This window comes from Nocardia sp. NPDC052001 (assembly GCF_040680615.1).
Taxonomy (GTDB): domain Bacteria; phylum Actinomycetota; class Actinomycetes; order Mycobacteriales; family Mycobacteriaceae; genus Nocardia.
In genome coordinates this window covers 1-56,857 of record NZ_JBFAXC010000014.1, presented here as the reverse complement: position 1 = coordinate 56,857, position 56,857 = coordinate 1, and the positions used below count along the sequence as shown (strand labels likewise).

Sequence of the window (56,857 nt, the reverse complement as noted above, 5' to 3'; positions counted from 1 at the left end):
CGGCGAAGTAGAAGCGCAGCTTGAAATCCGGATCCATCGGCCGGGGTGACGGCTCGAAGGGTGAGCGCGCCCATTCCAGCAGTGTGGTGCGCCCGGCCTCGGTCAGCGAGTAGACCTTCGCATCGGGACGGCCCTCGCGCGGGTCGACCTCGAACTCGACCAGTCCACGGTCCACGAGCACGCTGAGTCGCCGGTAGATCTGCGGCAGCTGGACGCCGTAGCCGATATAGCGGCCCGAGCCCTCCATCCAGCGGCGCAGGTCGTAGCCGGAGTAGCGGCCCAGCGCGAGCGCGCCGAGGATCACATAATCGAGCTGCATTGGTCTCCTATGTTCCTAGGAACTTAGTACGAGAATCGCATCGGCGGTTCTGCGTGTCAAGGGTCAGGACGGTTCGGCAGCCGAAACCGCACACCGGAAGCCGGTGTGTGCGCTCGAACTGTCGGGGGTATTGGCCGAGCGGGCCGACACCCGATAGCGGAAACAGTACGAGTCGTGGCACATATGCGAACCGCCGCGGATCAGCTTGGCCTCCCCCGCGGGCGGGCCCGCGGGGTTGATCGTCAGGTCCGCGCCGTGACCGGTCCCCCACCAGTCCGCGCACCACTCCCACACATTGCCGGTCATGTTGTAGAGCCCGAATCCGTTGGGCGCGAAGGCATCCACCGGAGCGGTGCCCCGATAGCCGTCGGCGGCGGTGTTCCGCGTCGGAAAACTGCCACGCCAGATATTGCACCGGTACTCACCGCCCGGGTCGAGCTCATCGCCCCACGGATAACGGGCCCCTGCCAGGCCGCCGCGCGCCGCGTACTCCCACTCCGCCTCCGTCGGAAGCCTTTTGCCAGCCCATGCGCAGTAGGCGACGGCATCGTTCCAGGACACGTGCACGACCGGATGATCCGCACGCCCGTCCAGCCCGCTACCCGGCCCCTCGGGGTGATCCCAGACCGCCCCCTCGACCGCGCACCACCATGGGGTGCGTTCGGGCCGCTGCGAGCGGCGGCGGATATCGGCGGGCAGGAAACCCGCGAAAACGTATGACCAGCCCAGACGCTCGGCTTCGGTGCGGTATCCGGTTGCCGCGACGAAGGCCGCGAACCGTTCGTTGTCGACCGCGCGGGCATCGAGGTGGAACGGGTCCAGCCGAACCGGGCGCACCGGCCCCTCACCATCGGATCGATACCCGTCATCGTGTGCGTTGCCCATCAGGAATTCGCCCCCGGGCAGGGTGACCATGCCATCGAGACCGGCGACCACGGCGCCGGCCGTCAGCGCCGCGACAGGGGGCAGCATGCCGGCTACCGGCGTGTCGGCTGCCGCCCGCCGGGGCGCGCAGCAGCTCGGCGACTGCACTGGGTCCACTGTTACCACCATTCCCTTCGATCGTCCTGTTATATTCGAATGTACATAGGTCGGCAGCTGGACTCGATCCGATGCGGCCGCCTGAATTCGATCCGAAAGTAGCTCTGGTGGTTTCCCACGATCCCAACGCGAGCCGGACCACACCGGATCCGGTCGACTACCGGTTCACCCTCGCCAATGAACGCACCTTCCTGGCCTGGATCCGAACATCGCTCGGATTGCTCGCGGGCGCGGTCGCGGTGCACTCGCTCATCGAGCCGATCGGCGGCGGGCCCATGCTGCGGCTCGCGGTACTGGTGTGTGTCGCACTCGCCTTGACCCTCTCGCTCGGCGCGTACCGACGCTGGCGCATGGTCGAGCGGGCGATGCGTGCCGGACGAGACCTCCCCGGCCCCGGCTCGGTCCCCGTCCTCGCGGCCGGAACCGCCGTCATCGCCGCCCTGTCGGCGGCCGCCGTCGTGCTGTGGTGAATTCTCTTGCCCCGAGCCGGATTCGACGCCCTGCGCGAGTCGGCGCCGGGCGAGATCGGCTGACGGGCGGGATTCGATGACCCCGGAATCACCCGCTGCGGCGGCGCGTGACAGCGGGCTCGCCACCGAGCGCACCGCCCTGGCTTGGCGGCGAACCATCGCCTCGCTGTGCACCGCGACGCTCCTACTCGCCCACCAGGCCGTCGTCACCCGCTCAGCGGCCGATGCCGCCGCCGTATCGACCGCGATGGTCGCCCTCCTCGTCGTGTCGGCCATCGGCCATCGGCGCAATCGGCAATTGCGCAGCGGGCGCACCGCCACCCCCGCGACCGCGATCGTGGCCACCGTTCTGGCGGTGGCCACGATCGCGATGGTCATTGCCGTGACACTGTCGGGGTCGTCACTTCGGTGGTGAGAGCAGCCAATTCGTCCGCGATCGCATGCAGTTTCGCCACCGGGACGGCCCCGCGCGCGACCGCCGCGATGTCGAGCAGACCGGCCTGACCGATCATCTGCAATACCTCGGTGTCGCCCAGAATCGGCAGATGCCGGTGCAATACCGCGCCGATCACCGGATCGGCGAGCAGTGCGCGCACCGGAGTCAGCAGCGCCGCGCCACCGCCCGCGAAATCCTCGGCCTTGGGCAGCGGCTCGATATTCTGCGCCGACATCGCGCGCTGCGTACCCACCAGCAGGTGCGCATCGGTGACCGGCCCGTCGACCGGCAGTCCGAGGCGCTCGAATTGGCTTGCGGGCGCGTCGTTCTCACGCATGAGGTCGACCATCAGCCCGGCCATGCGCAGTTCGACCGCATCGTCCTGGATCGGGTCCAGTTGTTCGGGATCGACCGACAGATCGAAAAGCAGACTGCCGAACTGATAGGAGTTCAGCAGGGTGCGACCCGAAATGCGGAGTGTCCGAACACCTTTGGTGAAGCTGAACGGCTCCGCCAGCGTCAGGTCGGCGAGTTCGTCGACGCCGAAGCGCGTCCGCATATGGGTCGGCATGAGCGTGAACTCCTCGAGCGGCTGATTCTGCGCCGACACCGGCGCGCGCATATAGACATAGCGGCCATCGGTGATATTCACGTGCCCGCCGTGAATCCCGAACAGACCGGCTGCGCGTGCACAGGTGTCCGCGCCGACCGGCAGCGGCACTCCTCGCATATCGCCGGTGCGCTCGATCCCGAAGAACTCCAGCAGCGTCGGCGCCAAATCTATTGTCTGCACCAATGATTCACGACGTTGCCCCGCGGCCTCGGCGACCCGGGGGTCCCACACGAACAGTGGCAGATGAACCAGTTCGTTGTACCAGGGCATCACCGACTTACCCCACCAACTCTTCTCACCCAGCAACAACCCGTGATCGGTGTTCACGATCAACATGGTGTCCCGCCACATATCGCGCTCGTCCATGATATCCAGCACCCGGCCCAGCGAGTGATCACACATCGACAGCAGCGCGGCGTACTCGAAGCGCGCGTGCTGGGTCTGCTCCGGCGTTTCGGTCACCCGTTTGTAGTCCGGCCAGTCGAAATGCGGGCCGTCGTAGTCGTGCGGGTACAGGTCCTTGTACTGCTTGTGGCTGTAGAACGGTTCGTGCGGGTCGAAGGTCTCGATCTGGACGAACCAGCGATCCTGGCCCGAATTGGTGTGCAGGAACTCGATGCCCGCGTCGAAGGTCAGGGTCTGGGGATGCCGGGCCTCGGTGTCCATGTACTGCCGGTTCACCCAGTCCTGCCGATAGCTGGTATGCCGCATCCGCTTGAGGTCCTCAGGGATCTCCGGGTCGGCCACCTGCCCCTTCCACGGATCGCCCTCTTGGCCGCGGAAGAACTCCCAGCTGTTGTAGCGGCTGTGATAGGTCGCGCCGCCGTCCTCCCAGTAGTGCGGATGATCGCTGGCCAGATGGGTGTAGACGCCCGCCTGTTTCAACATCTCGGGCATGGAGTCGTCGAACGGTTCCAGCGGTCCCCAGCTGCGATGCAGGAAATTGTGCCTGCCGGTGTGGATTTCGCGGCGCGCGGGCATACACGGCATCGATCCCGCCCAGCAGTTGTCGAAGGTGGCGGTGCGCTCCGCGAGCCGTGCGAAGTTCGGCGCGTGTGTCCAGTCACCGCCGTAGGGCGGCAGCAGACGCCTGTTCAAGCTGTCGAACATCACCATGATCGCTCGCATGGACAATCCCTTCGGATCGAGGACCGCGCCCGGGAGCGCAGTTATCTTCCTGTGCATATAAGCCAGTGTGCAGCGACTACAACTCGGCTGCGGACAGACCTTTCTAACACGACTTTCGATCAGCGGAAACCGGTTCACCTAAGTTCTTAAGAACTTATGAGGCATCCGCCGACCAGGTCTCGGGAGCCACCAGCGGCACGACCCCGACGGCACGCCCATGCTCATCGAGGAGTCTGCCCATACGTTTGACGTGCCGCAGCGACAGTGCCACGTCCAGGATTTCCAGATCGTCGACCCGGTCGGCGAGCGAAGCCTCGAGGCGGTGGATATCCGCCGCCGATCGCAGCCATACCGACAGCAACAGATTCGCCCGGCCGCCGGTCACCGAGGAGCACGAACGCGTCTCGGGCAGTCGGGCCACCTGCGTGGCGACCCGATCCAGATCCGCCGGGCGCACCCGGCACCATAGTGACGCGCTGATCGGCCACCCCGATACCGGCTGCGCCACCTCACAGCGGGTCACGATGCGCCCACCGGCGAGCATGGCGTTCACTCGCCGGCGCGCGGTCGAGGTGCTGACACCGGCCGCCGCACCGAGTTCGGTGAAACCGGCGCGAGCGTCGAGTTCCATTGCCGCGTAGAGCCTTTGGTCGACCTCACTGAGCGGGCCGCCGGATTTCGAATCGATAGCCGGGCGCGAGGCAAGGATGCGTTCACGCTGCGAGGCGTCCAAGGTCCGCAGCCGCCACCGGCTGCCCTCGGTGTAAACCGCCGTCAGCACATGGGTGCGGCAATCACGAACGCCACGGATGGCGCCCAGCGAGGTGAGCACATAGGACGACAACTCCGCCAGGTTCGGCGTGAAGACGGTGAGCGAGAGGTCGCCCTCACCGGTGATGTGCTCGATGGTCGCCACCCGATAGTCCGCGCGCAGCGCCTCGGCCACCGCGCCCGCCTTGCCCGCCGCGCACCGCACGTAGATATTCGCGCCGACCAGATCCCACTCCCACGGGGTCCCCGGATATACCGAGGTCCACACCAGCCCGAGCGCGGTGAGTCGCTCCCATCGACGGGCCGCGGTGACCGGATCCACGCCGAGCACACTGCCGATCAGGTTCCACGAGGCGCGAGGGTTGAGCTGGATCGCATTGACCAATTGCAGCTCCAACTCATCGAGAATGAACGATTCCTGCATCAGTGCTCCCGCTGTCGCCAATTTCATGTGCGTCAAGCAGCACATTCGAAACTGAACGATAGCCTCCTCGCACCGTTGCGGCGGCCGGAACCACGGCCGTCAACGGGCCGGAAGGAACCGAGGCAGATGAGCGAACCAACCAGCACCCAAGCGCCCGCGCCGGGCGCTCTCCCCGAGCCGCGGGGCGGATTGCCGCGCCGTGAACTGGCCGCTGCCACCGTCGGCGGCATTGTCGAGTCGTTCGACTGGACCGTCTATGTGGTCTTCGCGGCGTTCTTCACCGCCGACCTATTCGGCTCCGATTCACTCGGGGCCACCATCGTCGCCTACGGCGGTTTCGCGGTCGGCTTCGTGTCCCGTCCGATCGGAAGTGTGTGCTTCGGACGCGTCAGCGATTCCCGGGGAAGGCGTTTCAATCTGCTGCTGTGCATGTCGATCATCTCGGTAGCGAGCATTGCCATCGCGCTGCTGCCCACGGCGGCGACAATCGGCGTCTGGTCGGCGGTGGCACTGGTCGCACTCCGCATCGTGCAGGGCCTGGCCTACGGCGGTGAGGGTCCGACCATCGCCGCGTATGTCGCCGAGACCGCACCGCGCCGGCATCGATTCCTGTTCAGCGCCATCTCCTACGGCGGCATCATGGTCGGTTCGCTGCTGGTCTTTCTCACCGTCGCGATATTGAACGCGACGATCGGCGAGCAGGCGCTGCGGGCGGGCGGCTGGCGGTGGGGTTTCGTCGCCGGTGGGCTGCTCGGCGTGCTGGCCCTGTGGATTCGGGCCTACGCGCCGGAGAGCGGTGAGTTCGAGGGCGACCGTGCGAGCGCTGCGCCCCGGTCACCGGCAATCGGCACGGTGTTCCGTGCGCATCGCCGAGCACTGCTGACGATCTTCCTGTTCACCCTCGGTGGCACCGTGACCTACTACTTCGCACTGGTCTATCTGCCGAAGTTCGCCGCGGCTGCGGGTGTGGCCGATACCGCGTCGGCGACCTCGTTCATGACCGTCGTACTCGTGGTCGTGCTGGTCGCCATGCTGATCATCGGAGCTCTCGCGGACCGGTTCGGCGTGCTGCCGATCATGCGAATCACCTTCGCGTTCAACGTGATCTGCGTACTGCCGGTGACGCTGGCAATGGTCCGTGGGGTGCTCCCGTTCGAGCTCGCGGCGATCGTGCTCGGGCTCGGCGCGGCCGGTTTCTCCGCGGTCAGCAGTGTGCTGTGCGCGCTGCTGCTGCCCGCGGATGTGCGAGCGGTCGGCGCGGGTTTGGTGTCCACGGTGACGGTGGCCGTCTTCGGCGGCACCTTCCCGATGGTCGCCGAAGCGCTCGGGGCTGCACAGCTGCGCTGGGTCGTGCCCGTCTATGTCTTCGCGGCGGCGCTGGCGCTGCTGGCCGGAACTCGCACCGTCACCGAGGTTCGACTGTTCACCGAGAACTTTCAGAAGGAGCCCCACCATGTCCATTCGTGAGGATGCCACCGCCCTGCAAGGCGATCTCGTACAGCTGCGTCGCGCCCTGCACCGCGAACCCGAACTCGGCCTGGAATTGCCGCGCACCCAGGAGAAGGTGCTGACCGCCCTGGACGGTCTCGGCCTCGAGATCGGCATGGGAAAGTCGCTGTCATCGGTGACCGCGGTACTGCGCGGCGCGCGCCCCGGGCCGACGGTGCTGCTGCGCGGCGATATGGACGCGCTACCCGTAATCGAAAGGACCGGACTGGATTTCGCCGCGCAAGCCGACCGCATGCACGCCTGCGGACACGACCTGCACACCGCCATGCTGGCCGGTGCGGCACAGCTGTTGAGCGCCCGCGCCGATCAGCTCGCGGGGAATGTGGTCTTCATGTTCCAGCCCGGCGAAGAGGGTTATGACGGAGCAGGGAAGATGCTCGCCGAAGGCGTGCTGGACGCGTCCGGAACCCGGCCCGTCGCCGCCTACGCATTGCATGTGATCAGCCAGCAGCTGCCCGCCGGAGTTTTCGCCGCGCGACGCGGACCGTTCCTGGCCGCGGCGGATACGGTCCGGGTGACCGTGCACGGGGTCGGCGGCCACGGATCGATGCCGCATCAGGCCGGAGACCCGATTCCCGCGGCCTGCGAAATGGTGCTCGCACTGCAAACAATGGTGACCAGGCGCATCGATATCCATGATCCGGTGGTCATCACCGTCGGCAAGCTGCACGCCGGAACCCAGGACAACATCATTCCCGAACAGGCGTATTTCGAAGCGACAGTGCGCTCGTATTCTCCCGAATCACACACACGCGTGCGGGATGGCTTCCTGCGCACGGTGCGCGGTGTCGCCGCGGCCCACGGTCTGACCGTCGAAATCGATTATGCCGAACTGTATCCGGTGACCGTCAACGACGATCGGGAGACCGAATTCGCCGCCGACACCGTGGCCGAGATCTGCGGTCCGCGCCGCTGGGCCTGGCAGGATCGCCCCGGGTCGGGTTCGGAGGACTTCTCCCGCGTCATCGCCGAAATCCCCGGCGCGATGATCGCTCTCGGGGCGACCCCGCCCGGCGTCGACGCCGGCAAAGCGCCGATGAACCACTCACCGCTGGCCGTATTCGACGAATCGGTGCTCGCCGACGGTGCCGCGCTGTACGCCGAACTCGCCGTCCGCCGTTTGGCTCGACCAGCCCCTCGCCTATGACCCTAGGTACATAGCGATCACACATTCCGATCGAGCACGCTACAGGTCCGATGGTGCGTTACGAGGCAGTTTCCGCGCGATTAACCCAATTTTCCGGTTCGCGAGACTTGACTCTTGACACTCCACCACTTCCCCGCGATTGTTCTCCTAAGTTCTCATGCACATAGAGACCCACGGTTCCCGCCTTCGCGGTCGTGAACCGGCAGCACCCTCGCCCAGCCGTAATCGAAGGACTCCCGTGACGCGACGCCCGAACTTCGTGTTCTTCATTCCCGATCAGCTCCGGGCCGACGCCGTGGGAGCGTTCGGCAACGACGTGATCAATACCCCGCACATCGACGCGCTTGCCGCCACGGGTACCCGCTTCACGAATGCCTTTGTGCAGCATCCGGTGTGCTCGCCGAGCCGGGCCTCATTGTTGACGGGCTGGTATCCGCATACGGCCGGGCATCGCACGCTCACCCACCTGCTCCAGGCCGATGAACCGAATCTGCTTCGGATTCTGAAGGATTCGGGCTACCACGTCACCTGGCCGGGTATGCGCGGGGACACCTTCGCGCCGGGTGTGACGGAGCTGAGCGTGCACGAGTACGGTTTCTCCGTCCTGCCGAATATGGGCCACGGCGGTGACTATCCCGACGGCGTCTGGTCGCGGCTGTTCTACCGCGGCAAGATATCCGGCGACGACCTCGTCGACCCCGACGAAGCCCTGATCCGCACCGCCGAACAGTGGCTCGAGAATCCGCCCGACCAGCCGTGGGTGCTGTTCCTGCCACTGATCGCGCCGCACTGCCCGTTCCAGGCCGAGGAGCCGTGGTTCTCCCGGCACGACCGCGCCACCATGGCCGATCCCGTATCCGCCGGTGACCCAGCCGGTGAACCTCGTTTCATGCGGGCCATCCGCGAGTCCTACGAGATCGGCGAGGTGACCGCGGCACAGTGGCGCGAGATCGTGGCCACCTACTACGGGATGATCGAACGCCTGGACAGCCAACTGGGCAGGATCACCGCCGCGGTCGAGCGGGCAGGCGCGGCACAGGACACCATCACGCTGTTCTTCGCCGATCACGGCGAGTATCTCGGTGATTACGGGCTGATCGAGAAATGGCCGTCCGCCATGCACGACTGCATAACCCGTGACCCACTCATCATCGGCGGCGGTGGTCTCCCCGGTGGCGGAACCTGTTCCGCCATGGTCGAACTCATCGATGTCCTGCCGACCGTGCTGGAACTCGCGGATGCCACCGCACCGCACCGGCACTTCGGCCGCAGTCTGCTGCCACAGCTGCGGGATCCCGCGCTGCCGCATCGCGAATTCGCCTTCACCGAAGGCGGTTTCACCATCGAGGAGGAGCAGCAGCTGGAGCGGCCCGTGTTTCCCTACGACCGCAAAGGCGAACTGCAACACGCGGATCCGACGCTCGTCGGCCGGGCCGTCGCGGTGCGGGACCGGGACTGGACTTATGTCTGGCGGCTCTATGAGCAGCCGGAGCTGTACGACCGGCGGACGGACGCACACGAACTGATCAACCTGGCCGGGCAACCGGAGTATGCCGACATCCGGCAGCGCATGCACGAGGCGATGCTGCGCTGGATGGTCGAGACCTCCGATGTCATCCCGTTCGACGCGGACCCCCGCTTCCCGCAGGTGGATCTGCCGATTCCGGGAGGCATGCGGCCGCCACGCCCCGATCGAACGAATACGAGGAGGACGTGACGACACACCTGTGATGCACGGCGGAACCCATCCGCCATACGGACGAACACATTTCATTACCAGTGACGTCCTGCCAGACGCCTGGTTTTCACAGTAGCGCCGGAACAGCGCTACTGAAAACGAAAGACCGAATAGATGAGAAGGATCACCTCCACGGCCATCCTGTTGGCCGCGGCGATCAGCGTTGCCTCCGGAACCTCCAGTGCCACACCAGATTCCGGACCCAGCGGGGTCAACTACACCGCCACGCCCGGCGAGCGGTCCACCGTCATCACCACCGACGGCGGTTCACTCGCGGTGCAGGACGGCGTGCTGAAGATCAAGGCCGCCGATGGCACCGTCCTGGCGGGCACCGAATTGTCCTTTCGCGTAGACGATTTCGTCTTCCCGATCAAGGCCGATATCGCCGACCGCACCGCCACCCTCACCCCGCAGTTCGATGCCGAGCACGCCAGCTACCGCCCGGTCGCGCTGCCATACGAGGATCAGGCGCCCTGGCGCACCGAATACGAGCGCGAGCAGGCCGCCTGGGCACGCATGGCCACCACGGTCCAGATGGGTGCGGGTATCGGCACCATTGTCGGCAGCCTCGGCGGCGCCGCTCTCGGCTGTCTACTAGGCGGGATTGCGGGCGCGACGATCGCCGCCGCGGCCATTATCGGCCTGTTCGGCGCCTTCCTGCCCGCGGCGGCCATCGGCTGTCTGGGCGGGGTCATGGCGGTGGGCGCTCTCGGCACGCTCGCGGGCACCCTTTTGGTCACCGCGCCGATCGCGGTCATGGCCGCGGTGCAGTACTTCACCACCATCAACCAGCCCGCCCCGAAGCCGCAACCGGCCAAGTAGCGAGCCCGACAGTTCTGTTCCCGATGCGGCAATCCACGGATTCCACCGAATCTTCGGATTGCCGCAGTCCGGAACCCAGTGCCCGCGCCGGGCATGGCGACGACGGAATGCGAGACCGAGATGAATCCCGCTGCACCCAATATCGTCTGGATCTACTGCGATGAGCTCCGCGCCGACGCGTTGGGCCCCTACGTGAACTCTGCTGCGGAGCCGGGGTTTTCACCGCGTACCCCGGCAATCGACGCGCTGGCCGAGAACGCGGTCGTCTTCGGTGAATGCTTCACCAACTCCCCCGTCTGCGTCCCGGCGCGCACCGCCATTCTCACCGGGCAACCACCGGAGCGAACCGGCGTCTACCACAACGAAGCCTATGCCGATGGATTCCCGCTGCCCGCGGGACTGATGACCTTCCCCGAGGTGTTCGCCGGGCACGGCTATCGCACCGCCAGTTTCGGAAAACACCATGCCCCGGCGGCGCTGACCCCTTGGCAGCACACCGATTCCGCCGGTGGCGGCATGCGTGACCCGTTCAGTGGATGCGATCCGGCGGAGCTGGACCTACTCACCACTCCGGGCACCGGATTCGTGGTGGCGGGCACAGTGCCCGAAGGCACCCGATACCTGCCCGAGCGGGTTACCGACAACACCGTCGACTGGATCGCCGAGCATGCCGATGCACCATTCCTGGTCCGCGCCTCATATCTGCAACCGCATACACCCGTGATCGTGCCGCACGAGTTCAGCACGCTGCCCGATCCGCACGACCGGTCCGGAGGCACACCCGCACAAGAGGTTTCGAGTCCGTTCGAATCGGCGTTCGCCGATGTCAGTGGCGGCCAAGGGTTGTCGGCCGAGCAGCTTCGGCGAGCCCGCACGGCGTATCACGACCTGGTGAGCTGGATCGACAGCCAGGTCGCGCGGATCGTCACCGCACTCGAACATGCGGGCGTCGCCGACCGCACCATTATCGTGCTGACCTCCGACCACGGCGCGCACCTGGGTGAGTCCGGCGCGTTCGGCAAACACACCTTCGCTCCGCAGTCGCATCGAGTACCGCTGATCATCGCCGCCCCCGGTCTGGCGCCCGGCCACCGCGACGATCTCGCCCAGTCCATCGATCTGGCCCGAACCCTGTTCGGGCTCTGTGGAATCGACACTCCGGAGGGTTTCGGTGGCCGCGATCTGTTCGTCGATCCCGCACCGCGGGCCATCTTCGCCACCATCGGCTTCGGGGCGGTGTGGAGTACCGCGTTCCCGAACAAGATGTACGGCGGCTATCCGGGCGGGCACGCCTGGCCGAGGCGGTCCTGTGTGCGTACGGACCGCTTCCGTTTCGATATGACAACCCGTATCGATGGTCGCGCACCCACTCCGGAAGAGGAGGAGTCCTTCCTCGCCGACCGTGCGGCCGACGCTGCCGAGCGCACGAATCTGGCCGAGCACCCGCAATACCGGTCGGTCGTCGCCCGGCTGCGCGAAATGGTTCGCGAAAATGCCCGGGGCGTTATGGAAATCGATGACGCGGTGCTGCTGGACCTGTGCACCGCAGCCCTACGCCTACACCGACCTTCATAGATTCTGAGGAATCTATGAAGTTGGTAAAAATGTTCGATACTCCCCACATCTCCTACTGCGCATGTACATAATCCATCCGAAGGCAGCAAAGGCCGGAGACGCACTCTCCGAGCCAACCTACCGATTGATCGGCCTGCTGGTCCGAACAAGCCTAGACCACGACCTCCAGGAGAGTCCCCCGTTGCGCAAATCCCGAATCTTCACCGTCGCGACCGCGGTAGCGATGGCCGTCACCGCGCTGGCCGGTTGCGGCCAATCCACACAGGGTGGCGTCCCCGACGACACCCTGACCCTCGCGACCGCTTCACCGCTCGGGAGTTTCGATCCGGTCAAATTCGATGTCGGACCCGGAAAGCCCTACTGGCAGGCCGTATATGACACCCTGCTCCGCCAGGACGCCAACCGGAACGTCATCCCCGGAATGGCGTCGGCCTTCAGCTACGACACGGCGCACACCACATTGACCCTCGATCTCCGCAAGGACATCAGGTTCAGCGATGGCGCGGCCTTCGACGCGAATGCCGCGAAAGCCAACCTCGCACGCTTCACCTCGACGCCGGGGCCCAACAGTGCCACGGGCGAGGCCATTACCGGAATCGACGCGGTTCGCCCGGATCAGTTGGTGCTGCACCTGTCGGCTCCCGACCCCGCGCTACTGCCCAACCTCGCCTCAGCGCTCGGCACCATGGTCTCCCCGGATGCGTTGTCCAAGGGCGGATTCGACCAGGCCCCGGTCGGTTCCGGCCCCTACCTGTACGACTCCGCGGGGTCACAGCCGGGCACCACCGTCTTCCGTCGCAACAGCGCCTACCCCGATGGTTCGCAATACCCGTTCGATCGCCTCGAACTCGTCGCGATCAGCGATCCGAACACGATCCGCAACGGCCTCACCACCGGGCAGCTGGACGCGGGGTCCTTCGTCGCGAGCGACCCCTCGCAGCTACGGGCGGCCGGATTGTCGACCGTCCAGGTCGCCAATGCGTGGAACGGTTTGATCCTGGCCGATCGCGCCGGCACCATTGCGCCCGCACTGGGTAAACCGGAGGTTCGCCAGGCGATCAATATGGTCGTCGATCGGGACCTGTTCCGTACGCTCGCGCCCGGGAATCCGCCCGCCACGACCCAGATCTTCGCGCCCGGCTCCGGCGCGTACGACGAGCAGCTCAATGCGGCCTACCCGCATGACGTGACCAAGGCCAAAGAGTTGATGGCACGCGCCGGTTACCCCGGCGGTTTCGCGGTCACCATGCCGGATATGACGTCCTTCACCGGGAGCCCCGCCCTCAATACGGCGCTCGATATGCAACTGGGCGCCATCGGGATCACCGTCACGTGGGAAAAGGTGCCGCCGACACAGCTTTTGTCCTCGATGACCTCGGGCCGGTTCCCGATGTTCTTCATGTCGCTCGGTATGAAATCCCCCTGGGAGGATCTGCAGCTGTCGGTACTGCCCGCGGCGGCCTGGAATCCCTTCCACACGTCCGAGCCGGAACTCGCCGCACTGATCTCCGCCGCCCAGCATGCCGAACCGGGCGCGGCCCAGGATGCCGCCTTCCGGGCAGTCAACCGCCAATTGGTGCAAAGCGCCTGGTTCGCACCGATTTTCGCCGGTGAGACCGTATGGGCGTCGGTCGCCGGAATCAAGATCGAGCGGCAGGAACGCGGCTATCCCGACCTGGTCCGGTTCCAGCGCGCGGGGAGCTGATCACGTGGCTGTACTGCTGTTGAAGCGCGCGGTGTCGGCATTGTTGCTCCTGTTCGCGGTCACCACCCTCGCGTTCTTCCTGACCAGTCTGGGCGGCACCGATCCGGGCCGCAATATTCTCGGTCCGGGGGCTTCCTCGGAAGCGGTGGCCGCGGCGAATCACTCACTCGGAGTAGACCGTTCGCTGTTCGTCCAGTACGCCGACTGGGCGAGTGACGTGTTCCGGGGTGATCTCGGGCGATCGTATATGAGCAATCAGCCAGTCAGCCGAGAGCTTTCGACCCATCTCCCGGTGAGCATGAGCCTGATGGGATTGAGCCTCACCGTGGTCGCCGTAGTGAGTCTGGGGCTCGCCGTGCTGGCGGCCACCGGCCGCGGCCGGACCGACCGGCTCGTCCAGCTCATCGCGCTGGCCGGCCACGCCGTGCCGGGATATCTGCTGGCGCTGCTCCTGCTCACCGCGTTCGCGGTGCACTGGCACATCTTTCCGGTGCTCGGCTATGTGCCGCTGAGCATCTCGCCCGGGCGCTGGCTCTCGGGCATGGTGTTACCCGTCCTCGCGGTCTCGCTCTCGGGGATCTCCGGGGCGCTGCTGCAGGGTCGTGGCGCGTTGCTCGATGTGCTGGACGCGGACTATATGCGCACACTGCGCTCACGCGGAATCTCGACACGAGCGCTGTTGTGGCGGCACGCGCTGCGCAATGCCGCTCCCCCATGGCTGACCGCGATGTCGCTGGGCGCGGTCGCCATGCTCGGCGGTTCCTTCATGGTGGAGAAGGTGTTCGCCATGCCGGGGCTCGGCACGCTCGCGGTGAACTCCACCCTCGCGGGCGACCGCCCGGTGCTCATGGGCCTGGTGGTCCTGACCGCGGCGATGGTCGTACTCATCAATCTTCTGACCGATCTGGCCCAGCTCTGGCTGACTCCGAAGGCACGCACGATATGAGTGAAAACAACCCTCCCGGAATGACTTTCCGGACCACCCGGCTACGAGCGGTACTCACCAATCCGCTCGCCGCGACGGGCCTGGTCCTGCTGACGGTGGTGCTGGTCGCATTCCTCGCCGCCCTTGTCATCGGATGGGTCGATCCACACAGTCCCCTCGAGGCGAACCTGCGCAATCTCAACGCTCCACCGGGCAGCCCCGGACATCTTCTCGGCACCGACAACGGTGGACGCGATGTCTTCGTCCGATTGGTGTTCGGGACCAAATCGACATTGCTGAGCGCTGCGATAGCGCTGGGCGTCGCGATTGCGCTCGGCGTGCCGGCCGGGCTGATCGCCGGGTATTACGGTGGCCGGATCGACCTGGTGCTGGATTGGGTGTCCAGCGTGATCCTGGCGCTGCCCGCGCTGCTGGTTTTGATGGCGATCATTGCCGGACTGGGCAATTCGACCTGGATCACCATGAGTGCGCTGGGCACGATGATGACTCCCGCGGTGTTCCGGGTGATTCGCGCGCAGGTGAACGCGATCCGGTCGGAGCTCTATATCGACGCGGCGAAGGTCGCCGGACTACGCGATACGCGCATCATCACCCGGCATGTGCTCGGAGTCGTGCGGGGGCCGCTGTTGCTGATGCTGACCGTCCTGTCCGCGATCGCGATCACGGTCCAGACCGGGCTCGATTTCATCGGTCTCGGTAACGCGTCGATCATCACCTGGGGCGGCATGTTGAGCGAGGGCTTCAACGCCCTCTATCAGAATCGGCTGCTTTTCCTGTGGCCCGGACTGGCAGTGTCCGTGACCGTGACGGCGCTGTTCCTTTTGGGTAACGGTCTCCGGGATGCGTTGCAGCACAGCGATACCCGGTCCACAAGCCTTCGAGGTGCAACTCAGCGGCCACGCGTGACCCTTCCGGCCGTGCCTGCGGGTCCGCCCACGTCGGAGGAGGCACTCTCTGTCCGGGAACTTCGAATCGGTTATCCCGCCGCCGATTCCGAACCGGTCGAGGTGGTTCGCGGTGCGTCGCTGACACTGCGGCAGGGCCGAATCATGGGTCTGGTCGGCGAATCGGGTTCGGGCAAGACCCAAACCGCCTTCGCGGTGCTCGGTCTGCTCCCACGTCAGGCCAGACTGCTGGCCGGGCAGATCTGGTTGAACGGGGTGGATCTCGAAACGCTTCCGCCGGGCCGACGCGAGCGTGCGATACGCGAGTCCGTCGCCTACGTGCCACAGGAGCCGATGTCCAATCTCGATCCCGCCTTCACCATCGGCTACCAGTTGACCGAACCGCTGCGCGCACGCGGGCACGGCCGTCACGCCGCGCGCGACCGGGCGGCGAAACTGCTGTCCCGCACTGGAATAGCGGATCCGGATCGAGTGATGCGGTGCTATCCCCATCAGATCTCCGGCGGTATGGCACAGCGGGTGCTGATCGCCGGAGCGATCTCCACCGAGCCACGCATCCTCATCGCCGACGAACCAACAACGGCGCTCGATGTCACGGTGCAGGGCGAGATCCTCGATCTGCTGCGGGAGTTGCGCACGGAACTGTCCATGTCGATCTTGCTGGTGACCCACGATCTCGGTGTCGTCGCCGACCTCTGTGACGATGTTGCCGTGATGCGCTCCGGTGAGATTGTCGAAACCGGTTCGGTGAGCGAGTTCTTCGGCAAACCGAAGCACGCCTATTCCCGCGAGTTGCTGGCCGCGGTGCCGGATGAAGACCATGTCCGTGCCGAATACGCCGACGCGGAGAACGAGAAGGCCGGTGCGGAGCGATGAGCCTGTTGGAGATCGAAGATCTGGTGGTGCGGTTCCCGGGCCGTGGCTGGCGCGCCGACCCGTTCACCGCCGTCGATGGGGTGAACCTGGACATCCGCCGTGGCGAAACCGTCGGCCTGGTAGGCGAATCCGGTTCGGGCAAGACCACGGTCGGCAGGGCGATACTCGGATTGACAGCGGTATCGGGCGGGGCGATCCGATTCGACGGGATCGATATCGGCGGGCTGCCCCGCGCGCGACGGCGGCCACTCGCCGCCCGCATCCAAGTGGTGTTCCAGGACCCGTACAGCTCACTCAATCCGGCAATGAGTGTGGCCGACATTCTCGGCGAACCACTCCGGGCCGACGGGATGCCGCGTGCGCAGGCGCGTGCGCGGATCACCGCTCTACTCGAGCAGGTCGAACTGCCCGGTGACGCGGCGGACCGCTACGCGCGCGAATTCTCCGGCGGCCAGCGGCAGCGCATCGCCATCGCGCGCGCACTCGCGCTGGATCCGGAACTGGTGATCTGCGATGAGGCGGTATCCGCCCTGGACCTGTCGACTCGGGATCGAATCCTGGCCCTGCTCATCGATATTCAAGAACGCACCGGTGTCGCGTACCTGTTCGTCTCCCACGACATCGCGGTGGTCCGGCACATCAGTCACCGGGTGGCCGTCATGCGAGCGGGCCGGGTGCTGGAATTCGGTCCCTGCGCACAGGTGACCTCCGAGCCCGCAGACCCGTTCACCGCCCGACTGCTGCTGTCGGCACTGGTCGCGGACCCCGATCGACAGCGGGAGCGTCGTGCCCGCAGACAGGAACTACAGCACACATGAGGAGAATCCCGATGCGCGCGATCGCGGGACTCAGCGCCACCCTGGCCGTAGCGAGCATGGTGTGTGCCCCGGGTGCGGTGGCCGATCCGGCCCCACCCGGCGCCACCCCGCTCGCCTCGCTCGATGCCTGCCCGCCGGGGAACCGCGGCGAACCCCCCGTCCTGCTGATCCACGGCACCAACGCCTCGGTCGAGAAGAGCCTCGGCCCCACTCGGCAGGCGCTGCTCGATGATGGCCGCTGCGTCTACGGACTCGATTACGACTCCATGCAACCGGTTTCGACTTCCGTGGACTACTTCGCGGCCGCCGTCGACCGGATCATCGAACTCAATCCGCGAACCACGGTGGATGTCGTCGGGAAATCGCAGGGCGCGTTGATAGCTCGCGCCGTCAGCCTTAAATTTACCGACCCGGAACGGAATTCGATCCGACGGGTGGTCTCGATCAGCGGCCCACAGCACGGCGTCACCGAGGTGGTCGGCGGAATCGATATCACGGCACTCGGCGCGGGCACGCCCGTGTTCAACCTGCTGCGGCGAGACGCGTTGCGGGACATGCTGATCGGCTCCCCGTACCTCAGCGCACTCAATGCCGGCCCGTTGACCGCACCCAACGTCCGGTACACCATGATCGCCACCGAGACCGACCGGCTGGTGACGCCCTACACCTCCGGCTTCATCGACGCCGCGAACGTCACAAATGTGCTGTTGCAGGACGGCTGCCCGCAGGACCGCGCGGGCCACCTCGCCGAATCCACCGACCCCCGCACCATCGATCTGACTCTGCATGCCCTGGACCCCACTCGCCATCCGGAAGTCCGCTGCCTGCCCAACACAGATGAACGCTGAGAAACGCCCGCACTGAACCGAACAGTGTGTCGCGCGGAGAATTACGCCAGTTGCGGCACGCACTCGTCGTACAACCAATCGGCGATGATCGCGCGCGTTGCCCAGCCGTCCGGGGAGGGCGTCCCAGTTCGAGCATTCAGCTGGTCGGTGCGGGGGAATTCGAGGTCGGACCGGGTTGGGCCGGGTCGTGTCCGGGGATTGCGTTGGCGCCGTAGAAGGTTGGCAGCATGCCTTTGACCAGGACCAGGGCGGAGCCTTCGCCGGAGGGGACGGTGGCCAGATTGGTGGCGACGACGATGGTGAGGCCGGAGTCGGGGTCCGATCCCATGAAGGTCATATAGCCGGGGATTTGGCCGTCGTGACCGAGCAGGTGAGTGCCGAACCGGACGATGCCCAGGCCGTATCCGGCCATGGCGGGTTTGGCCGGATCGATGGGCTGGATGCTTGCTATTCGCTGCTGCTGCATCTGTTTATCGAGGAGGCCGCCGTCGGCGAGGGCTTTGACATAGGTGGTCATATCGTCGACGGTCGAGATCACCGCGCCCGCGGTCCAGGTCCACGATGGGCTGGAGCTGGTCTGGTTGCCCGGTTGCAGGGTGCCCGCGAGAGCCGCGGCCTGCTGATCCGGTGGGAGGGCGAAGGTTTCGATGGTGGAGACGTTGGTGCCGAAGGCGTAGCCCTGCGGGTGCGGATCCGGGATGGACGAGTCCGCGGGGGCGGGGAATGAGGTGTGTCTCAGGCCGAGCGGGGTGAAGATGCGGTCCTGGAAGGTGGTGGCGACCGATTTGCCGGTGACCTTCTCGATGACCAGGCCGAGCAGGATGGTGTTGGTGTTCGAGTATTCGAACTTCTCGCCCGGGGCGAAGTTCACCGGATGCGCGAAGGCGATATCGAGTAGTTGTTCCGGCGTCCAGATCTTTTGCGGCTCATTGTCCAGGTAGGCGTTGAACTGCTCATCGAAGGTGTAGCTGAACAGACCGCTGCGCATTTCGGCGAGCTGGGCCAGGGTGATTCGATCCCCGTTGGGTACGCCCGGCCAATATTTGGCGATCGTATCGTCGAGCGCGAGTTTGCCCTCCTGCGCCAGTTGCAGCAGCACCGTGACGGTCATGGTCTTGGTGTTGCTGCCGATCCGGAAGTGATCGTCCACCGTCATGGGAACGTCCTTGCCGATGGTTCCGGTCCCGAAGGTGGCGGTCCAATCACCGTCCTTGGGTGATCGAACCACCACAACCGCGCCGGGAATGACGTTGTCCCGCATCAACTTCTCGATGATCGGCCGCAATGTCGCGGCATACGCGGGCTCGGCCGATCCGCTGGAATCGGTGGAGGATCCGCACCCCACCGCGACCGTCAACCCCACGGTCGCGATTAACACCCCTAAACCCCGTCGGTATCCCATGGCTGTCTCCGGGTCCGCTGGATTGTGGTTACGAAGTGTTTGCCAGCGTAATCCCGTACCGGGCGGTCTCGAAGCGAAACGGCTCGGGTAAGTCAGCGGGTGCCGATGTACTCGATATAGCCGGTCCCGTCGATCGGCGCGCCACGGAACCGCCCGGTGTACCGGTAGCTGCCGACATAGCCGCCCGCCATGCCGTACACGTAATCGTCGTTGGTGACAGCCTGGATCTCGATGAGTTCATTGCCGTGCTCATCGTCGACGCTCCAGGTGAACTCCGTCGCCAGCCGCATCGACAGCCCGTTGGGTGTGCGACGAGCCGCGGGCTCGAGACGATGGACATCGAACACGAAGTTGTCTTCGTAGGTGCCACCGTGATCATGCAGTGAGCGCACGTAAACCGCCTGCTGCACGGGTACACCGAGTGGCCCGAGCACCTCGGTCATCAGCACCTGGGTGGTGTCGTCGATATTGATGATTTGATAGGTGAAGAACGAAAACGGCAGTGCCACATCCGCTCCGCGCGCGTATTCCAGCGTGTTGAGCCCGGACAGCTCCATCGTTCGCCCGTCATAGGTGACGGCTCCGTCGTACTGGCACAGCAGCGACCAATGGTCATAGAGCCCGCCGCGCACCTTGGCGAAATGCGAGACCTTATCGGTGGCGCGCACGCGCAGATAGAGGTCGAACGCGGGATTGCGGTAGGCGACGGTGAAATCGGGATAGGTTCCCTCGAGCAGAAAGTCCTCACCGAATCGGACGATGCTCGAGTCCGCGGCCAACTCCAGATCGCGATCGACCCGATACCCCCGGAATTGACCGGGGAACTCGACGCCCGCGCCGATAAGCAGATTGGCGGTATCGGCCGCCGTGGTTTCGATGAGGTGATCGTTGCGCCACAGCGTGATTCGAGGCTGTCCGATCACGGCGATCACGTCGATGAAGTTCAGCGGCGCGGGCAGACCGGGCAGCATCAGCCCGTAATGCACCGTCCCATAACGCCCCTGCGGCGGGTGGAACGCGGTCGCAGGATCGAACGGCTTGCCGCGCAACGCATATGACCCCGACACCCCGCGCTGGGCGGCATGGAATACGACATCTTTCAAGCTCACGTGACTGTCCTCTCGCAAACGCCAATGTATGCGTAACTGACGGTATCAGACAGATATGACTTCCGAGTCACTTGATGTATCATCATTAAGAATCGGGAGGTAGAGACGATGGCGCATCGGTCAGGCAGCCGGGGCATGCCCCGCGGTGAACGCGAAGCCCAAATCCTGGACGCAGCCGCGATAGAGTTCGGCACCCACGGCTACGCCGCCGTCCTGGTAGCCGATGTCGCCACCCGCGCCGGAGTCTCCAAACCCCTTATCTACCAATATTTCTCATCCAAAGACGGCCTCTGCGCCGCCTGCGTGGAGCGCGCGGGCACAGCCCTGTCCACCGGCATCGCCGAAGCCATGAAATCCCCCGGCCCCACCTTCGTCACCGCCGCCACGGCAGTCCTGGACGCGATCTTCACCGCCCTGGAACCCCGCCCCCACGATTGGCACGTCCTCTACGACCGCTCCGCCCCGCCCGACACGGAAACCGCCACCACCGCAAGACATTTCCGCACGCTCATCGCCTCCCAAGCCGCCTCCGGCGTAGGCGCCGCATTCGCCACCGCTCCCCCATCAGATCCCGGCGACCTGGCCATCCTGACCCGAGTCTGGATGAACAGCGTCACCGCCATCGTCTCCTGGTGGCTCGACAACCCCGACCAAACCGCCGCCCAAATGAGCGCCCGAGCCCGCCGGGTCCTATCGGCATTGCTGCCCGGGTGAAGTCCGCTCCACTCGAACCGTTTCACTATGGCTGTTATCGGCCGGATGTCCTATAGCTGTGTTCCCAGCGCTCCACCGCGCGCATGGTCCCATCGTGATCGAATTGACCGATGAGCGCGGGGATGGCAACGGAACTGTGCGACGGGATGGAGGCCGATCATGTAGTCAGGGCTCGGGTGGCGGGGATGACGTCGCCGGTCCAGCGGCGGAGTTGGGTTTCGTCGGGGGATTCGGGCCAGTAGACGAAGGTGTCGAAGCCGGTGTCGGTGGCCAGGTCGGCGAGGATGCGGGACCAGCCTGCGGCGTCGGTGCGGATGGGGGCCTCGCCGCGCAGGGTGACCGGGCCGGGGGTTTCGGTGATCGTTCCGACGAGTTGGGCCATGCGGGTGATGTCGGCGGGGTTGCGGCCGACGTCGGTGGCTGCCGCGGAGATGATGGCTTGGGTGGCTTGCCATTTCTCGTAGGGGAGGTAGTGCGGGATGGGGGCGGCCCAGCCGTCGGCGATGCGGCCGGTGAGGACGTTGGCCTTGGGGCCCACACTGCCGAACCAGATTCCGACGGGGTGCGCGGGCGCGGGGCCGGATTGGACGCCGTGGACGCGGTAGTGGGTGCCGTCGACATTCGCCTTTGCGCCCGGCTGCCACATGGCGCGGATGATTTCGGTGGCTTCCTCGAGGGCTTGCAGCGCTTCGGGATTGGATCGAGTCGGGCCGCCCATGGCGCTGATCGCGGGCCAGAACGCACCCGCGCCCAGGGCGAGTTCGAAGCGGCCGCCGCTCAGCAGGTCCAGGGTCGCGGCCTGCTTGCCGAGCATCGCCGGACCACGCAGCGGGAGGCTGGCTACGTCCGGAAACACCCGCAGCCGTTCGGTTTCCGCCAGCATGGTGGCGATGACCGCGAACGTATCCGCCAGCCCACCCGAGTACGGGTGATCCTGGATGCCGAGCAGATCCAAGCCCTCGCGGTCCGCGATCTTGGCCAGGGCGCGCAGTTGCGGCAGCTCGGTCGCGGTGGGCGCCAACTGAATACCGAATCGTAGGTTCACTCGGCGATCATGCCAGCCGGTCCATCAGCTCACCGCACCGAGCACGGACTTCCCCTCGCGTGCCGCGGCTACGAAGAACGGGCCGAGATCCAGAAAACGAGTCCAGCCTTCTGTCGTCAGGCCCGCGGTCACCTCCCGCACGTCGGCGGGACTCAAGACGAACAGATGATCATCGGCTTCGAGCGCGCTGTCCGGATCGAAGCCGGTAGCCTTGGCCAGATAGCGGTATGCCACAACCCAATCGGCTATACCTTCCTCCACCTCCGCACGGCCTTCGGCGATGTGAATGAGACTGCCCAGGTCCTCGTCGTGGCGGTCCGTGTCCGGGCGAAAACCGTCGATCTCCTCGTCGGAATCGGCATCCTCGATGAGTAATTGCAGCACATCAGGGCTCTCGAGCGCCCGCCCCAGCACACTCGGATCCACCTTGACCAACGTCAACCACATCGACACGTGCCCATGATCGCAGAGGTCGAACGAGGGTTTGCCATGGCCCGCGATCACGCTTCGTACGAACGACTTTCACCGCATTGAACGCGCTCCGGCCCCACCAGCGCGGCCAACTGTTCGAGTGTGCGCACCAGCTCCAACTGTCCGTGCCGTTCGAGCGTGCGCGAGAGTGCCGTCGTGATGTACGGGCTGGTGAAGACCCCGCCGATCGTCAACCGAGTGCCCGTGTCGCACGGCTGCAGCCAGTAGGTGAACTCGCTCCGGAAACCCGAACTCCCGCTGCCCTGCAATACGATTCGATGTGGGGCGTCGAGCACCTCGACCGTCCACTCGAAGTCATTATCCATACCGAGAATGACGACCTTCGATCGCAGGGTGGACCCTTCACGCAGTCGCGCGGGCGGTTCGTGAATGAATTCGCGATGGATGCTGAACCAGTGACCCCAGCTCGCGGGCTCGATGATGGTGTCGAACAACGCCTGTGGGGCGGCGGGCACCACCCTTGTCACCACTAGGGATCCCATGGTGCGACCGCGCTCCTTCGCCGGTATCGATCATGGTGCGGGCCGGTGTGCATCCCACATCAGCCCTTCCGGTTGCTTCGATGTGAATGGAACATAACTTAGAACCACTGCAAGCCGACGTCAACCACTCGTATGTTCCGCTGGCTTGCAGGTGATACTCCGACCAAGTTGTCCTGAAAGGTTCTTCCATCGACGTGAATTGTGAGTAACATACGCTGCGCCAGCTCTTCGCAATGCCGCGTGGAGCGTGTGGGAGGCAACGACGCAGCCGGCCGAGAGGACCAGCGCGCACGTGCCGACGGGCAGGTATGCGAAAGGATTATCCGGATGCTCAAGCGGCTGGATCGGCTACTCAGTTATGAGATGAAGGTGTCGGAGTTTCTCGGCACTCTCATCATTCTCGGAATCCCCTACGGGCTGGTGGGTCTCATCTGGACCCTCACGCACACTTCACATCTCAAGCAGATGCACGGAATCGACGTGATCGTCTCATTCCTGGGTTCGATCGTGTGCTGGCCGGTGCTCACCTTCTCGAATGTGTGCATGACGTAGATGATGATTCTGGTCTGGCTCATCGACATCCTGGTGATCGGCGTCAAGATCCTCGGTGGGCGCATGAAAGTCAATCCCGTACTCCGCTTCGGCCTCTGGCTCGCGGTGCTGAGCACCGTCGCCGCGGGCGTCGCGGTACTCGGCTTCGGCCTGGTACTGCTCGAGCACCAACTGTCGGACACGGCCTGATCCTCCGATTTCATCGGACGAATGAACAATTACTTGTGCTGACCTGCTCCCGTTGTCAGACGCGGGAGCAGCCAGACAACACGACAAGAATGATCAGTTACATAATTCTTGTCCCACACCACTGTGGTGTGCAACACTTCACACGCTCCACCCCAGCGCTGGGGAATCGATCCCATATTCCGGCGGCGGTGAGCGGCTAGAAAGGATCGGCGACCCGTGACTGCCACTTCGGAAAGAGCGCCGGCGCGCGAGCGCGCTCCGGAACCGGGCGAACTGGAGAAAATCAGTGCCAGCGCCACCGAGCTGTGGCGCCGCCACCCCCAGCAGTCGCTGGAGACCCTCGGCCGGCAGGTGAGCTTGGGCCGAGATGCGTTGGCGCAGTTGCTCATATCGATCTTCCGGCGACGCTTCCCGTATCGCGAATTCATCAAGCAGTGCTCGTTCATGACGAGCGTTTCTGCGATTCCGACCGTGCTGGTCGCGGTGCCGATCGCGGTCGTGGTCTCAATTCAGTTGGGCGCGTTGGTGAATCAGGTTGGCGCGACCACATTCATCGGCGCGGTCGCCGGGCTCGGCATCATCCGCCAGGGTGCGCCGCTGGTCACCTCGCTCATGATGGCAGGTGCGGTCGGCTCGGCCATTGCCGCCGATCTGGGCTCGCGCACCATTCGCGAGGAGATCGACGCCATGATGGTCATGGGTGTGGACCCGGTGCGGCGGCTCGTCGCGCCCCGCCTGGCCGCGGCGGTGCTGGTGAGCATGCTGCTGTGCGGGTTCATCGTGTTCGTGGGTTTCGCCACCGCGTACCTGTTCAACGTCTACGCCCAATCCGGTACGCCGGGCTCGTTCATCGCCTCGTTCGCATCCTTCGCCGTCGCCAATGATCTGGTGATCGCGCTGGTCAAAGCGGCCGTCTTCGGTCTGCTCACCTCGGTGATCGCCTGCGATATCGGCCTGCACGCCAAGGGCGGTCCCGGCGGTGTGGCCAATGCGGTCAACTCGGCGGTGGTCACCGCGGCGCTGATGACGTTCGCCACCAACGTGATTCTCACCCAGCTGTACAACACCCTCTTCCCGACGAAGGTGATCTGAGGTGGGCAGCAGCTACACTCCCCCGGCACTCAAACCGGTCCGTGTGCTCGGCAGTGCGGTCGCCGCGCCGATGCAGGCCAATCAACGGCTGGGCCATCAGGCGTACACGTTCTTTCAGGCGTTCATCGCGGTTCCGTTCGTGCTCAAGCACTATCGCAAGGAAGTGCTGCGCCTGACCGCCGATGTCGGCTGGGGCAACGGTTCGCTCGTGGTCGGCGGCGGCACCATCGGCGTGGTGATCATGCTGTGCGGATTCGCCGGTGTCACAGTCGGTATGGAGTCCTTCACCGCGTTGAACCTGCTCACCATGAGCCCGCTGACCGGTGCGATCTCCGGCTTCGCCACCACCCGCGAACTCGCGCCGGTCATCGCGACGCTGGCGGTCGCCATTCAGGCCGGATGCCGGTTCACCGCGCAACTCGGTGCCATGCGCATCTCCGAGGAGATCGACGCGCTGGAATCCATTGCCATCCGGCCACTTCCGTACCTGGTGACCACCCGAATGATTGCGGCGACGCTGACCATCATCCCGCTCTACAGCGTCGGCCTCGCGGTGGCGTACCTGGCCACCAAGCTGTCGGTGCTGTTCCTGGGCGGCACTACCGCGGGCACCTACGATCACTACTTCTTTCAATTCCTGCTCGGCCCGGACGTGTTCTGGTCGCTGTTCAAAGTCGTTGTCTTCGTACTTATTTCGACATTCATCCAGTGCTATTACGGCTACACCGCGACCGGCGGCCCCGAAGGCGTCGGGGTCGCGGCCGGGCGCGCGATCAAGATGGTCATCGTTGTCATGGTGTCGGTGAATCTGCTTCTCACACTTGCGATCTGGGGCATCGACCCCGGATTCCGGATCTCGGGGTAGGTGATTCGATATGCTGCTCGACCCCAGCGGTCGCGGTCCCACCGCCCGCCAACTCTCCCTCTACGGCCTGATCCTGCTCACCGCCATCGCGGTACTGCTCTACCTGCTCGCGCTGCGCTACAACGGCCGGTTCGAGGACAAGGTGCCCGTGGTGGCGACTTTGACCAGCACCGGCGACGGCCTGCCCGCCAATGCCGACGTCAAGTTCCGCGGCATGGTCGTGGGCCGGGTCGACACCGTCGACATCGTGTCCAAAGGTGCGAGCCAGCGAGCGTCACTGTGGCTCAAACCCGGTATCGCGCAGACGATTCCGGCGACGGTGACCGCACGCGTGATCCCGAACAATATCTTCGGCGTCACCGCCATCGAGCTGGTCGACACCACACCCACCACGCAGACCCTGCGTGCGGGCGCGACGATCGCCGAGGACACCAGCGCGGCCACCGTGCAGCTCCAGAGCACCCTGAATGTGTTGCGCACCGTGCTGTCCAATATCCAGCCCGAGAAGCTGGGCCGGGTGCTCGCCACCCTGGCCGCGGCCCTGGATCCCAGCGCTCGCGTGCCCGGATCCACCATCGAGCGGCTAGACAATTGGATGACCCAGGTGCGCGGTCTCCCCGAAATGGGTGATCTGCTGGGCAATCTCGGTCGCGCCGCCACCGCGGTGAGCCAGTCCGCGCCGCAATTGGTGCAGGTGCTCTCGCAATCGGTGACGACCGCCAAAACCCTCACCGAACAGCGCGCGTCCCTGGTCGCGCTGCTGACCAACGGTGGCACCGCCATCGATTCGGTGAACGAATTGTTCGCTGCCAGCCCGGATTCGGGCAAGGTCCTGGTATCGGGACTGAACGAGCTGTTCGGCAGCCTCGCCCAGGATCCGCAGGCCATCCCGTACGCGATCTCCAACCTCAACACCGCGCTGCAACGGCTACAGCCGACCTTCAGCTTCGGTCCGCACAAGCAGATGGTGTGGACGATGGATGTGAGCCTGACCCCGTTCCAGCAGTACGTGGCAAAGGACTGCCCGCACTACGGGAACCTGTACGGCCCGCGCTGCGGAACCCCGACCGTCGCGGATTCCGCTCCGGCACAGGACTATCCGTCCCAGCTGTTGCCCCAGCATCTCAATTCGGCCGGACCCGCACCGCAACCTCAAACACCGGGACAGATCAGCGTTCCCGGGCTGCCGCCGCTCCAGATTCCCGGCCTACCACAGATTCCGGGTCTCACCGCACCGGCGTCGACCACTCCGTCCGGTGACGGCACCGTCGCTCCGGCCGCACTGCGCGGCAAGGACGCGGTGGCAGCGGTGGTGGGCGGCGAACCGAATATGGCGCAGGTGCTGCTGCTCGGACCGGTGCTGGCCGGTGGGCACGTGGCGTACGCGAAAGGTGGTGACCAGCAGTGAGATCGGGTAGGGCAACGATCGGGTTCAGCCTGTTCGCGATTGTCGCGGTGGTGCTGACCTACACCATCTGGTCGACGCTACAGCGCTCGGTCGCCGGTGGCACACACAGCTATTCGGCCGTGTTCTCCGATGTCCTGGGTCTGCGGATAGGTGATGACATCCGCATGGCCGGGGTGCGCGTGGGCCGGGTGGACAAGATCGATTTCACCGACGACTACAAGGCACGCGTCGACTTCCGCATCGAGGACGATCAGCACCCCACCGATACGACGAAAGCCCTGGTGCGCTATCAGAATCTCATCGGACAGCGCTACGTCGCGCTGATCGCGGGCAAGGAGCCCGGATCGCCGATGCGTCCCGGTGACGCCATTCCCATCGAGCGCACCGAACCATCCTTCGACGTCTCGGCCATGCTCTCGGGCTTCGAACCGCTGTTCAGCGTGCTGCAACCGGATCAGGTGAATTCGCTGTCGGACACCCTGATTCAGGCGCTACAGGGCAACACCGTCTCGATGAGCGCGCTGATCACTCAGGCCGCGCAGCTGGCGGGCACTTTCGGCCAGCGCGATCAGATCCTCGGCGATGTGCTGACCAACCTGAGCAGCGTGATCTCGGGACTGGCCAATCGCAGCAGCGAACTCGAGACGCTGATCACCCAGGCGCGCAGCCTGATGCAGGGTCTGTACGCCCAGGGTGAGGCGCTCAAGAGTTCGGTCGATCAGGTCGCCACCGCGACCGACTCGCTCGTCTCGCTCATCGGCGCGGTCAAACCCGGTTTGGCGCGCGCGCAGAACGACGCCTCCGCGGGCGTGGCACTGCTGCTGCTCAATGGCGCGTCACTGGACAAGGCGGCGGTCGAGCTCCCTGCGATGCTGAACCGGGTGTCCACGTTCACCAGTTACGGCGCGTACGCCAACGCGTACATCTGCCGCCTGGATGTCTCGTTGTGGGGCGTGCTCCTGCCCCCGGGCCTGTTCTCCCAGGTCGGCGGCCCCGCCCAGTCGGAGGTGTGCCGATGATTACCACCGCACGTGAACTGCTTTTCAGTGCGTGGCGCAATCGCTATCTGCGTGTGGGCGTACTGGCCTCGCTGACCGTGGTGCTGCTGTTGGTCGGCTCGACCGCGATCAAACAGGCGCGGCTGGGCGATAAGACCATCGAAGCCGAGTTCGCCCAGGCCGCCGGTCTCAAATCCGGTGCGACCGTCGATATCTCGGGAATCGATGTCGGACAGGTGAGTTCGGTCCGCCTGGACAACGGCAAGGTCCTGGTGGAGATGAAGGTGCGCAACGATCTGCGCCTGGGCGCGGATGCCACGGCCGGTATCAAACTCTCCACCATCCTGGGCCGACTGCATGTCGAGTTGACACCCGGGGATGGAAAAGGGCTGCCGGGCAACCGCATTCACATTGACCGCACCACCGTGCCGTACAACCTCGGCAAGGTGGTCCAGGACCCGCAGTACAAGAACCAGTTCGAGCGAATCGAGGGCATCGACCCGGCCAAACTGCGCCAGGCCCTGGATACGGTGAATCAGCAGATGGGCGACTCCCCGCAGCTGGCCGTACAGGCGCTGGACAGTATCGGCGCGCTGGCCAAGGTGATCAACGATCGCCGCGATGCGGTGGACAGCCTGCTCAAGGGGATGGACAAGGTCTCCCAGCTGGCCTCGGACAATCAGAACAGCGTGCTGTTGCTGCTCACCCAGGGCCAGGCCATCGGCACCGCGGTACAGCAGCGCCAGGATCTGCTGCGCAAACTGCTCGACAATGTGGCCTCGCTGTCCAAGACCTTGCAGGACATGGGCCTCGAGAACAACAACCAGATCGGCCCGCTGATCCAGGACCTGAACACCATGTCCCAGGGTCTGCAGAAGAACAAGAACAATCTCGACCGGCTCTACGAGATCATGCCGGTCGCACTGCGGCAGTTCAACAATGCGCTCGGCAACGGCCCCTACGGCGAGGTGTACGCCCCGTGGCTGTTCCCGGACAACTGGTTGTGCTTCGCCCAGGCCATTCAGGGGTGTAGGTGATGAAGAGCCGAGTTATCGCCAAGCTGGCCGCGCTGTGCTGCGCGGCCACCGTGGCGGCCGGATGTGGGCTGCTGCCGGACAGTTTGACCGCGATTCCCAATGAGTATCTGGGCAAACGCATGCGCATCAGCGCCGACTTCGAAAGCGTCGCGGGCCTGTACGCGGGCAATGAGGTCGCGGTGCTGGGTGTTCCGATCGGCAGCGTCGAATCTGTCACCCCGCGTGGCAGTTACGTCGAGGTCGTGATGAATGTCGACTCGACGGTCAAGATTCCCGCCGATGCCTTTGCCGCACTGGTGAATCCGCAGCTGATCACCAATCGGCATGTGGAGCTCACCCCCGCCTACACCGGCGATGGGCCGGTCATGGCGGCCGATGCGCATATTCCCTTGCCGCGCACCAGGGTTCCGGTCGAGCTCGATCGGATTCTGGAGAACTTCGACAAGCTCGGGGCCGCGCTCGAGGGCGATAACGAGGCCGGGCCGATGGCCAGCCGGGTGCTGTTCCCGCTGCTGGACGGCAATGGCGACAGGTTGCGCGAGACATTGGACGCGCTGTCGTCGGCGTTCGAGGTGACCCTGGCCAATAAGGACCAGATCGCCAACACCATCGTCAAGCTCAACGACATCACCCAGATCATCGCGTCCAACGACGACACGGTCCGCAGTTTCAGCGGGACTCTCACCCAGCTGGTGGACCTGCTCGGGCAGCAGGCTCCCGGGCTGCAATCGGTGCTCACCCAGCTCAATGACTTCCTGAACAACACCGCTGCTCTGGTCGGGGACAACAAGGATCAGCTATCGGGCGCGCTGACCCGATTCGTCGATATCGCCGGGCAGATGCGAGCCAATGCCCGCTCGCTGACCGAGATCGTCGATGTCGGCCCGCTGATGTTCCAGAACCTGTCCAATGCCACCAGCCGCGAACATCAGGCGCTGCGCCTGCACGGCCTGCTCGACAAGGTCGTGCTCGACAGTGAGGCGCTGTCCACCTTCTGCGAGCGCATCCAGATGCGCATGGACGGCTGCCGCACCGGCAAGATCGCCGACTTCGGCCCCGACTTCGGGCTCACCGCCGCCCTGCTGGGCATCACGGAGATGAAATGAGCAGACGAACCAGATCCCTTGCGGCGGCGGCTATTACCGCCGCCACGCTGGCCGGTAGCACCGGCTGTGCGGTCACGGTGCAGAACATGCCGATGCCCAAACCCGGAATCGGCGCGCCCGGCTACACCATTCACGCGGCGTTCCGCGATGCGCTCAATCTGCCCGATCACGCCCACGTGAAGATCGGCGGCAGCGATATCGGCGTCGTCACCAAAATCAAGACGACCAATTTCATCGCCGATGTGGAAATGCTTATCCGCCAGGACATTCAGCTGCCCGAAGGCACCACGGTCGAACTGCGCCAGGCCACTCCGCTGGGCGATGTGTTCGTCGCCATGACGCTGCCGTCGGCGCAGGACGCCGGGCCGCTGCTGCATTCCGGCGACACCATCGGCACCGACTCCACAGCCACGGGCGCGTCGGTGGAACAGCTGATGATGTCGGTGTCGATGCTCATCAACGGCGGCGGCATCAACCAGGCCGCCAAGATCACCACCGAGTTGAACTCCATGTTCGCCGGGCGCGGACCGCAATTGGCGCATCTGCTCACCGAGATGACCGCGACCATCGAGGCGCTGAACAAGCGCACCGGGGACATCGACAATGTGCTGACCGGGCTGAATACGCTCGGCGGTGAGCTAGCCAGCCGCAAGGCCGAACTGGGCCAGGCCGCCGATACCTTCCCCGGCCTGATCGGACTGTTCACCGAGAACAACCAGCGCATCGTGGATCTACTGACCAAGGTCTCGACCACCATGGCGGCGCTGCACGATTTCAGCGATACCACCGGCGGGGATTTCGTCAGTCTGTTCAACAGCATTCAGCAGTTGATGTCCGGATTCGCGCAATCGACCGATCTGACCGCGACGCTGGACGGGCTGCATCAGCTGTATCCCTCGTTCATGGCCAGTTTCAAGGGTCCGACGCTGGCAGTCGCGGCGACCGTGTCGTATCTGAGCATCGGCGCGCTCACCGATCCCAGTGGCAGCCGACTGCCCGAACTCAGTGACGTACCGGCGTTCATCGGAAGTTTCGTCCAGGTGCTGGAGAAGGTGTTCGGTCGTTTGACGAGTCCACCGCAGCCGGTGCCCGTGCCCGCCCCGGCCACCGAGGACGGTGGGCGATGAATACTCCCCTGTGGCAATGGGTGGTGCGCAGCCGGATCGCCATCGCCAATATCGGACTGATCGTGGTGCTGATGCTGGGCTGCGGGTATATCGGCTCGAATGTGCTGCGGTTCAATCCGATTCCGCACACCTACAAGGTGACGGTGCTGCTGTCCACCTCGGGTGGACTGCTCGCGGGCAATGACGTCACCTTCCGCGGACTGCGGGTGGGCCGGGTCGATGAGATCCACGTGGCCGGTGACGGTGTGGCCGCGGTCGCCGAGATCGACGATTCGGCGCATATCCCCTCGGACGGTGTCGTCGCGGTCGGCCGACTGTCCGCCGCCGGTGAGCAGTATCTGGACTTCCGCCCCGACTCCGATTCCGGCCCTTACCTTTCCAATGGCGCGGTAGTGGACCGCACCCGCACCAAGACACCGGTGCAGATTCAGTCGGTACTGGCCAACCTCAGCGATTTCATCGGCGGCATGAACGCCGACCGGTTGAATGTGATCGTCGACGAGCTCGACAAGGCGCTCGCCGGTGGACCGGATCGGTTGCGCAATATGGTTTCCGGGATCAGCCGGGCCATGTCCGGGCTCAATGATCTGCTCCCGCAGACCAAACAGCTGCTGGAGAATCTCAGCGTCATCGGGGCGACGACCTCGCACGCACAACCCGACCTGGGCACCATCACCGCGGCGGGTACCGCGCTGTTCCAGCAGCTGACCGCGGCCGACGCCGAGGTCCGGCATCTGCTGCAAACCGGACCGGATCAGCTGGCCACCATCGGCGGATTCGTCTCCGAGACAAAGGATCCCATCACCAACCTGGTCACCAACTTCGTGGCCATCACCAAGGCCGCGAAACTGCGGGCCCCCGCGATCGCGGCATTGTTCCCGGCCATCCGCGCCGGTTCGGAAGCCCTGGGCATTCCGGCGCACGACGGCAGCTATCACACGCTGGTGGATCCGTGGCCGCGTCCGTGGTGTGAGTACGACACCATCCCGGTGGTGCCGACCAATGCCCAAACCGATACGCGCACGCGGCTTTACAACTACTGCCTCACCAACAATCCGGCGTTGCAGGTGCGCGGCTCGGCCAATGCGCCGCGTCCCGATGTCGCCGACAACGGCGCGAGCGCGCCACCCGGTGTGACCGGTAACGAACTGTCCCAACCCGTCACTGGTCGATAGGAGAAAACTTATGAGCGGCAAAGAAATCGAGGATGACAAGCCCGACGAGGTCGTTGCGGAGGCACCCGCGGAATCGACCACATCGGAGGAGAGCACGGTCGAGTCGGTCGCCAAGCCCACCGATCCGGAGGAACCCGCGAAAGAGCCCGTAGGCGAGAAGAAGTCGCGCCTGCGCACGCTGACCCTGCCTGTGGTGGGTCCCCGAGGACGCATCGCGCTACGGGCCGCCGCGGTGGTGGCGCTGGCGGCGTCCATCGGGTCGAGCGTGTTCTTCTTCCAGCGCAGCCAGCACGACAGCGATCTGCTTGCCGCGCAGGCCGATGCCCGCGCGGCGGCGTGCAAATACGCTCCGGTGCTGGTCACCTATGACGCCAAGAACCTGGACGCGTACTTCAGCGCGGTGCTCGCGGGTGCCACCGGCGAGTGGAAGACCCAATTCGACAACACCAGCAAGGATCTGCGCGATGTGCTCACGCAGGGCCAGGTGGTCGCCGAGGCCAATGAGGTGCAGTGCGCCATCCGCACCGGGGACCAGAATTCCGCCGAGGCCATCGTGGTGATCGGGCAGACCATCACCAGCCTGGGCACCCAGGGCAAGCCCGCTCCGGGGCAGCTGTCGATGGTGATGCGTCTCGAGCATTCGGGTGATCGCTGGCTGGTGAACAAGCTGAACTCGCCGCTGGTTCAGCCGCCGCAGTCGTGATGTGAAGCTGGGCAATGACTTCCGAGGAGGTGCGGGTGCATCGTCACCGCCCCAAGGATCGGCGCGCCCAGATCGCGGCGACCTCGGCCGCAGCGTTCGCCGAGCTCGGCTACCACCAGGTGAGCATCACCGATATCGGTGCGCGCCTGGGCATTACGTCCGCGGCGCTGTACCGGCATTACCCGAGCAAGTACGCGATCTTCGCCGCGGAATTGTTCCGCTTGGCCGAGGTGACGGTCGCGGCGGTGACCCTGCCGCCGCAGGCGCAGCAGTGGACGCCCCAGCGGCGACTCGGGCACGCGCTCGAGGCCATTGTCGCCGGAACCATCGCCAATCGGCCGACGGTTGCCTTGGCGCGCAGGGAAGCCCGCTACCTGGACCCGCCCGATCGCGCCACCCTCGACGACCGGTTCGCCACGGCGACGGCGATGCTGTCGGAATTGGTCGCGGGGGGTGCGCCCAGAGCTGTCGGCGCGCGAGTGCGGGGTGCGCGTCATCGCAATGTTCAGCGCGGTCAGCAGCATCGGCGACCATCGGGTGGGGCTGTCGGCGAAATCGATTTCCGCACTGCTGGATTCGCTGTGCTGGGCGATCGTCGAGACGGATCTGCCCGAGCCGGATTCGATCTCGGATCGCCCGGGCACGGAGGTCGCGTCGCCGCTCAAGCATGAGCTCATGCTGCGGCAGGCGATTCACCTGTTCTATGAGCGCGGCTACGCCAATGTCAGCGTGGAGGACATTGTGCTGGCGGCGGATCTGCAATCGGCGTCGGCGCTGTATCGCTATTTTCGCAGTAAGGGCGATCTGCTCACCACCGCGTTCCACCGCGTCACCGATCGGATGGTGGCGATCATCGGCCCGACCATCGCCGAATCCTCCTGTCCCGCGGAGGCATTGTCGAAGATCGTCACCTACTACGCCTCGGAGGCGCTCACCGAACGTGAACTCGCCTACGTGTACTACGCCGAGGCCGGCCACCTGCCGGTCGACGAACGCACCCCGGTGCGCACGGTGCGCCGTCTGATCGTGGACCAGTGGGCGGCGCTGCTGATTGCCGCGCGACCCGAACTCTCCCCCGCCGAAGCGCACATCCTGGTGCACGCCGCATTGGGATTGGTGGTCGACTTCGGGCGCGTCTACGGCGACGATGAGAAGCTGTGCCCGCAGCGCTGGGTCATCTGGCTCATGCAGATCGCGCTGTTCTGGGAGTCACCCGCGCGATGGCATAAGTTACCCTGACTTCCGTATCGGAGCTGAAGAATATCGTCCGTCAAGTGCCATTTGCTACACATATGTGAGTTTTCATTCAAATCGAGTCTGTTCCCGATAGAACGCCGAACAGCGCTGTTCGCTGCCGTAACATCGCGTCCATGTCAGCCGGTGCCAACCGAAAAGATCATGGGGCCGCGGCCGCCTCCGGACAGCCGCGCCCGGTGCGCCGCCGGCCCAAGAACCGGCGCGCGATGATCGCCGCCACCTCCGCCGAGGCGTTCAGCACGCTCGGCTATCACGGGGTGAGCATGGAGGAAATCGCCTCCCAGCTCGATATCAGTTCCACGGCGCTGTACCGGCACTATCCGAGTAAATACGCGCTCTTCCGCGAGGAAATGCTGCGCCTGAGCTCGGTATGCCTGCAGGCCGTCGCGCTGCCCGCCGGCGATTCGGATCTGCCGCCCGATGATCGGGTGCGCGTGATGATCGATTCGCTCATCGCGGCCTCGATCGCCCATCGGCGCAGCGCGGCACTGCTGCGCTGGCAGGGGCGCTATCTCACCGCCGAGGACCGCCGCGAGCTGGGCGCGGAACTGGCTGCCGCCGATCGGGGTATGCGGGCGCTGCTGGCCGAACTCCGCCCGGAGCTGAGTGAGGACTCCAATGCCGTTCTCTCGCAGTCGCTTTACAGCATCATCACCAGCATCGGCGATCATCATGTGACGCTTCCGGTGAAAGCCCTGAACCGCCGACTACACGCGGCGTGCGTGGCGGTGTCACACGGCGATCTACCCGGACCCGTACCGGTGCCCGAGCCCGAACCGGCGCCGGACCCGGGCACGCTTTTCACTCCGGATCTGTTGCTGCGCAAGTCAATCGAGCTATTCCACGAACGCGGTTACCCGAATGTGAGCGTCGAGGATATCGCCGAGGCGTCGGGCCTGCCCGCCCCGTCGGCGGTGTACCGGTACTACCGCAGCAAGGGCGATATCCTGACCGCCGCCTTCCGCCGCGCCGCCAAACTCGTTTCCGACGCGGTCGGCCCCGCCGTCGCGGCTTCCGCCTCCCCCGAACAGGCCCTGACCACCCTGATCGAGCAGTACGTGGCGGGCTCGTTCAAGGAACGGGAGCTGACCTTCGTCTATTACGCGGAGATCGGCAATGTCGAACCCACCGAGCGCACGCTGCTGCGAAATGTGCAGCGCCTCAATGTGGAAGAGTGGGCTCGGCTGCTGGTCGCCGCGCGTCCCGAGCTCACCGCCGCCGAGGCACGGCTGCTGGTGCACTCCGCGCTGGCGCTCGTGGTCGATCTGGGCCGCCGGTTCGGGTCGGCGCATCCGGCGTGCGCGCAGGTGCACGTCGCCTATCTCATGCGCACGGTCCTGTTCGGCTAGCGCTCGCCTCGTACGGGCCGATTCCCTTCGCGCACTTCATAATCGACCGGCCAACAGCAGCGATTCGACTCCGGTCGGCAGGGCGCCCTCGGCTGCCGCGTCGATGAGGAAGCCTTCCAGCGTCGCGCGGAACGCGGTCGCGGCGTGCGTGGGGACGACATCCTTGCGATGCGCGAGCGCGACCGTTCGGTGCAGGCTCTGCCCACTTGTATTGTCGTGCAACGACAATGGAGTCCCGCGCAGACCGGGCCGCCCCGCCAGCACGGTACTGGGCACTACCGCCACCCCGAGACCCACCTCGACGAACCGCAGGACCGCGTCCATCTCCCCGCCCTCGACCGCGAAACGCGGTTCGAATCCGGCTTGGCGGCACGCGGCGATGGTGGCTTCACGCAGGTCGTAGCCCTGGCGGAACATCACCAGTGGCCGGTCTTTCAGGTCCGTTATCCGCATGCGAGACCGAGCGGGCAGCGAATCATCGCCCGCCTGCGAGGCCACCACCAGGTTGTCCCGCAGGATCGGGCTGGTGACCAGCGGAGTGTCCTCGGCAAGCGGCAGGATCACCAAGGCGAGATCGAGGTCGCCCTTGGTCAGATCCCGTACCAGGTCGCGAGATCCGCTCTCCTCCACAATGAGTCGAATACCGGGATAGGCGTCGTGGAAGCGGCGCAGAATATCGGCCAGCAGTCCCGAGCAGAGTGATGGCGTGGCTCCCAGCCGGACCCGCCCGCGCCGCAATCCCGCGAGCTCCTGCACCTCGAGTCGTGCGGTATCCACATCGGCCAGAATGCGATTCGCCAACGGCAGCAGCGCCTCACCGGCCGGGGTCAGCGTGATATTGCCTCTGGCACGGCTGAACAACGGTGCACCCAGCTCGAGTTCGAGCACCCGAATCTGCTTGGACAGCGACGGCTGCGCGACGCCCAGCACCTCGGCCGCCCGAGTGAAATGCCTAGTCTGCGCCACCGCCAGGAAATACGACAACTGCTGCAACTGCACACTCGATAGCCTAGGACTACCGACTTCGGGTTTTCGATTCCGAGAGATAAGGATCATGCGGCGCGTGTGAAAGCCCTCACGCCAATTTCCGCTACAGCGCGTAGTAATTGGCGTCGCAGCTTGGTTCATAGACTGCGGCCATGGAGATCAGAGCGGCATGGACTTGGACCGCCTGAACTGCCCGGACGTACTTTTCGCTGGTGGCTATGGCAATACCGGCGCTCTACCGCTCGACGGTGGGCAAGAAGGCCGTAATGGCGGTGACGGGCGGCATTCTCGTGCTGTTCCTGATCGCCCACATGGCGGGGAATCTCAAAGTCTTTCTGGGGGCATCGGATTTCAATCATTACGCGGAATGGCTGCGCACGGTGGGCGAGCCACTGCTGCCGCACAGGTGGCTGCTCTCGGCCATGGAGGTCATGCTCGCCGCGAGTGTGATCCTGCATATGTGGTCGGCGGTCAGCCTCGCACGCACCGCGCGGCAGGCGCGGCCGGTCAAGTACGCGGCCAAGAAGAAATCACATGCCAGCGGATACGCGGTGCACACCATGCGGTACGGCGGGGTGATCATCGTGCTGTTCCTGATCTGGCATCTGCTGGATCTGACCGCTGGCGCGGTGAATCCCGAAGGTGCTGATGCGACCCCGTTCGCCAAGGTCGTCGCGGATTTCGAGCCGTCTCGGTGGTACATCACGGCGTTCTATGTCTCGGCGGTGATCCTGGTCGGCCTGCATCTTCGGCACGGAATCCGCAGTGCGTTCCAGACATTGGGGCTGGCGAGCAGTCGCAGCTATGCCGCATACGACCGGTTGGCCGCAGCGCTGTCGCTGCTGTTGGTCGCGGGGTTTCTGGCGGTTCCGATCGCCGTCACGTTCGGATGGGTGAGGTAATCATGAGTGAGTTCTACGACATCGGCGAGGCGATCACCGACGGTGCCGTCCCGGCCGGTCCGATCGAGAATCGTTGGACCACACGTAAATTCGAGGCCAAGCTGGTCAATCCCGCGAACAAGCGGAAGAAGACGGTGATCATCATCGGCACCGGTCTCGCCGGTGGTTCGGCCGGCGCAACGCTCGGCGAACAGGGCTACCGCGTCATTCAGTTCTGCTTCCAGGACTCCCCGCGTCGCGCGCATTCCATTGCGGCGCAAGGCGGTATCAACGCGGCGAAGAACTATCGCAATGACGGCGACAGCGTGCACCGCCTGTTCTACGACACGGTCAAGGGCGGGGACTACCGGTCCCGGGAATCGAATGTGCACCGGCTCGCGGAGATCTCCACGCAGATCATCGATCAGTGTGTAGCGCAAGGGGTTCCGTTCGCGCGGGAGTACGGCGGGCTGCTGGACAACCGATCCTTCGGCGGCACACAGGTTTCGCGCACGTTCTACGCGCGCGGCCAGACCGGACAGCAGTTGCTGCTGGGCGCGTATCAGGCGCTGCTGCGCCAGGTCGAGCTCGGCACGGTGGAATTGCATGCGCGGCACGAGATGCTGGACCTGATCATGGCCGACGGGGTGGCGCGCGGGGTGGTGGTGCGGGATCTGATCAGCGGCGAGATCAAGTCCTACACCGCCGATGCGGTCGTGCTGGCCTCGGGCGGCTACAGCAATGTGTATTTCCTCTCTACCAATGCGATGGGCTCGAATGTGACCGCGAGCTGGCGGGCGCATAAGCACGGGGCGTATTTCGCGAATCCCTGCTTCACCCAGATCCATCCGACCTGCATTCCGGTGTCGGGCAATCATCAATCCAAGCTGACCCTGATGTCGGAGTCGCTGCGCAACGACGGCCGGGTGTGGGTGCCGGTGCGAGCCGGGGATCAGCGCACAGCCGGTGATATCCCCGAGGCTGAGCGTGATTACTACCTGGAGCGGATCTATCCGGCGTTCGGCAATCTGGTGCCACGCGATATCGCCTCGCGGGCGGCGAAGAACGTCTGTGATGAGGGGCGCGGTGTCGGGCCGGGCGGACTCGGGGTCTACCTCGACTTCGCCGACGCGATCGAGCGGCTTGGGCTCGAAGCCGTAAAAGCCAAGTACGGCAACCTCTTCACGATGTACGAGCGGATCACGGGTGAGAATCCGTATGAGATGCCCATGCGGATCTACCCGGCGGTGCATTACACGATGGGCGGGCTCTGGGTCGATTACGACCTGCGCTCGAATATCCCGGGACTGTTCGTGATCGGTGAGGCCAACTTCTCCGATCACGGGGCGAATCGGCTCGGTGCGTCCGCGCTCATGCAGGGGCTGGCGGACGGGTATTTCGTGCTGTCGACCGCGATCGGGGACTATCTCGCGCGCGGGCCCGTCGGGGAGGTCGACGAGGAGGCAATCAGCAAGGCCGAGAACAGGGTTCGCACAATGGTCGACACGCTGCTGTCGATCAAGGGCGATCGCACGGTCGACTCCTTTCACCGCGAGCTCGGGCACATTATGTGGGAGCACTGCGGTATGGAGCGGACCGAGGAGGGTCTGCGCAAGGCGCTCGGTCTCATTCCCGCACTGCGGGCGGAGTTCTGGCAGCGGGTCAATGTCCCGGGTTCGGGCGATGACCTCAACCAATCGCTCGAACGCGCCGGTCGAGTCGCCGACTTCCTGGAGCTGGCCGAACTCATGGTGATCGACGCACTGCATCGCACCGAATCCGCGGGCGGGCACTTCCGCGCCGAATCCCAGACCGAGGACGGCGAGGCTCGCCGCGATGACGAGCGATTCTCCTATGTCGCGGCGTGGGAATGGGGCGGCGACAACGCGCCGCCGACCCTGCACCGCGAGGCACTCGAGTTCGACTACGTGCACCCGACCACCCGCTCCTACAAGTAGACAGGACCAGCCACATGAAGCTGACATTGCGCATCTGGCGGCAACGCGGCCCCCGCGACAAGGGCCGCCTGGTCGACTACCCGGTCGAAATCTCTTCCGACGCCTCATTTCTGGAGACATTGGACGTGCTCAACGAGCACCTCACCGCCGAGGGCGAGGAACCCATCGCCTTCGACCACGATTGCCGCGAGGGCATCTGCGGCATGTGCTCCCTCGTCATCGACGGCACCCCGCACGGCCCCGAAAAAGCAACCACCACATGCCAACTCCACATGCGTAAGTTCTCCGACGGCGAGACCATCACGGTGGAACCATGGCGCGCCAAGGCTTTCCCGGTCGTCAAGGACCTGGTCGTGGACCGCTCGGCCTTCGACAAGATCATCGAAGCAGGCGGCTACATCACCGCCCCCACCGGCACCGCCCCCGAAGCCCACGCCGTACCGGTCCCGAAACCGGACGCGGACTACGCCTTTCAGGCCGCGGAGTGCATCGGCTGCGGTGCGTGCGTGGCGGCCTGCCCCAACGGTTCGGGCATGTTGTTCACCGCGGCAAAGATCACTCACCTCGGCCTACTCCCGCAAGGCCAGCCCGAACGCTACTCCCGCGTGGTCGACATGCTCGAAACCCACGACGACCTGGGCTTCGGCGGCTGCACCAACACCGGCGAATGCACCCTCGCCTGCCCGAAGGAAATCCCCCAGGACGTCATCGGCCGCCTCAACAAGGATCTGCTCCGAGCAACCTTGAAGCGCCGCTGACCCCACCGGCGCCTGAGGCATCAACCGCTTCAGTCGCCGGTCTGTCCATCGATTCGCTCGCGAATGAGGTCCGCGTGCCCATTGTGACGCGCGTACTCCTGGATCATGTGCGTGAGAATCCAGCGCAAGCTGTAGCGATCTCCGCCCTCCGGATAGACACCGAAGGTCTCGACCGACTCACAAGCGTCGGTAATCCGCCGCGACTGGGCACACGCGTTGTGCCACAACCTGAGTGCTTCGTCCACGTCGGCATCGTCCACATCGAAGTCGGAGCCATCGGGAGCCCCATCCCGCCAATACATGAACGGGGTGTCCTCCGCCTCGGACAGCACCCGCCCGAACCATCCCAGCTCAACATCGGTCAAATGCCGAACCAACCCGATCAACGACAATCGCGACGGCTCCACCGCCCGCAACCGCAGCTGATCAGCGGTCAGCCCAGAACACTTCCGTGCCAACGTCTCCCGATTGAACTCCAGCATTCCGATAAGCGTCTCCCGCTCTCCGGCAACCTCATCGGATTCATTCCGCTCCGTCGACCCCATCCGTCCATGATGCCGTTAGATCGCCGCGGTCCTGGCTGGACGGGGTGACGCCGTACGCGGGCGAGGTTCGGTGGAGAGGGTGGGTTCCGGGCTTCTCGTGGTGACGCGAATTCCGGCCGTATTCAGTTGGGGGTGTAGGGAATTCAGGGTGAAGAGTTCTTCGGGGTTGAAGCAGCCGAGTGGGGAGGTTTGCAGGAGGGAGTTGCCGAAGATCAGGGCGGTTTGGGCGGCGTGTTGGTAGCCACCTGCGCATTCGACTGTGCGGATGTCCAGGGTTGTGCCCTGTCGGCTGGTTGCGATCCAGTGCAGGATCGGTTCGGTGGTGGGGTGGGGCGGGATGGAGTGGCGTCCGAGGTGGAAGGGGGTTTCGGGGATGTCCGGGAGGAGGCCGAGGGGGTTGAGGGCGATTACCAGGCGGTGTAGGTGTGGGCGGTCGAGGTAGGCGTAGGTGCGGATGGTGCGGCCGCCCGCGGTGTCCAGGAGCCAGGCTCGGTCTCGTTCGGCGAAGCCGAAGCATTTCTTTTTGCCTATCGGGTTCGGGAGGGTGACCGTGCGGGTGTCGTGGCGGGGGGAGCGTTTGTTGTAGACGCCGTGCTGGCCGATGGTGGTGAGGTTCTCGTGTACGAAGTGCACGGCGGCGCGGCCGGCCATACCGCTCGCCGGTAGGCACATCACGAAGTCGATGGCGTCCGACTCCGGGTGGCGCGCAAGCATATCGGCGATGACCAGGTTGGTCACCCCCGGTGCCAATCCGGCGTTGAGGAGCGCCGTGCCGCGAGAAGTGCTCTGGGCGGCACGAATTCGGAGTCTGCGCGCCGAGTTCACCGGGACCGTGGCCATATTGAGGATGTGGTGACCGTGTTCGAGGGCCCATTGCTCGGCGCGCAGGTCCTCGTCGGCGACCGTGTTGACGGTGAGGTCGGCGCGCGCGAGGGCCGGGCCGATGGTTTCGGGGCGGGACACGTCGACGGTGACCGAATCCGGGTCGCCTCGGTATCTGCGTGTCCCGCGCAGCACGTGCCACCCGGCGCGGGCGTATGCCGCGGTGACGGTGGAGCCCAGGACCCCGTCGGCGCCGATCACCAGCACGGTTCGACTGTTCATCGCGTTTCCCCTATCCCTCGGGTCCGGAGGGTTCCGGACCGTCTCCACGCCGGTGACCGACTGTAAGTCGCAGACCGACTCTGAGTCTGTTCAGTATGATTACCAACCGTGAGTGAGGTCAAGGGCGGCAGTCGCCGCGATATGTACGCCGCGCTGACCAGGACCGCGATCCTCGACGCGGCCCGCAAGCTCTTCGTGGAGCGCGGATTCGACACGACCTCGGTCGATGACATCGCGCGCGAATCCCAGCTGAGCAAGGGCGCGGTCTATCACCACTTCCAGGACAAACAGCAGGTCTTCGCCGAGGTGTATCTCGAGGCCGAGCGAATCGTCATGCTCGAGGTCACCAAGGCCGCCGCCGCGCCCGACCTCTCCCCCTGGGATCGAGCCGAGGCCGCCGCGCAGCAGGCGATCTCCTGCTATGCCGCCGATCCGGACACCCGCGCACTGCTGCGGCAGGCCACCAGCGTGCTCGGCTCCGAACGCACCCGCGAACTGGACGCCACCGTCGCCATGCCGTTGATCGAGGGCATGCTGGCCGAACTCGCCCGGGTCGGCGAATTGCGTCCGGTGAATACCGATGTCGCCGCGCAGCTCGTCTTCCGGCTATTGGCCGAGGCGTCCATGACGGTAGCCCTGGCCGAGCATCCCGAACAGCTCACCGAGGACGTCGAACTCGTCACGTTCACCATGCTCAGGGGATTGCGCGCACAACCGAAGTCCTAGTTTGTGATTCGGACATTTCCATTGATACCGTTCGGCCGATCGGCGACACCAATGCCGAATCAGGCTGGCACGGAAGGACATACGCTTTGAACAGGGTCATCACCCTCGCCCTGGCCGGTATCGCGCTCACCGGTTTCGCCGCCGGCGCCGCGCAGGCCCGCACTATCGACGGCGGGACCTTCCCGACCCGTGCGGCCTGCGAGTACGCCGGCAAGACCCAGGTGCGCGGCGAGGTTCTCGGCTTCCGGTGCAGCGCCACGTCACCGAATTCGTCGACCGGGGATTACTACTACGCGCTCTACCTGGAAACCCGAGATGCCAACCGCCCCTGCCAGACCGGCGGCACCGGTTCGGCGGCAGCCTCGTCCGAAGCGTTCTGCCTGTTCCAGCGCCGCTGAGCTGAGATCCCGAAAGCCTCACTTCCGCAGCGGAAGTGGGGTTACGGGTGGTCGAGACGAATCCGCGCCACGAGTGAACGATGGTCCGCGCCCGGCAGATTCACCGTCTCGACGGTGACCGCGCTCCCCCGCGCGATGAGAACATGGTCGATGCCGACCAACGCCGGGAATCGTTTATCGGTGGGATAGGTGACCAAGTGTCCCGCGCCCGCCTGTTCGGCGGCATCGCTGAAGCGCTCCGACAGCAGCGCGCGGAACTGCGCGTGATCGTAGGTCGCGTTGAAGTCACCGGCCGCGATCACCGGCCGATCCGCGGGCGCATGCGCGAGAATCGCACGTAGCCTGGACAATTCGTCCGCCCACACCCGAGTCCCGTAGACCGGCGGCACCGGATGGAACGCGTAGATCGACACCGGTCCCGCGCCGGGGATAGTCGCGGTCGCCGAGAGCTGATTCAGCACGAACCCGTCATACTCGACGGTGTCCGACAGTGGATATCGACTCCAGATGCCGGTCCCGGTCGCGGTCCTACCGGGCGAGATGTACCGGTACGGCAATACCTCGTCGAGCCCGGCCCGGCCCAGTCCCGCCACCGCGGCGGGTGTGAGCTCATTGACGGTGAGCACAGTGATGTTTCGCGACCGCACCCGCTCGACGACTGCGGTTGGATCGGCGCCGTCGAACAGCAGGTTCGATTGCATCACCAGCACTTCGGGCCCATTCGCCCCGCCTGAATTCCCGAGGTACAGCGGGGCCTGCGTCCACACCGCACCAGCCACGACGACACCTGCCACGCCCGCGCCGATCCAGCGTCGCGTGGCCGCGAACGCCACGGTTCCCACCAGCGCGGCACCCATCAGATACGGCGCACCCGACGCCGCCAATACCAGGACCTCGGCCTCTGACCAGCTGAAATGCAGCCCGATTCCGGCAACTCCCGTCAGCGTCGCGGCCCATCCGACTACGCCCGCGCTGATCCCCACCCACTTCGACACCACCGCACCAGACAATCACACGCGGTCGTGACCGACTATTGACATGTGAGCGACTCGAAGTATGGTTCAGACTCATAGTATGTGAATTATTCAATCGCACTGAGGAAAGCCCATGCGACCTGCGTCCACCGCTCTTCCGCTCCTGGCCTGCGCCACCATGCTTCTCACCGGTTGCGGGGGTCAGGACAAAACACCGGCGAAAGCAGCCGTCACAACCGCCGTCGACTGCACCCAGCACGGCAAATATCCCCGGTCCCCCACCGTCGACCTGCTCAATGGCCTGTTGACCAAGGGCCTTGACCCGAACATCCCCACCGCCGACAAGGTCGACCTGATTCAAGGCGCGGCCGGAGATCCCGGACTCTTCAACCGCATGCTGCCCGCGCTACAGCAGGCGAACTTCTCGGTCGTCATCGACAACGTCACCGACTACTGCAACGGCACCGCCAATGCCGATGCCACGCTGAGCTTTTCGGGGCAGACCAGCCTCGCTCAGGTGCCGATCGTCGCCGAGGACGGTCGCTGGAAACTCGAACGCGCCTGGGCGTGTGGTCTGGCGGCTAGCCTGCAGCAGACTTCGCCGATCTGCACCTGATCTGCGCGGCGGCGGATTCCGCTGCCCCGCAACGCCATACAAGAGCTGACCTCACGGGGAAGAGGGCACGACACATGTTCCTGACAGGATTGGCCGATATCGCACGGCGATCACCACGCCGCATCGTCGCCGCGGCGGTGCTGTTTCTGGTGCTCGCCGGTGTGTTCGCCGCACCCGCCACCTGGAAACTGGCAGCCGGGGGCTTCTTCACCGAACCCGGTGCCGAATCAACAAGGGCCGAGCAGGTTTTGGAGGGGATCTTCTCGGCCGGCGGCGAACCGATCGTTCTGACGGTGAGCAGCGATGCGGGCGCGGACAGCCCCGAGGCAGCCGCTCGCGGCAGGGCGCTTCTCACCGCATTGCAAGCTTCACCCTATGTCCGGCAACCGATTTCGTATTGGACGACACCCACTCAACTGAGCGGATCATTGCTGAGCCAGGACCACCGCACGGCCCTGGTCGCCGCTCAAATCATCGGCGATGACGTGGATGCGCCCGTGCGCGCTCGCGAGTTGATCGAACCCCTGCTCGGTACTCGAGACGGCGTGACCGTCACCGCGGGTGGGCAGGCGATGGTTTTCAGCCAAATGCAGAAGCAGACCCGCAGTGACCTGCTGCTGCTCGAAGCCATCGCGATACCGCTCACTTTTCTTGCCCTGGTGTGGATTTTCGGCAGTGCGGTGGCGTCTGTCATCCCGTTGCTGGTGGCGTTCTTCGCCATCGCCGGAACAACCGCGACGCTGTGGGCGCTGCACTGGTTCACCGGCGTCTCGAGTTTCGCCATCAACGTCGCCACCGCGTGCGGGCTCGCGATGGCGGTGGATTACACGCTGCTCATGGTCAGCCGATATCGCGAGGAGATCGGGACCGGCAGATCACCGCACCGGGCGGTGTCGATCACCATGCAGACCGCCGGACGTACCGTGACCTTCTCTGCGCTGATCATGGGGTCGGTCTTCCTGGTGTTGACGGTGTTCCCGCAATACATGTTGCGGTCCATGGGATTCGGCGGCGCGATCGCGATCGGATTCGCGCTGATCGGCGCGCTACTGATCGCACCCGCGCTACTGGTGCTGCTGGGCTCTCGGCTGGACGCCTTCGATCTGCGCACACCCGTGCGCCGGTGGTTGCGCAGGCCGCCAATCCGATTCGTGCCTCCGGAGCAGCGGTTCTGGTATCGCGCAGCGCATTTCGCCACCCGGCGGCCGATCGCGGTGGTTCTCGTCATTGGTGGTGTGCTGACGGTGATGGCAGCACCACTGGCGGGTATCACACTGGGATTCCCCGATGACCGTGCGCTGCAACCCTCGACATCCGTGCGGCAGACCGGCGATATGTTGCGCGCGGACTTCCCGCAGCAGAATCTCGCCGGACAGGTAGTCATCGTGATGCCCGACGGCATCACCGCACCGGGCGATGTCACGCGATATGCCGCCGCGTTATCCAATGTCGACGGCGTGATGACGGTCGCGAGCCCCAACGGTATCTACGCCCAAGGGCATTCGATCGGACCCGCGACGCTCGGCGCCGCGCTCAAAGGTCATGCGGCCTATCTGACCGTCTCCACGAACCGAGACCCGTTCAGCGACAGCGGAAAACGCCAACTCACCGAATTGAAGCGGATCACCCCACCCGCGCCGACTCTGTTCACCGGACTCGCTCAGCGCGATATCGACAACACGCGCGGGGTCACCAGCAAAATCCCCGCGGTATTACTCCTGGTCGCGGTGATCACCCTGATCCTGATGTTCGCCATGACCGGCAGCGTCGTCCTGCCGATCAAAGCCTTTCTGCTGAACCTGCTTTCGCTCGGCGCGGGGCTCGGCGCGCTGGTGTGGATCTTCCAGGATGGGCACCTCGGCGCATTGGGCACGACCGCCACCGGCGCGGTCAACCCGATCAACCCGCCGTTCCTGGCCTGCGTCGCCTACGCATTGGCCGTGGACTACGAACTGTTCGTACTCGCCCGCATCAGAGAGGAATGGCTCGCCTCGCCACGCACCGCCGCCGATAACGAACGCTCGGTGGCGCTGGGTATGGCTCATACCGGCCGACTGGTCACCGCGGCAGCGACGATCATGATCATCGTCTTCGCCGCCATGTGCGCGGGCCAGGTCTCATTCATGCGCGCCCTGGGTTTCGGCCTGGCCATCGGAGTGCTCGTCGACGCCTTCCTGATCCGCACCCTCTTGGTCCCGGCCTTCATGACCCTGCTCGGCCGCGCCAATTGGTGGGCACCGCGTCCCCTGGCCCGCTGGCACTCTCGATTCGGTCTGAGCGAGTCGACGGTGTGGGATTCAGAGAGCGTTCGAACCACAGCAAGCTCGACCGATGTGTCGGCCACGACCGTGGCCTCGTCCGCATCGTCGTGACCGACATTCGGCAGGCTTTCCGACATACCGGACAGGCGCCTGGACCTCCGCTTCCCGGTAGGCACTGCGGTGGCGCGGGAATTTCGACGGCATTGCCTGGTTACAGTGGGACGCTTTCGATCGACCGCTAGACAAGGATTTACGTTGACCGAACCTCTGCACGAGGCGCATGACCGGGCCAGTTGGGCTGAATTGTTCTTCGATCTGGTGCTGGTATTCGCGGTGACCCAGGCGGCGCATCTGCCCGTCGGACATCCGAATTGGGGCGCGGTGGGGCAGGCGGTACTGCTGCTGGCCGTGATGTGGTGGTCATGGGTGGGCGTCACGCTCGCGGTGCACGGGGTGGAAGACACCGACCGGCAGCGGTTCTTCCTGTTCGTGGCCGGACTGTGCATGTTCGTCATGGCGATCACCGCGCCGCACGCGTTCACCGGGCGCGCCACACCGCTCATCTTCGCGGGCGCACATCTGGTGCTGCGACTGCTGCTGTGGAACGCGATGCGCCGCAAGAAGGCGTTCGAGACCTGGCTCAACCCGTACGCGGTGACGCTGGTCAGCTCGGTTTTGCTGGTCATCGCGGCATTCGTGCCGTCTGGTGGTGTGCGCGACGGAATCTGGATCGCCGCGGTGTTGTTGGCGTTCGCCAGTCCGGCTGTGCGGTCGCGAACGCTGCAGGGGATGCAGTTCGGCGCGACCCATCTGCCCGAGCGGTTCGCGCTGTTCGTGATCATCGCGCTCGGCGAATCGGTTGCCTCGGTGGGCAATGGGGCAGCGGAGTCACATCTGGGAGTGTCCGCCTGGATCGCCATCGCGCTGACCTTCGCGCTCGGCTGCGGACTGTGGTGGCTGTACTTCGCGTACGGATTCGCCGCCATCGAACACTCGCTGCGCACCAACGCGATTCGCGCGACCGTGGTGCGCGATGTGCTCAGCTACGGGCACATGCTGCTGGTGATCGGCCTCGTGCTGGTCTCGGTGGGTGCGCGCGCGGTGGTCGAACATCCCACCGAGATCGCGCACGGAGTCAACGGGCACCTGCTCGCGCTCGGGGCCGCGCTGTTCGTACTCGGGTTCTGCTTCACCCGCTGGCGTATGTTCGGCGCTCCGACGGTCGGGCGGACCGTCACCGCGCTGGGGTTGTTCGTCGTCGCCGCGGTGGGGGCGCTGTTGCCCGGCATCGTGACGCTGATCATCGTCACCGCCGCGATCGCCGCATTGAACGGTTATGAGCACTGGGTGGTATCGACGAATCGCCCCCTGGCACTGGTTCGCCTGCCCGCGCGCTCCTGATCCGAGAACTCGGCTGTGCCACAGACTATTACGTGTCACAAAGCCGGGCTCTGCATGTGCAGGTGTTCTTGCAGCAGGCTAGGCTCGGCGGGGGAATCGGCAGGGTTCCCTATGGGGGTGGTGATGGAAATCAGCTATGCCACTGCGGGATTCGGAGTCGAATCCCGCAGGGTCGGGATCGCTGACGTCGTCCGGTCATACGGGATCGACGGCGTGCGGGGGCGGATCGCTCAGCTGCGCAGTGCTGGAATGAACTACGCCGCAACGGCTATCGAGCGTGAGCTCGAAGCCGGTCAATGGGCCGGAACCGCAGTACCGGTACGGGTGTGCCAGATGAAGTGAAAGCCCCACTTTTGGTGGCTGGGGGATTGCCGGACCAGGCGATATGGTTCGGCCGTACCAGTCGAGGGGATTTCATGAGCTACTTGTTCGGACCGCGAAGAGCGGATTTCGCAGGAACCGTGACGGTCGGCTCGCGCGGGTGACGCTGACCGCTTCGGCCGTGACGACGAGCGGGACCGCTGACGAAATCGAGCAGGAGCGGGAACACGCGCCGATCAACCGACGGCTCGCTCGCACGGTTCTGGTGAGCGGAATTCTGCTCACCTCAGGGACTTTCGCCTACGGGGTCTGGGATCGCCGATGGATCGCCGATGACGGATTGACCGTGCTGCGTACGGTGCGAAATCTGCTGGCGGGCAACGGACCCGTCTTCAACGCGGGCGAGCGTGTCGAGGTCAACACCAGTACGGCGTGGACCTATCTCATCTGGTTCTTCAGCTGGCTGACCGAAGCGCGGCTCGAGTACGTGGTGCTCGGCATCGCACTGACGCTCTCGGTCACCGCCATCGTCTTCGCCATGGCGGGGACGGCACGGCTGTGGGGTGGCGGCGGCCAATTGCTTTTTCCGGCAGGTGCTCTCGTCTACATTGCGTTGCCACCGGCGCGGGACTACGCCACCTCGGGGCTCGAATCCAGCCTGGTCATCTGCTGGCTCGCGGTGCTGTGGTGGTGGATGATCCGCTGGAGTCGCGCCCAGACCATGGGCCGCGCCGACGTATTCGGACTGTGTTTCTTCGCGGGGTTGGCGCCGCTGATCCGGCCGGAGATGGCCATGGCCGGAATTCCCGCGCTGCTCATGATCACATGTGCACCGATGCCAGGTATCAGCTTGCGCCCGTGGATATTCCGGCTGTCATGTGTCGTGTTCGCAGGTCTGGTCCCGGTCAGCTATCAGATCTGGCGGATGGGCTATTACGGTCTGCCGTACCCGAACACCGCCGTCGCCAAGGACGCCAGCGGGGCGAAATGGCGGCAGGGACTGACCTACCTGTGGAATCTGATCGGGCCGTATTGGCTCTGGGTGCCCCTGGTCATACTGGCCCTCGCGGCTCTGGCGACGGTGCGCTCGCGCGGGTTGGGCCATAGGATTCGGTTGATCAACCGCTCGAAAGCCACTCCGCGCCAGCGTATTCGCTTAGTGAAGATGTGGCTGCGAACTCCGTCGGCAGTCGTGGCCCTGACGCTCGGCGCCGCCGCATTGCTGACGATCTACCAAACTCGGGTGGGCGGCGACTTCATGCACGGTCGCATGCTGCTACCGCCGCTGTTCTGCGTACTGCTGCCCGTCATGGTCATGCCAGTGAACATTGTTGCCGCGCACATGAATCCGCGCGCGACAGTACTTCGTATCGCATCGTTTGCCGCAGTCGCGGGCTGGGCTCTGCACGCCGCCAACGTCATTGCCATCACCGCTCCCAACGGGATCACCCCCACCGGCATCGCCGACGAACGGCACTACTACATCCAAAACACCGGTCACGCTCACCCGATCCGCGCCGAGGACTACCTGGACTATCCTCGGCTCCGGCCCATGATCGTCGACCTCGCGGCCAATCCCGCCGGTGGCCTGCTCATCAATACACCGTCATTCACCACCTGGTACGTCGTCCCGCCCCGCTCCCCCAATGTGGCGTCTTCCCACACTGTTTTCTACGTCAACCTCGGCATGATCAGCATGAACATGCCCCTGGCTGTCCGAGTCCTGGATCCCGTCGGGCTGGCGTATCCCTTGGCGGCCCACACCTTCCGCTTCCCCAACGCCCGCATCGGGCACGACAAGAACCTCGACTCCGACTGGGCCGTAGTCGATTCCGATATGGCCACCCGCCACCCCCGTCTGCCCCTGTACCTCGACGAAGGCTGGGTGGCCCGCATCGGCACGGCCCTGACCTGCCCGCAGACCCGGGACCTCCTGGACTCCGTGCGGGCACCGTTGACCTCGGATCGTCTCCTGCGCAACATCACACACTCACTGGGTTACGCCAGATACCGCATCGATCGTGTTCCCGAACAGGAGCTGGCCCGCTGCCAGTGGTGAGATCGCTTGACTACAGGGGTCAAAGACGACGGGTGCGCAGGACACCGGTCATCAGTGGAAGGGTGAACTCACCGCCAGCTGTCGCGGGAACGCTCGTCAGGAAGGCCCGAGCGCGCCCGAGCAGGGCTTCCCGCTCCTGAGTTGGCATGACCAGTACCCCCGCACGAGTGCTGAGCGTCGCGACAAGCGATTCGGCGGTACGCCGCTGCCCATGCGCGAACTCGGCTTGTTCGGCTGATCCGAACCGGCCGAGCCCACCGGCACCGGGAAGATGCAGTGCCGCCGTGGCTCCACGCCAGCTACTCACCGTATCCCGCACCCCGATAGCCGCACTTCCGGCGACCCGCGCCAACCCGGCGACCCACTCAACGCTGTCATCCATGACATTCCACAACCCGGCGAAGACACCGCCGGGCGCCAGCACCCTGGCGATCTCCGCGCTCGCCACATCCATATCGAACCAGTGCAGCGCATTGCCAGCCAGCACGGCATCAACCGAACCATCCGGTAGCGGAATCCCCTCGGCACTCCCCGGCAACGCTCGAATCCCCGGCAACCCCCGCCGCAATTCAACCAACATCGCCGAATCAGGCTCAACCGCAACAACATCGACGCCCATGGCAACCAAGTTCCCAGCCAGCTTCCCCGTCCCGGCCCCGAGATCGAGCACCCGCGGACCGGGCGCACCAGCCAGCGCCCAGCTCACCGCGGCGGGCGCATAGTCCGGCCGATGCGCGGCATAGTCGGCCGCAGCAGCACCGAACGATGAAGCCAGAACGTCCCGCCCACCCTGTTCCATGCGCCCACCCTACCCACGCCCGGGCCGCGAATACCGCTCCCACGGAGGGATTCTCGCCCGATATCGGTGCAAGAGTGCGATCCGACGCAAGCCCGGATGGGGCATTGATCCGATCAGATGCAGTGGCGCGATCAGCCCCGCACCGCGGCTCCGCTGGACAGATCGAGCCGAAACGGCGTCCCGTCCACATCCGGCTCCCACCCTCGCGCCAGCGCCTCCCTAATGGTGTCGGCAACCTCCCCGGGCAGCACCGGCCGGATCTCCTCGGTGCTCCAGGCGACGCTCGGATGCAAACGATCGGTGGTGACCAACAACGTCGAGCCACCCCGCTCCGGCCGATCAACCGCGTAGATACACGGCGTCCACCCCAACGCCTGGCTATAGGTCGCCCGCCCCCGCAACCTCCACCGATACCCGATCCCATCAACCGTAATCGGTCGTGATCCCTTGCGGCTCAACGTCATTCCGCCACCTCCAACTCCATACCCGAACTTCGTCGTGCCTGTCAGGTATACGGGGGCTCGGCAATGGATTCCAGCGAATATCCGCCCCGGGCAACACCGGCGTGCATCAGGAGGACGCTTTACGCAGGCGCGCAATGCGATACACCGGGTCGGGGCGAGGCTCGTCCTGATCGGGCAGTGCGATGATCCTGGACTGGAGATCGGCCGCAGCGTCGTCGTCGAGTCGCTGAAACCAGGCGATGTGCGGCAACGCACCGAGCAGTTGGCGGGGTGAGCGCCCTTGGCCGTGTCCGGTGTACGCGGCTTGCCCAGCTGGCTCGAGCCCGTGACGATGGCCGACCTCGGTTAATCGTGTTGGGGCATCGGATGTTTCGGTCACGAGCATGCGGTGGACGGGTTCGAGGATCGTGGCCAGATCGCTCCGTGTGCCGTAGACGGCGAATTCCTTGTCGACCGTGGCCATCACCACTCCGCCCGGTCGCAGAATGCGGGCGGCTTCGGCGATCGATTGTTCGGCGATTTCGGGTCCGACCAGGTGCAGTAGCCACATGAACAGAACGGCGTCGACGGTCGCGTCGGAGATGGGAAGGCTCGTCGCATCGGCGCGCACGACCGCGCCGTCCAGTCGCGGGCGTGCGTATTCGAGCATGCCCGCTGAGAGGTCGACGCCCAGGACAAGGCGGTCGGGTGCGCGCAGTCGGGTGCTGACGATTCCGGTTCCGCATGCCACGTCCACCACCGTGCGCGCGTCGGCGGGCAGTAGCGTGCGCACGGCTTCGGCGGCGGCCGCTGCGCGCTCGTCGCCGCCTCGAGTTCGGTCGTAGGTCGCGGCCTCGATGTCGTAGTCGAGCATATTCGGTACCGTACTCGCGAAAGCCGTTCGAGTTGGGAAACTGGTTGCCGAATGGAAACCAGTCGATATACGGTCGATTCATGCACGACATGCACACGCCGGAGCAGGCGCTGGAAATCGCCGCCGCGGCCACCCGTCAGGCTCGCGATGCCGCCGAGCTACCCACCTGGGGACCCGTCGCCGCCGGGCTGCTCGCCGGGCTCGGCGTCGCGCTGTTCGGCGTGGCCGAGGCCCAAATCGACTTCACCAGCGCGCTCAACCTCATCGGATTGATCGGCGGAACCCTCTCGCTGGCAGCGTTTTTCGCGGTTTCACGCTGGCTGGCCAGGGTCCGGCGCGAGCGGGGTCTGGTCCCGGCGCCGGTCTCGATGTGGAAGGTGATCCTGGTCGTGGTGGTGCTGGCGCCGATGGTGCCTATGCTTGGTCTCGCGTTTCCGGCGTTGTACGGATGGCTGTGCGGTTTGGCCGGAGTGATTGCGGGTGGATGGATTTGGATGACGCAGGCACGGCCTCGGACCATGCCGTGGATCAACTGAACGAACTGTTCGCCTCTCTGCCACGGCTCAAGCTCGTGGCATTCCTCGACGGGTGCACCGAGGCCGAATTCCTGGTCATCACCGAGCTGTGCGAGCTGAACAAGTCGACGCTGTCCAAGGCGATGACACTGCTCGAGTCTGCCGGATACATCAAGGTCACCAAGGGTTACGACGGTCGTAAGCCGAAGACCTGGCTGGCCCTTACTCACAAAGGCCGCACCGCGTATCACGCGCATCTCGCGGCGCTGACCCGATTGACGCGGATGGCAGGCGAAGCAGGGTCCTGACCGGATTACCGCCGCTGCCAACGCCAGGCGAACTCGGCCGGTTCGGGCGGTGGGCCGGGAAGTTCACCGTCCACGGTCAGACCCGTCACCAGCAGGGCCAGCAGGCGGCGTCGCAAATGCGCGGCGCGCTCCGGATCCGAGGCCGAGATGGCCGCGCACGATTCGAGAATGATGCCCAAATCCGCTGCGGTGACACCGGGGCGCAGGCGTCCAGAGGATTGCGCGCGGCGAACGATCTCGTCGGTGGCCTCGGCGGGCGGCGCGACATCGGGCAGCATTGAATCATCCGGGGTGAACATGCCCGCAAGGTGCACCGTCAATGAGTGCACGTCGGCGTCGACGACCCGCTGCAGAAAGTCGACCAACCCCTGCCACCCGTCCGAATTCTGCAGCGCCGCATCAGCTTCCAGCGCATAGCGGCGCAGCCCATCGGAGCAGAGCGTCCGTAACAGGATCTCCTTGCTCGGGTAGCGCCGATAGAGCGCGCCGATTCCCACCCCTGCCCGCTCGGCGACAGCGGCGATCGGGGCATGGGCGTCGGCCAGGAATACCGCTCGTGCGGCGTCCAGAATCACTTCATCATTGCGGGCCGCCTGTGCTCTCCGGCCGACCAGGGGCGGCTGAGCTCGGGAATCGGACGTTTTCGGCATACCTACAGGCTAGCATTGAAACGGAATACTCCGTTCTGATTGCCGCCTAATCTGAACGCGACATCCCTAGGTCTTCTCCGAAATCAGCTGAGACCGGCGAGCCGGGCGATGGCGACGCGGTCGAGCAGACCGGCGTCGCGGCGCCATTCCCGGATGGTAACCGGGGTGAGGGTTCGGGCGAGTTCCCTGAGTGCCGTGCGCATTTCGAGGCGGGCGAGGCTGTCGCCGAGGCACCAGTGCATGCCGAGTCCGAAGGCGATGTGGGAGTGGGGGCGACCGGGCTGGAAGGTGTCGGCGTCGAGGCCGAAGACCGCCGGGTCGCGGTTGGCGGCGGATAGGGCGAGTTGGATTGGTTGGGCGGCTTGGAGTTTCACGCCGTTGGTGAGGGTGATGTCGCGGGTGGCGAACATCGGCACCAGGGTGAATGGGGTTGCGTAGCGCAGGGTTTCGTGGGCTACGGCATCCAGCCACTGATCGTCGGCGGTGGCTGCGGCAGGGAGTAGGTCGAGTTCAATGCCGAGGCCGATGAGCAGGCAGATGGCGGTCGCCGTGGTGCTCAGTCCGGCTGCCCAGCAGCCCCAGACCAGGGCGTCGCGCTCGTCCACGTCTATGGCTCCCGCGGCGTGGGCGGCCGAAAGATCCGCCAGCAGACCGTCTTCGGGCTGGTTGTCGAACAGCCCCTGGAAGAACGAGCGCAGGGCGGGCGACTCCGGTTCGAGGGCCTCGAATCCCGGCCGTTTCTCGTAGGCTTCCACCTCCTCCCGGACGATGGTGGCTACATCCAGCGGCAGCCCCAGCAGTGACGAGACCGCCCGGGACGACAGAGTGCTCGCGAACTCCACCAAATCGAATTCACCCGAAGAGTTTTCGATTCCTTCACGCACTCCCCTCGCGGCCAAATCGCGAACCGTCGGTTCCAGCTCGGCGATCGAGTTCCTACCGAAATGCTTGGCGAGGAGCTCGTGCAGCACCGCATGTCTGCCTGGCGACCCATCCGCTCGCGTCTCACCCCGCGTCCACGGAAACAACATGTTCAGATGCGGCCGCTCCGGCATCGGCACCCCCATCCCCCCGACGAACTCCAGCAGATAGCTGAAATCCGTTGTGAACGCGCCTTTCTTCTCCAACCGGAAGATCTCGACGACGTCCGCCATCCGGGTGAAATGCAGCATCTCCTGCTCCTCGAACGGCTCTGCAGCCGTGTAGAAGCGTGGATCACGGGGCAGGTCGGACGGCTTCACAGGCATCTCTTTCCCACACGGCCAGGCGGTTGCTGCGGGCCGGTACTCATGGTCCCGCTCGAGGCGCGGGAGATGGCGTAAATCGGCGCATTCGGCCGGGGCGACGGGCGTTATGGCGCATTCGAGTGATCGACCGATATGGTCACCACGAGCTATTCGGGGGGCGTCATGGACGGACAGATAGAACGTCAGCGACTATTCGAGCAAGTCATGCGCCCGGCACGGGCCGCGCTACCGACCGCATTGGACCGCGATCCGCGCCGGAGGTTCCAGGTGGCCGAACTCGCGACCTGCTCCCGCTGCAAGGGGCGAGGCACTGTCGGCGGCTACACCTCGGCCGAGGATGACTGGGAGGAAGACGCCTTCACCTGCGGTGAGTGCGGCACGGTTGGCCAAATCCTGCTGGATTCTCCGATCGTCGACTCGCCACCGGCGGCTGCGGTCATCGCATTGACGCTCGACGTCGAAGGCGTGACGCGGGCGGAAGCCGCCGCACGCACGGCGATCGAACGCCTCGCAGTATGGGGCGTGCCGAATACGGACCGGATTGTGTGGCGGATCGGTGGCCCGGTGAACCGTCCGAACCGTGACGCCAACCCGCATCCGCGAGCTGAGGTGCTGGTAAAACTCCTTCGAGACCAGTGGACCTTCAGCGAGTGGTGGGCTCAGTTCGGAACACTGGGTCCGGGCCTGCTGTCCACCGACCCGCGCTCTCTCTTCCTGGACCGCGCCGCCTGGCATCTGACACTAAGACCGTGTCTCACGTGGATGATTTCGCTCGTGTTTTCGCGAGCTTCTTGTAGCCGGTCAGTGCGGCAGCCAGTGTGAGAAAGGCCAGGTAGTGG

Annotated in this window: 57 protein-coding genes (1 of these 57 cut by a window edge); 39 read left to right on the top strand and 18 right to left on the bottom strand. The window is 65.2% G+C overall.

The annotated features are described in order from the left end of the window. On the bottom strand, positions 1–319 hold the 5' portion of the coding sequence (locus AB0L82_RS38160) for a PadR family transcriptional regulator (RefSeq protein ID WP_364648308.1). The gene continues 248 nt to the left of window position 1, outside the view; 319 of the gene's 567 nt are visible here — the first part of the coding sequence; the start codon lies at positions 317–319; the stop codon falls past the left edge of the window. 63 nt (positions 320–382) lie between these two features. Continuing rightward, positions 383–1,291: a formylglycine-generating enzyme family protein gene (locus AB0L82_RS38155; RefSeq protein ID WP_364648305.1), complete on the bottom strand. Its 909-nt coding sequence runs from the start codon at positions 1,289–1,291 to the stop codon at positions 383–385. Between the two features lie 176 nt (positions 1,292–1,467). Here AB0L82_RS38155 and AB0L82_RS38150 point away from each other — a divergent pair, with 176 nt between their 5' ends. Together AB0L82_RS38150 and AB0L82_RS38145 are read left to right on the top strand one after the other, a co-directional pair. Continuing rightward, on the top strand, positions 1,468–1,830 hold the full coding sequence (locus tag AB0L82_RS38150; RefSeq protein WP_364648302.1) for a DUF202 domain-containing protein: 363 nt from the start codon (positions 1,468–1,470) through the stop codon (positions 1,828–1,830). A gap of 76 nt (positions 1,831–1,906) precedes the next feature. Then, positions 1,907–2,245, top strand: a complete 339-nt coding sequence (locus AB0L82_RS38145; protein WP_364648299.1) for a hypothetical protein — start codon at positions 1,907–1,909, stop codon at positions 2,243–2,245. Here the strand turns inward: AB0L82_RS38145 and AB0L82_RS38140 are convergent. Further along, positions 2,205–4,064, bottom strand: coding sequence for a sulfatase (locus AB0L82_RS38140; RefSeq protein WP_364648297.1), 1,860 nt, complete (start codon positions 4,062–4,064; stop codon positions 2,205–2,207). The two genes, AB0L82_RS38145 and AB0L82_RS38140, sit on opposite strands and share 41 nt — an antisense overlap. 97 nt (positions 4,065–4,161) lie before the next feature. Further along, positions 4,162–5,202, bottom strand: a complete 1,041-nt coding sequence (locus AB0L82_RS38135; protein ID WP_364648294.1) for an Lrp/AsnC family transcriptional regulator — start codon at positions 5,200–5,202, stop codon at positions 4,162–4,164. Between the two features lie 126 nt (positions 5,203–5,328). Here AB0L82_RS38135 and AB0L82_RS38130 point away from each other — a divergent pair, with 126 nt between their 5' ends. The 10 genes from AB0L82_RS38130 to AB0L82_RS38085 all read left to right on the top strand — a co-directional run bounded on the left by AB0L82_RS38130 (position 5,329) and on the right by AB0L82_RS38085 (position 18,091). Continuing rightward, positions 5,329–6,669 (top strand): MFS transporter, encoded by a 1,341-nt coding sequence (locus AB0L82_RS38130; RefSeq protein ID WP_364648292.1) that lies wholly within the window; start codon positions 5,329–5,331, stop codon positions 6,667–6,669. Further along, positions 6,656–7,858, top strand: a complete 1,203-nt coding sequence (locus AB0L82_RS38125; protein ID WP_364648289.1) for a M20 family metallopeptidase — start codon at positions 6,656–6,658, stop codon at positions 7,856–7,858. The genes AB0L82_RS38130 and AB0L82_RS38125 overlap by 14 nt, the downstream gene beginning before the upstream one ends. Positions 7,859–8,096: 238 nt before the next feature. Then, on the top strand, positions 8,097–9,575 hold the full coding sequence (locus AB0L82_RS38120) for a sulfatase-like hydrolase/transferase (protein WP_364648287.1): 1,479 nt from the start codon (positions 8,097–8,099) through the stop codon (positions 9,573–9,575). 135 nt (positions 9,576–9,710) lie between these two features. Further along, a complete protein-coding gene (locus AB0L82_RS38115) occupies positions 9,711–10,418 on the top strand; it encodes a hypothetical protein (protein ID WP_364648284.1) in 708 nt (235 codons plus the stop codon). A gap of 120 nt (positions 10,419–10,538) precedes the next feature. Beyond that, the gene (locus tag AB0L82_RS38110; protein WP_364648281.1) at positions 10,539–11,993 is read left to right on the top strand and encodes a sulfatase-like hydrolase/transferase; all 1,455 of its coding nucleotides are present in this window, start codon (positions 10,539–10,541) and stop codon (positions 11,991–11,993) included. A gap of 181 nt (positions 11,994–12,174) precedes the next feature. Next, entirely contained in the window at positions 12,175–13,698 is a 1,524-nt protein-coding gene (locus AB0L82_RS38105) for an ABC transporter substrate-binding protein (protein WP_364648278.1), read from the top strand. Positions 13,699–13,702: 4 nt separating this feature from the next. After that, positions 13,703–14,644 carry an ABC transporter permease gene (locus AB0L82_RS38100; RefSeq protein ID WP_364648275.1) on the top strand — a complete coding sequence of 314 codons (942 nt, stop codon included), beginning with the start codon at positions 13,703–13,705 and terminating at the stop codon, positions 14,642–14,644. A gap of 20 nt (positions 14,645–14,664) precedes the next feature. Further along, positions 14,665–16,425 carry a dipeptide/oligopeptide/nickel ABC transporter permease/ATP-binding protein gene (locus AB0L82_RS38095; protein ID WP_364648272.1) on the top strand — a complete coding sequence of 587 codons (1,761 nt, stop codon included), beginning with the start codon at positions 14,665–14,667 and terminating at the stop codon, positions 16,423–16,425. Beyond that, positions 16,422–17,243 (top strand): dipeptide/oligopeptide/nickel ABC transporter ATP-binding protein, encoded by an 822-nt coding sequence (locus AB0L82_RS38090; protein WP_364648269.1) that lies wholly within the window; start codon positions 16,422–16,424, stop codon positions 17,241–17,243. The genes AB0L82_RS38095 and AB0L82_RS38090 overlap by 4 nt, the downstream gene beginning before the upstream one ends. An 11-nt stretch (positions 17,244–17,254) precedes the next feature. Beyond that, positions 17,255–18,091, top strand: coding sequence for an alpha/beta fold hydrolase (locus AB0L82_RS38085; protein WP_364648266.1), 837 nt, complete (start codon positions 17,255–17,257; stop codon positions 18,089–18,091). A 136-nt stretch (positions 18,092–18,227) separates the two neighbouring features. Here the strand turns inward: AB0L82_RS38085 and AB0L82_RS38080 are convergent, their stop codons facing one another. Both AB0L82_RS38080 and AB0L82_RS38075 read right to left on the bottom strand, forming a co-directional pair. Further along, entirely contained in the window at positions 18,228–19,469 is a 1,242-nt protein-coding gene (locus tag AB0L82_RS38080; RefSeq protein WP_364648263.1) for a serine hydrolase domain-containing protein, read from the bottom strand. A gap of 116 nt (positions 19,470–19,585) precedes the next feature. Next, a complete protein-coding gene (locus tag AB0L82_RS38075; RefSeq protein ID WP_364648260.1) occupies positions 19,586–20,602 on the bottom strand; it encodes a DUF6670 family protein in 1,017 nt (338 codons plus the stop codon). A 108-nt stretch (positions 20,603–20,710) separates the two neighbouring features. Between AB0L82_RS38075 and AB0L82_RS38070 the strand changes: the two genes are divergently transcribed. Beyond that, positions 20,711–21,316 carry a TetR/AcrR family transcriptional regulator gene (locus tag AB0L82_RS38070; RefSeq protein ID WP_364648257.1) on the top strand — a complete coding sequence of 202 codons (606 nt, stop codon included), beginning with the start codon at positions 20,711–20,713 and terminating at the stop codon, positions 21,314–21,316. Positions 21,317–21,473: 157 nt separating this feature from the next. Here AB0L82_RS38070 and AB0L82_RS38065 read toward each other — a convergent pair whose 3' ends face one another. The 3 genes from AB0L82_RS38065 to AB0L82_RS38055 are packed head-to-tail and all read right to left on the bottom strand — an operon-like array spanning position 21,474 to position 23,335. Continuing rightward, positions 21,474–22,361 carry an LLM class flavin-dependent oxidoreductase gene (locus AB0L82_RS38065; protein ID WP_364648254.1) on the bottom strand — a complete coding sequence of 296 codons (888 nt, stop codon included), beginning with the start codon at positions 22,359–22,361 and terminating at the stop codon, positions 21,474–21,476. Positions 22,362–22,385: 24 nt separating this feature from the next. After that, on the bottom strand, positions 22,386–22,814 hold the full coding sequence (locus tag AB0L82_RS38060; protein ID WP_364648251.1) for a hypothetical protein: 429 nt from the start codon (positions 22,812–22,814) through the stop codon (positions 22,386–22,388). A gap of 47 nt (positions 22,815–22,861) precedes the next feature. Next, a complete protein-coding gene (locus tag AB0L82_RS38055; RefSeq protein ID WP_364648248.1) occupies positions 22,862–23,335 on the bottom strand; it encodes an SRPBCC domain-containing protein in 474 nt (157 codons plus the stop codon). Between the two features lie 327 nt (positions 23,336–23,662). On the opposite strand from AB0L82_RS38055, the gene AB0L82_RS38050 reads away from it, so the two are divergent. The 14 genes from AB0L82_RS38050 (at position 23,663) to AB0L82_RS37985 (ending at position 36,193) form a co-directional block, all read left to right on the top strand. Further along, a complete protein-coding gene (locus tag AB0L82_RS38050) occupies positions 23,663–23,887 on the top strand; it encodes a hypothetical protein (RefSeq protein WP_364648245.1) in 225 nt (74 codons plus the stop codon). Continuing rightward, on the top strand, positions 23,888–24,076 hold the full coding sequence (locus AB0L82_RS38045) for a hypothetical protein (protein WP_364648242.1): 189 nt from the start codon (positions 23,888–23,890) through the stop codon (positions 24,074–24,076). It begins immediately after the preceding gene. Positions 24,077–24,349: 273 nt separating this feature from the next. After that, positions 24,350–25,168, top strand: a complete 819-nt coding sequence (locus tag AB0L82_RS38040) for an ABC transporter permease (RefSeq protein ID WP_364648652.1) — start codon at positions 24,350–24,352, stop codon at positions 25,166–25,168. Position 25,169: 1 nt separating this feature from the next. After that, a complete protein-coding gene (locus AB0L82_RS38035) occupies positions 25,170–26,033 on the top strand; it encodes an ABC transporter permease (RefSeq protein WP_364648239.1) in 864 nt (287 codons plus the stop codon). Positions 26,034–26,043: 10 nt separating this feature from the next. After that, a complete protein-coding gene (locus AB0L82_RS38030; RefSeq protein WP_364648236.1) occupies positions 26,044–27,441 on the top strand; it encodes an MCE family protein in 1,398 nt (465 codons plus the stop codon). Next, on the top strand, positions 27,438–28,460 hold the full coding sequence (locus AB0L82_RS38025) for an MlaD family protein (protein ID WP_364648233.1): 1,023 nt from the start codon (positions 27,438–27,440) through the stop codon (positions 28,458–28,460). The genes AB0L82_RS38030 and AB0L82_RS38025 overlap by 4 nt, the downstream gene beginning before the upstream one ends. Continuing rightward, positions 28,457–29,476: an MCE family protein gene (locus AB0L82_RS38020; RefSeq protein WP_364648230.1), complete on the top strand. Its 1,020-nt coding sequence runs from the start codon at positions 28,457–28,459 to the stop codon at positions 29,474–29,476. The genes AB0L82_RS38025 and AB0L82_RS38020 overlap by 4 nt, the downstream gene beginning before the upstream one ends. Continuing rightward, the gene (locus AB0L82_RS38015; protein ID WP_364648226.1) at positions 29,476–30,582 is read left to right on the top strand and encodes an MCE family protein; all 1,107 of its coding nucleotides are present in this window, start codon (positions 29,476–29,478) and stop codon (positions 30,580–30,582) included. The genes AB0L82_RS38020 and AB0L82_RS38015 overlap by 1 nt, the downstream gene beginning before the upstream one ends. Further along, positions 30,579–31,709 (top strand): MCE family protein, encoded by a 1,131-nt coding sequence (locus AB0L82_RS38010; RefSeq protein WP_364648223.1) that lies wholly within the window; start codon positions 30,579–30,581, stop codon positions 31,707–31,709. Before AB0L82_RS38015 ends, AB0L82_RS38010 begins: the two co-directional genes overlap by 4 nt. Beyond that, positions 31,706–32,884: an MlaD family protein gene (locus tag AB0L82_RS38005; protein ID WP_364648220.1), complete on the top strand. Its 1,179-nt coding sequence runs from the start codon at positions 31,706–31,708 to the stop codon at positions 32,882–32,884. The genes AB0L82_RS38010 and AB0L82_RS38005 overlap by 4 nt, the downstream gene beginning before the upstream one ends. Before the next feature lie 10 nt (positions 32,885–32,894). Continuing rightward, positions 32,895–33,587, top strand: a complete 693-nt coding sequence (locus AB0L82_RS38000) for a hypothetical protein (RefSeq protein WP_364648217.1) — start codon at positions 32,895–32,897, stop codon at positions 33,585–33,587. A 14-nt stretch (positions 33,588–33,601) separates the two neighbouring features. Next, entirely contained in the window at positions 33,602–34,258 is a 657-nt protein-coding gene (locus tag AB0L82_RS37995) for a helix-turn-helix domain-containing protein (protein ID WP_364648214.1), read from the top strand. A 4-nt stretch (positions 34,259–34,262) separates the two neighbouring features. Next, a complete protein-coding gene (locus AB0L82_RS37990; RefSeq protein ID WP_364648211.1) occupies positions 34,263–34,826 on the top strand; it encodes a TetR/AcrR family transcriptional regulator in 564 nt (187 codons plus the stop codon). A gap of 131 nt (positions 34,827–34,957) precedes the next feature. Beyond that, positions 34,958–36,193, top strand: a complete 1,236-nt coding sequence (locus AB0L82_RS37985; protein WP_364648208.1) for a TetR/AcrR family transcriptional regulator — start codon at positions 34,958–34,960, stop codon at positions 36,191–36,193. A gap of 36 nt (positions 36,194–36,229) precedes the next feature. Here AB0L82_RS37985 and AB0L82_RS37980 read toward each other — a convergent pair whose 3' ends face one another. Further along, entirely contained in the window at positions 36,230–37,192 is a 963-nt protein-coding gene (locus AB0L82_RS37980; RefSeq protein ID WP_364648205.1) for a LysR substrate-binding domain-containing protein, read from the bottom strand. A 206-nt stretch (positions 37,193–37,398) separates the two neighbouring features. Here AB0L82_RS37980 and AB0L82_RS37975 point away from each other — a divergent pair, with 206 nt between their 5' ends. The 3 genes from AB0L82_RS37975 to AB0L82_RS37965 are packed head-to-tail and all read left to right on the top strand — an operon-like array spanning position 37,399 to position 40,777. Then, positions 37,399–38,082 carry a succinate dehydrogenase cytochrome b subunit gene (locus tag AB0L82_RS37975; protein ID WP_364648649.1) on the top strand — a complete coding sequence of 228 codons (684 nt, stop codon included), beginning with the start codon at positions 37,399–37,401 and terminating at the stop codon, positions 38,080–38,082. Positions 38,083–38,084: 2 nt separating this feature from the next. Further along, positions 38,085–40,019, top strand: a complete 1,935-nt coding sequence (locus AB0L82_RS37970) for a fumarate reductase/succinate dehydrogenase flavoprotein subunit (protein ID WP_364648202.1) — start codon at positions 38,085–38,087, stop codon at positions 40,017–40,019. A 14-nt stretch (positions 40,020–40,033) separates the two neighbouring features. Further along, positions 40,034–40,777: a succinate dehydrogenase/fumarate reductase iron-sulfur subunit gene (locus AB0L82_RS37965; RefSeq protein ID WP_364648199.1), complete on the top strand. Its 744-nt coding sequence runs from the start codon at positions 40,034–40,036 to the stop codon at positions 40,775–40,777. Positions 40,778–40,806: 29 nt separating this feature from the next. Here the strand turns inward: AB0L82_RS37965 and AB0L82_RS37960 are convergent, their stop codons facing one another. Further along, positions 40,807–41,259, bottom strand: a complete 453-nt coding sequence (locus tag AB0L82_RS37960) for a DinB family protein (RefSeq protein WP_364648646.1) — start codon at positions 41,257–41,259, stop codon at positions 40,807–40,809. 78 nt (positions 41,260–41,337) lie between these two features. Continuing rightward, positions 41,338–42,426, bottom strand: a complete 1,089-nt coding sequence (locus AB0L82_RS37955) for a hypothetical protein (RefSeq protein ID WP_364648196.1) — start codon at positions 42,424–42,426, stop codon at positions 41,338–41,340. Positions 42,427–42,534: 108 nt separating this feature from the next. Here AB0L82_RS37955 and AB0L82_RS37950 point away from each other — a divergent pair, with 108 nt between their 5' ends. After that, on the top strand, positions 42,535–43,152 hold the full coding sequence (locus AB0L82_RS37950) for a helix-turn-helix domain-containing protein (RefSeq protein WP_364648193.1): 618 nt from the start codon (positions 42,535–42,537) through the stop codon (positions 43,150–43,152). An 86-nt stretch (positions 43,153–43,238) separates the two neighbouring features. Beyond that, on the top strand, positions 43,239–43,550 hold the full coding sequence (locus AB0L82_RS37945; RefSeq protein ID WP_364648190.1) for a hypothetical protein: 312 nt from the start codon (positions 43,239–43,241) through the stop codon (positions 43,548–43,550). A gap of 41 nt (positions 43,551–43,591) precedes the next feature. Here the strand turns inward: AB0L82_RS37945 and AB0L82_RS37940 are convergent, their stop codons facing one another. After that, entirely contained in the window at positions 43,592–44,545 is a 954-nt protein-coding gene (locus AB0L82_RS37940) for an endonuclease/exonuclease/phosphatase family protein (RefSeq protein WP_364648187.1), read from the bottom strand. Between the two features lie 112 nt (positions 44,546–44,657). Between AB0L82_RS37940 and AB0L82_RS37935 the strand changes: the two genes are divergently transcribed. The 4 genes from AB0L82_RS37935 to zomB all read left to right on the top strand — a co-directional run bounded on the left by AB0L82_RS37935 (position 44,658) and on the right by zomB (position 51,182). Further along, positions 44,658–45,140, top strand: coding sequence for a hypothetical protein (locus tag AB0L82_RS37935; RefSeq protein WP_364648184.1), 483 nt, complete (start codon positions 44,658–44,660; stop codon positions 45,138–45,140). A gap of 74 nt (positions 45,141–45,214) precedes the next feature. After that, complete coding sequence (locus tag AB0L82_RS37930; protein ID WP_364648180.1) at positions 45,215–47,512, top strand: MMPL family transporter; 2,298 nt, start codon at positions 45,215–45,217, stop codon at positions 47,510–47,512. A 144-nt stretch (positions 47,513–47,656) separates the two neighbouring features. Beyond that, a complete protein-coding gene (locus AB0L82_RS37925) occupies positions 47,657–48,802 on the top strand; it encodes a low temperature requirement protein A (RefSeq protein ID WP_364648177.1) in 1,146 nt (381 codons plus the stop codon). Positions 48,803–49,283: 481 nt separating this feature from the next. Further along, on the top strand, positions 49,284–51,182 hold the full coding sequence (gene zomB / locus AB0L82_RS37920) for a flagellar motor control protein ZomB (protein ID WP_364648174.1): 1,899 nt from the start codon (positions 49,284–49,286) through the stop codon (positions 51,180–51,182). Between the two features lie 19 nt (positions 51,183–51,201). On the opposite strand, the gene AB0L82_RS37915 is transcribed toward zomB, so the two are convergent. From AB0L82_RS37915 to AB0L82_RS37905, 3 genes are all read right to left on the bottom strand, one after another. Beyond that, a complete protein-coding gene (locus AB0L82_RS37915; RefSeq protein WP_364648171.1) occupies positions 51,202–51,981 on the bottom strand; it encodes a class I SAM-dependent methyltransferase in 780 nt (259 codons plus the stop codon). Between the two features lie 131 nt (positions 51,982–52,112). Then, positions 52,113–52,295 carry a hypothetical protein gene (locus AB0L82_RS37910; RefSeq protein WP_364648169.1) on the bottom strand — a complete coding sequence of 61 codons (183 nt, stop codon included), beginning with the start codon at positions 52,293–52,295 and terminating at the stop codon, positions 52,113–52,115. Positions 52,296–52,551: 256 nt separating this feature from the next. Then, positions 52,552–53,298, bottom strand: coding sequence for a methyltransferase domain-containing protein (locus AB0L82_RS37905; RefSeq protein WP_364648166.1), 747 nt, complete (start codon positions 53,296–53,298; stop codon positions 52,552–52,554). A gap of 80 nt (positions 53,299–53,378) precedes the next feature. Here AB0L82_RS37905 and AB0L82_RS37900 point away from each other — a divergent pair, with 80 nt between their 5' ends. Together AB0L82_RS37900 and AB0L82_RS37895 are read left to right on the top strand one after the other, a co-directional pair. Further along, a complete protein-coding gene (locus tag AB0L82_RS37900; protein WP_364648163.1) occupies positions 53,379–53,834 on the top strand; it encodes a hypothetical protein in 456 nt (151 codons plus the stop codon). Further along, the gene (locus AB0L82_RS37895; protein WP_364648160.1) at positions 53,822–54,121 is read left to right on the top strand and encodes a transcriptional regulator; all 300 of its coding nucleotides are present in this window, start codon (positions 53,822–53,824) and stop codon (positions 54,119–54,121) included. Before AB0L82_RS37900 ends, AB0L82_RS37895 begins: the two co-directional genes overlap by 13 nt. 5 nt (positions 54,122–54,126) lie before the next feature. On the opposite strand, the gene AB0L82_RS37890 is transcribed toward AB0L82_RS37895, so the two are convergent. Continuing rightward, entirely contained in the window at positions 54,127–54,771 is a 645-nt protein-coding gene (locus tag AB0L82_RS37890) for a helix-turn-helix domain-containing protein (RefSeq protein WP_364648157.1), read from the bottom strand. 83 nt (positions 54,772–54,854) lie between these two features. Continuing rightward, a complete protein-coding gene (locus tag AB0L82_RS37885; protein WP_364648154.1) occupies positions 54,855–56,012 on the bottom strand; it encodes a cytochrome P450 in 1,158 nt (385 codons plus the stop codon). A gap of 138 nt (positions 56,013–56,150) precedes the next feature. Here AB0L82_RS37885 and AB0L82_RS37880 point away from each other — a divergent pair, with 138 nt between their 5' ends. Next, entirely contained in the window at positions 56,151–56,840 is a 690-nt protein-coding gene (locus tag AB0L82_RS37880) for a hypothetical protein (protein WP_364648151.1), read from the top strand. Positions 56,841–56,857 lie beyond the last annotated feature (17 nt).

Excerpts from the sequence above, each read along its gene's own strand:
- AB0L82_RS37975 (WP_364648649.1), top strand. The coding sequence starts at position 37,399 with ATGGCAATACCGGCGCTCTACCGCTCGACGGTGGGCAAGAAGGCCGTA.
- AB0L82_RS38090 (WP_364648269.1), top strand. The coding sequence starts at position 16,422 with ATGAGCCTGTTGGAGATCGAAGATCTGGTGGTGCGGTTCCCGGGCCGT.
- AB0L82_RS38095 (WP_364648272.1), top strand. The coding sequence starts at position 14,665 with ATGACTTTCCGGACCACCCGGCTACGAGCGGTACTCACCAATCCGCTC.
- AB0L82_RS38010 (WP_364648223.1), top strand. The coding sequence starts at position 30,579 with ATGAGCAGACGAACCAGATCCCTTGCGGCGGCGGCTATTACCGCCGCC.
- AB0L82_RS37995 (WP_364648214.1), top strand. The coding sequence starts at position 33,602 with ATGACTTCCGAGGAGGTGCGGGTGCATCGTCACCGCCCCAAGGATCGG.
- AB0L82_RS37900 (WP_364648163.1), top strand. The coding sequence starts at position 53,379 with ATGCACGACATGCACACGCCGGAGCAGGCGCTGGAAATCGCCGCCGCG.
- AB0L82_RS38135 (WP_364648294.1), bottom strand. The coding sequence starts at position 5,202 with ATGCAGGAATCGTTCATTCTCGATGAGTTGGAGCTGCAATTGGTCAAT.
- AB0L82_RS38030 (WP_364648236.1), top strand. The coding sequence starts at position 26,044 with ATGCTGCTCGACCCCAGCGGTCGCGGTCCCACCGCCCGCCAACTCTCC.
- AB0L82_RS38155 (WP_364648305.1), bottom strand. The coding sequence starts at position 1,291 with ATGCTGCCCCCTGTCGCGGCGCTGACGGCCGGCGCCGTGGTCGCCGGT.
- AB0L82_RS38070 (WP_364648257.1), top strand. The coding sequence starts at position 20,711 with ATGGCGCATCGGTCAGGCAGCCGGGGCATGCCCCGCGGTGAACGCGAA.
- AB0L82_RS38115 (WP_364648284.1), top strand. The coding sequence starts at position 9,711 with ATGAGAAGGATCACCTCCACGGCCATCCTGTTGGCCGCGGCGATCAGC.
- AB0L82_RS37915 (WP_364648171.1), bottom strand. The coding sequence starts at position 51,981 with ATGGAACAGGGTGGGCGGGACGTTCTGGCTTCATCGTTCGGTGCTGCT.
- AB0L82_RS38000 (WP_364648217.1), top strand. The coding sequence starts at position 32,895 with ATGAGCGGCAAAGAAATCGAGGATGACAAGCCCGACGAGGTCGTTGCG.
- AB0L82_RS37890 (WP_364648157.1), bottom strand. The coding sequence starts at position 54,771 with ATGCCGAAAACGTCCGATTCCCGAGCTCAGCCGCCCCTGGTCGGCCGG.
- AB0L82_RS38020 (WP_364648230.1), top strand. The coding sequence starts at position 28,457 with ATGATTACCACCGCACGTGAACTGCTTTTCAGTGCGTGGCGCAATCGC.
- AB0L82_RS37930 (WP_364648180.1), top strand. The coding sequence starts at position 45,215 with ATGTTCCTGACAGGATTGGCCGATATCGCACGGCGATCACCACGCCGC.
- AB0L82_RS37880 (WP_364648151.1), top strand. The coding sequence starts at position 56,151 with ATGGTCACCACGAGCTATTCGGGGGGCGTCATGGACGGACAGATAGAA.
- AB0L82_RS37935 (WP_364648184.1), top strand. The coding sequence starts at position 44,658 with ATGCGACCTGCGTCCACCGCTCTTCCGCTCCTGGCCTGCGCCACCATG.
- AB0L82_RS37960 (WP_364648646.1), bottom strand. The coding sequence starts at position 41,259 with ATGCTGGAGTTCAATCGGGAGACGTTGGCACGGAAGTGTTCTGGGCTG.
- AB0L82_RS38130 (WP_364648292.1), top strand. The coding sequence starts at position 5,329 with ATGAGCGAACCAACCAGCACCCAAGCGCCCGCGCCGGGCGCTCTCCCC.
- AB0L82_RS38055 (WP_364648248.1), bottom strand. The coding sequence starts at position 23,335 with ATGGGATCCCTAGTGGTGACAAGGGTGGTGCCCGCCGCCCCACAGGCG.
- AB0L82_RS38140 (WP_364648297.1), bottom strand. The coding sequence starts at position 4,064 with ATGCACAGGAAGATAACTGCGCTCCCGGGCGCGGTCCTCGATCCGAAG.
- AB0L82_RS38050 (WP_364648245.1), top strand. The coding sequence starts at position 23,663 with ATGCTCAAGCGGCTGGATCGGCTACTCAGTTATGAGATGAAGGTGTCG.
- AB0L82_RS38005 (WP_364648220.1), top strand. The coding sequence starts at position 31,706 with ATGAATACTCCCCTGTGGCAATGGGTGGTGCGCAGCCGGATCGCCATC.
- AB0L82_RS37985 (WP_364648208.1), top strand. The coding sequence starts at position 34,958 with ATGTCAGCCGGTGCCAACCGAAAAGATCATGGGGCCGCGGCCGCCTCC.
- AB0L82_RS38015 (WP_364648226.1), top strand. The coding sequence starts at position 29,476 with ATGAAGAGCCGAGTTATCGCCAAGCTGGCCGCGCTGTGCTGCGCGGCC.
- AB0L82_RS38125 (WP_364648289.1), top strand. The coding sequence starts at position 6,656 with ATGTCCATTCGTGAGGATGCCACCGCCCTGCAAGGCGATCTCGTACAG.
- AB0L82_RS38110 (WP_364648281.1), top strand. The coding sequence starts at position 10,539 with ATGAATCCCGCTGCACCCAATATCGTCTGGATCTACTGCGATGAGCTC.
- AB0L82_RS37905 (WP_364648166.1), bottom strand. The coding sequence starts at position 53,298 with ATGCTCGACTACGACATCGAGGCCGCGACCTACGACCGAACTCGAGGC.
- AB0L82_RS37965 (WP_364648199.1), top strand. The coding sequence starts at position 40,034 with ATGAAGCTGACATTGCGCATCTGGCGGCAACGCGGCCCCCGCGACAAG.
- AB0L82_RS37955 (WP_364648196.1), bottom strand. The coding sequence starts at position 42,426 with ATGAACAGTCGAACCGTGCTGGTGATCGGCGCCGACGGGGTCCTGGGC.
- AB0L82_RS38085 (WP_364648266.1), top strand. The coding sequence starts at position 17,255 with ATGCGCGCGATCGCGGGACTCAGCGCCACCCTGGCCGTAGCGAGCATG.
- AB0L82_RS37990 (WP_364648211.1), top strand. The coding sequence starts at position 34,263 with ATGCTGCGGCAGGCGATTCACCTGTTCTATGAGCGCGGCTACGCCAAT.
- AB0L82_RS38145 (WP_364648299.1), top strand. The coding sequence starts at position 1,907 with ATGACCCCGGAATCACCCGCTGCGGCGGCGCGTGACAGCGGGCTCGCC.
- AB0L82_RS38045 (WP_364648242.1), top strand. The coding sequence starts at position 23,888 with ATGATGATTCTGGTCTGGCTCATCGACATCCTGGTGATCGGCGTCAAG.
- AB0L82_RS37970 (WP_364648202.1), top strand. The coding sequence starts at position 38,085 with ATGAGTGAGTTCTACGACATCGGCGAGGCGATCACCGACGGTGCCGTC.